Source organism: Pseudomonas sp. LTR0 (genome assembly GCF_036630035.1).
GTDB lineage: Bacteria > Pseudomonadota > Gammaproteobacteria > Pseudomonadales > Pseudomonadaceae > Aquipseudomonas > Aquipseudomonas putida_Y.
Genome location: NZ_CP123734.1, coordinates 2338816 through 2394765, shown reverse-complemented (window position 1 = coordinate 2394765; position 55950 = coordinate 2338816). Strand labels below are relative to the sequence as shown.

At 61.8% G+C, this 55950-nt stretch carries 59 protein-coding genes (2 of these 59 cut by a window edge); 28 read left to right on the top strand and 31 right to left on the bottom strand.

Annotation, left to right across the window (positions count from 1 at the left end; all coding sequences use genetic code 11):
- Positions 1–355, top strand: partial view of a type 1 glutamine amidotransferase domain-containing protein gene (locus QCL51_RS11000; RefSeq protein ID WP_028697242.1) — the 3' portion only. The gene continues 185 nt to the left of window position 1, outside the view; 355 of the gene's 540 nt are visible here — the last part of the coding sequence; the start codon falls outside the window, past its left edge; its stop codon occupies positions 353–355.
- A gap of 56 nt (positions 356–411) precedes the next feature.
- Here the strand turns inward: QCL51_RS11000 and QCL51_RS10995 are convergent, their stop codons facing one another.
- Positions 412–936, bottom strand: coding sequence for a hypothetical protein (locus QCL51_RS10995; protein WP_021782281.1), 525 nt, complete (start codon positions 934–936; stop codon positions 412–414).
- Between the two features lie 193 nt (positions 937–1129).
- Here QCL51_RS10995 and QCL51_RS10990 point away from each other — a divergent pair, with 193 nt between their 5' ends.
- The 3 genes from QCL51_RS10990 to QCL51_RS10980 all read left to right on the top strand — a co-directional run bounded on the left by QCL51_RS10990 (position 1130) and on the right by QCL51_RS10980 (position 3005).
- On the top strand, positions 1130–1987 hold the full coding sequence (locus QCL51_RS10990) for a glucose 1-dehydrogenase (RefSeq protein WP_103444542.1): 858 nt from the start codon (positions 1130–1132) through the stop codon (positions 1985–1987).
- Positions 1988–2156: 169 nt separating this feature from the next.
- On the top strand, positions 2157–2621 hold the full coding sequence (locus QCL51_RS10985; protein WP_021782279.1) for a hemerythrin domain-containing protein: 465 nt from the start codon (positions 2157–2159) through the stop codon (positions 2619–2621).
- A 75-nt stretch (positions 2622–2696) separates the two neighbouring features.
- Positions 2697–3005: a hypothetical protein gene (locus QCL51_RS10980; protein WP_103444543.1), complete on the top strand. Its 309-nt coding sequence runs from the start codon at positions 2697–2699 to the stop codon at positions 3003–3005.
- Here QCL51_RS10980 and QCL51_RS10975 read toward each other — a convergent pair.
- A complete protein-coding gene (locus QCL51_RS10975) occupies positions 2947–3888 on the bottom strand; it encodes a GlxA family transcriptional regulator (protein WP_325950869.1) in 942 nt (313 codons plus the stop codon). The two genes, QCL51_RS10980 and QCL51_RS10975, sit on opposite strands and share 59 nt — an antisense overlap.
- A gap of 109 nt (positions 3889–3997) precedes the next feature.
- On the opposite strand from QCL51_RS10975, the gene QCL51_RS10970 reads away from it, so the two are divergent.
- Both QCL51_RS10970 and QCL51_RS10965 read left to right on the top strand, forming a co-directional pair.
- On the top strand, positions 3998–4795 hold the full coding sequence (locus QCL51_RS10970) for an SDR family oxidoreductase (RefSeq protein ID WP_323600685.1): 798 nt from the start codon (positions 3998–4000) through the stop codon (positions 4793–4795).
- A gap of 151 nt (positions 4796–4946) precedes the next feature.
- Positions 4947–5954, top strand: coding sequence for a zinc-binding alcohol dehydrogenase family protein (locus QCL51_RS10965; protein WP_325950867.1), 1008 nt, complete (start codon positions 4947–4949; stop codon positions 5952–5954).
- A 119-nt stretch (positions 5955–6073) separates the two neighbouring features.
- On the opposite strand, the gene QCL51_RS10960 is transcribed toward QCL51_RS10965, so the two are convergent.
- Positions 6074–6247 (bottom strand): hypothetical protein, encoded by a 174-nt coding sequence (locus tag QCL51_RS10960; RefSeq protein WP_021782274.1) that lies wholly within the window; start codon positions 6245–6247, stop codon positions 6074–6076.
- A gap of 214 nt (positions 6248–6461) precedes the next feature.
- Here QCL51_RS10960 and QCL51_RS10955 point away from each other — a divergent pair, with 214 nt between their 5' ends.
- From QCL51_RS10955 to arsH, 4 genes are read left to right on the top strand one after another with little or no spacing between them, the layout of a single operon-like run.
- Positions 6462–6809 (top strand): metalloregulator ArsR/SmtB family transcription factor, encoded by a 348-nt coding sequence (locus QCL51_RS10955; protein ID WP_021782273.1) that lies wholly within the window; start codon positions 6462–6464, stop codon positions 6807–6809.
- A 21-nt stretch (positions 6810–6830) separates the two neighbouring features.
- A complete protein-coding gene (locus tag QCL51_RS10950) occupies positions 6831–8114 on the top strand; it encodes an arsenic transporter (protein ID WP_103462403.1) in 1284 nt (427 codons plus the stop codon).
- Positions 8115–8142: 28 nt separating this feature from the next.
- On the top strand, positions 8143–8613 hold the full coding sequence (locus QCL51_RS10945) for an arsenate reductase ArsC (protein WP_021782271.1): 471 nt from the start codon (positions 8143–8145) through the stop codon (positions 8611–8613).
- Between the two features lie 13 nt (positions 8614–8626).
- The gene (arsH, locus tag QCL51_RS10940) at positions 8627–9328 is read left to right on the top strand and encodes an arsenical resistance protein ArsH (protein ID WP_103444544.1); all 702 of its coding nucleotides are present in this window, start codon (positions 8627–8629) and stop codon (positions 9326–9328) included.
- A 12-nt stretch (positions 9329–9340) separates the two neighbouring features.
- On the opposite strand, the gene QCL51_RS10935 is transcribed toward arsH, so the two are convergent.
- The 12 genes from QCL51_RS10935 to QCL51_RS10880 form a co-directional block, all read right to left on the bottom strand.
- The gene (locus tag QCL51_RS10935) at positions 9341–10705 is read right to left on the bottom strand and encodes an ATP-binding protein (RefSeq protein WP_021782269.1); all 1365 of its coding nucleotides are present in this window, start codon (positions 10703–10705) and stop codon (positions 9341–9343) included.
- Positions 10702–11364, bottom strand: coding sequence for a response regulator (locus QCL51_RS10930; RefSeq protein WP_021782268.1), 663 nt, complete (start codon positions 11362–11364; stop codon positions 10702–10704). The genes QCL51_RS10935 and QCL51_RS10930 overlap by 4 nt, the downstream gene beginning before the upstream one ends.
- A gap of 2 nt (positions 11365–11366) precedes the next feature.
- Positions 11367–12008 carry a hypothetical protein gene (locus QCL51_RS10925; protein WP_325950863.1) on the bottom strand — a complete coding sequence of 214 codons (642 nt, stop codon included), beginning with the start codon at positions 12006–12008 and terminating at the stop codon, positions 11367–11369.
- Positions 12005–12811, bottom strand: coding sequence for an SDR family oxidoreductase (locus QCL51_RS10920; RefSeq protein WP_103462402.1), 807 nt, complete (start codon positions 12809–12811; stop codon positions 12005–12007). The genes QCL51_RS10925 and QCL51_RS10920 overlap by 4 nt, the downstream gene beginning before the upstream one ends.
- Complete coding sequence (locus tag QCL51_RS10915) at positions 12798–13478, bottom strand: iron-containing redox enzyme family protein (RefSeq protein WP_021782265.1); 681 nt, start codon at positions 13476–13478, stop codon at positions 12798–12800. Before QCL51_RS10915 ends, QCL51_RS10920 begins: the two co-directional genes overlap by 14 nt.
- An 8-nt stretch (positions 13479–13486) precedes the next feature.
- Complete coding sequence (locus tag QCL51_RS10910) at positions 13487–14956, bottom strand: AMP-binding protein (RefSeq protein ID WP_338444841.1); 1470 nt, start codon at positions 14954–14956, stop codon at positions 13487–13489.
- The gene (locus QCL51_RS10905) at positions 14946–15626 is read right to left on the bottom strand and encodes a thermostable hemolysin (protein ID WP_028697243.1); all 681 of its coding nucleotides are present in this window, start codon (positions 15624–15626) and stop codon (positions 14946–14948) included. The genes QCL51_RS10910 and QCL51_RS10905 overlap by 11 nt, the downstream gene beginning before the upstream one ends.
- A gap of 116 nt (positions 15627–15742) precedes the next feature.
- Positions 15743–16540 carry an exodeoxyribonuclease III gene (gene xth / locus QCL51_RS10900; RefSeq protein WP_338444840.1) on the bottom strand — a complete coding sequence of 266 codons (798 nt, stop codon included), beginning with the start codon at positions 16538–16540 and terminating at the stop codon, positions 15743–15745.
- Positions 16537–16779, bottom strand: coding sequence for a hypothetical protein (locus tag QCL51_RS10895; RefSeq protein ID WP_338444839.1), 243 nt, complete (start codon positions 16777–16779; stop codon positions 16537–16539). Before QCL51_RS10895 ends, xth begins: the two co-directional genes overlap by 4 nt.
- Positions 16780–16844: 65 nt before the next feature.
- Complete coding sequence (locus tag QCL51_RS10890) at positions 16845–17102, bottom strand: hypothetical protein (RefSeq protein ID WP_021782259.1); 258 nt, start codon at positions 17100–17102, stop codon at positions 16845–16847.
- A 128-nt stretch (positions 17103–17230) separates the two neighbouring features.
- Positions 17231–18415, bottom strand: coding sequence for a M20 aminoacylase family protein (locus QCL51_RS10885; protein WP_275966639.1), 1185 nt, complete (start codon positions 18413–18415; stop codon positions 17231–17233).
- A gap of 1 nt (position 18416) precedes the next feature.
- Positions 18417–19718, bottom strand: a complete 1302-nt coding sequence (locus tag QCL51_RS10880) for an MFS transporter (RefSeq protein ID WP_103462399.1) — start codon at positions 19716–19718, stop codon at positions 18417–18419.
- Positions 19719–20091: 373 nt separating this feature from the next.
- Between QCL51_RS10880 and QCL51_RS10875 the strand changes: the two genes are divergently transcribed.
- Positions 20092–21222: a porin gene (locus QCL51_RS10875; RefSeq protein WP_129932153.1), complete on the top strand. Its 1131-nt coding sequence runs from the start codon at positions 20092–20094 to the stop codon at positions 21220–21222.
- Here the strand turns inward: QCL51_RS10875 and QCL51_RS10870 are convergent.
- Entirely contained in the window at positions 21199–22137 is a 939-nt protein-coding gene (locus QCL51_RS10870) for a LysR family transcriptional regulator (protein ID WP_338444838.1), read from the bottom strand. The two genes, QCL51_RS10875 and QCL51_RS10870, sit on opposite strands and share 24 nt — an antisense overlap.
- An 86-nt stretch (positions 22138–22223) precedes the next feature.
- Entirely contained in the window at positions 22224–22724 is a 501-nt protein-coding gene (locus QCL51_RS10865) for a peroxiredoxin (RefSeq protein WP_338444837.1), read from the bottom strand.
- Between the two features lie 231 nt (positions 22725–22955).
- Between QCL51_RS10865 and QCL51_RS10860 the strand changes: the two genes are divergently transcribed.
- The 4 genes from QCL51_RS10860 (at position 22956) to QCL51_RS10845 (ending at position 26563) form a co-directional block, all read left to right on the top strand.
- Positions 22956–23939 (top strand): DUF1852 domain-containing protein, encoded by a 984-nt coding sequence (locus QCL51_RS10860; protein WP_338444836.1) that lies wholly within the window; start codon positions 22956–22958, stop codon positions 23937–23939.
- 26 nt (positions 23940–23965) lie between these two features.
- Entirely contained in the window at positions 23966–25000 is a 1035-nt protein-coding gene (locus QCL51_RS10855; protein ID WP_103462395.1) for a methionine synthase, read from the top strand.
- A 25-nt stretch (positions 25001–25025) separates the two neighbouring features.
- On the top strand, positions 25026–25535 hold the full coding sequence (locus QCL51_RS10850; RefSeq protein WP_021782251.1) for a flavin reductase family protein: 510 nt from the start codon (positions 25026–25028) through the stop codon (positions 25533–25535).
- A 98-nt stretch (positions 25536–25633) separates the two neighbouring features.
- On the top strand, positions 25634–26563 hold the full coding sequence (locus QCL51_RS10845) for a LysR family transcriptional regulator (RefSeq protein ID WP_338444835.1): 930 nt from the start codon (positions 25634–25636) through the stop codon (positions 26561–26563).
- Positions 26564–26629: 66 nt separating this feature from the next.
- Here the strand turns inward: QCL51_RS10845 and QCL51_RS10840 are convergent, their stop codons facing one another.
- Entirely contained in the window at positions 26630–27517 is an 888-nt protein-coding gene (locus tag QCL51_RS10840) for a LysR family transcriptional regulator (RefSeq protein WP_014860458.1), read from the bottom strand.
- A 95-nt stretch (positions 27518–27612) separates the two neighbouring features.
- On the opposite strand from QCL51_RS10840, the gene QCL51_RS10835 reads away from it, so the two are divergent.
- From QCL51_RS10835 to QCL51_RS10785, 11 genes are all read left to right on the top strand, one after another.
- Positions 27613–29055 carry an aldehyde dehydrogenase family protein gene (locus tag QCL51_RS10835; RefSeq protein ID WP_338444834.1) on the top strand — a complete coding sequence of 481 codons (1443 nt, stop codon included), beginning with the start codon at positions 27613–27615 and terminating at the stop codon, positions 29053–29055.
- Positions 29056–29068: 13 nt separating this feature from the next.
- Positions 29069–30055, top strand: a complete 987-nt coding sequence (locus QCL51_RS10830) for a dipeptidase (RefSeq protein WP_338444833.1) — start codon at positions 29069–29071, stop codon at positions 30053–30055.
- A 55-nt stretch (positions 30056–30110) separates the two neighbouring features.
- Positions 30111–31661 carry a BCCT family transporter gene (locus tag QCL51_RS10825; protein ID WP_338444832.1) on the top strand — a complete coding sequence of 517 codons (1551 nt, stop codon included), beginning with the start codon at positions 30111–30113 and terminating at the stop codon, positions 31659–31661.
- Between the two features lie 26 nt (positions 31662–31687).
- Positions 31688–33382, top strand: a complete 1695-nt coding sequence (locus tag QCL51_RS10820) for a hypothetical protein (protein WP_338444831.1) — start codon at positions 31688–31690, stop codon at positions 33380–33382.
- Between the two features lie 2 nt (positions 33383–33384).
- Positions 33385–34080, top strand: a complete 696-nt coding sequence (locus QCL51_RS10815; protein ID WP_338444830.1) for a DUF3726 domain-containing protein — start codon at positions 33385–33387, stop codon at positions 34078–34080.
- Between the two features lie 27 nt (positions 34081–34107).
- Positions 34108–34479: a RidA family protein gene (locus QCL51_RS10810; protein WP_003254071.1), complete on the top strand. Its 372-nt coding sequence runs from the start codon at positions 34108–34110 to the stop codon at positions 34477–34479.
- 432 nt (positions 34480–34911) lie between these two features.
- Positions 34912–36321: a circularly permuted type 2 ATP-grasp protein gene (locus QCL51_RS10805; protein ID WP_338444829.1), complete on the top strand. Its 1410-nt coding sequence runs from the start codon at positions 34912–34914 to the stop codon at positions 36319–36321.
- Between the two features lie 3 nt (positions 36322–36324).
- The gene (locus QCL51_RS10800) at positions 36325–37275 is read left to right on the top strand and encodes an alpha-E domain-containing protein (protein ID WP_021783993.1); all 951 of its coding nucleotides are present in this window, start codon (positions 36325–36327) and stop codon (positions 37273–37275) included.
- Entirely contained in the window at positions 37272–38051 is a 780-nt protein-coding gene (locus tag QCL51_RS10795; RefSeq protein WP_338444828.1) for a transglutaminase family protein, read from the top strand. Before QCL51_RS10800 ends, QCL51_RS10795 begins: the two co-directional genes overlap by 4 nt.
- Positions 38052–38124: 73 nt before the next feature.
- Positions 38125–38847 carry a proteasome-type protease gene (locus QCL51_RS10790; RefSeq protein WP_021783995.1) on the top strand — a complete coding sequence of 241 codons (723 nt, stop codon included), beginning with the start codon at positions 38125–38127 and terminating at the stop codon, positions 38845–38847.
- A gap of 247 nt (positions 38848–39094) precedes the next feature.
- Positions 39095–40444, top strand: coding sequence for a D-serine ammonia-lyase (locus QCL51_RS10785; RefSeq protein ID WP_021783996.1), 1350 nt, complete (start codon positions 39095–39097; stop codon positions 40442–40444).
- A 42-nt stretch (positions 40445–40486) separates the two neighbouring features.
- Here the strand turns inward: QCL51_RS10785 and QCL51_RS10780 are convergent, their stop codons facing one another.
- The 11 genes from QCL51_RS10780 to pedF form a co-directional block, all read right to left on the bottom strand.
- Entirely contained in the window at positions 40487–41101 is a 615-nt protein-coding gene (locus tag QCL51_RS10780; RefSeq protein ID WP_021783997.1) for a hypothetical protein, read from the bottom strand.
- A gap of 526 nt (positions 41102–41627) precedes the next feature.
- Positions 41628–43298: a NahK/ErcS family hybrid sensor histidine kinase/response regulator gene (locus QCL51_RS10775; RefSeq protein ID WP_103444555.1), complete on the bottom strand. Its 1671-nt coding sequence runs from the start codon at positions 43296–43298 to the stop codon at positions 41628–41630.
- Positions 43282–44445, bottom strand: a complete 1164-nt coding sequence (ercA, locus tag QCL51_RS10770; protein ID WP_053870448.1) for an alcohol dehydrogenase-like regulatory protein ErcA — start codon at positions 44443–44445, stop codon at positions 43282–43284. The genes QCL51_RS10775 and ercA overlap by 17 nt, the downstream gene beginning before the upstream one ends.
- A gap of 89 nt (positions 44446–44534) precedes the next feature.
- Complete coding sequence (gene pqqD / locus QCL51_RS10765) at positions 44535–44807, bottom strand: pyrroloquinoline quinone biosynthesis peptide chaperone PqqD (protein ID WP_021784000.1); 273 nt, start codon at positions 44805–44807, stop codon at positions 44535–44537.
- A gap of 51 nt (positions 44808–44858) precedes the next feature.
- The gene (gene pqqA / locus QCL51_RS10760) at positions 44859–44930 is read right to left on the bottom strand and encodes a pyrroloquinoline quinone precursor peptide PqqA (RefSeq protein WP_003243383.1); all 72 of its coding nucleotides are present in this window, start codon (positions 44928–44930) and stop codon (positions 44859–44861) included.
- A gap of 230 nt (positions 44931–45160) precedes the next feature.
- Entirely contained in the window at positions 45161–46681 is a 1521-nt protein-coding gene (locus tag QCL51_RS10755) for an aldehyde dehydrogenase family protein (protein WP_021784001.1), read from the bottom strand.
- A 163-nt stretch (positions 46682–46844) separates the two neighbouring features.
- Complete coding sequence (pedH, locus tag QCL51_RS10750) at positions 46845–48632, bottom strand: PQQ-dependent alcohol dehydrogenase PedH (RefSeq protein ID WP_103469758.1); 1788 nt, start codon at positions 48630–48632, stop codon at positions 46845–46847.
- 195 nt (positions 48633–48827) lie between these two features.
- Positions 48828–49751, bottom strand: coding sequence for a quinoprotein relay system zinc metallohydrolase 1 (locus tag QCL51_RS10745; RefSeq protein ID WP_021784003.1), 924 nt, complete (start codon positions 49749–49751; stop codon positions 48828–48830).
- 39 nt (positions 49752–49790) lie between these two features.
- Positions 49791–50552, bottom strand: coding sequence for a quinoprotein dehydrogenase-associated SoxYZ-like carrier (locus QCL51_RS10740; RefSeq protein ID WP_021784004.1), 762 nt, complete (start codon positions 50550–50552; stop codon positions 49791–49793).
- Between the two features lie 8 nt (positions 50553–50560).
- Positions 50561–51436, bottom strand: coding sequence for a transporter substrate-binding domain-containing protein (locus QCL51_RS10735; protein WP_021784005.1), 876 nt, complete (start codon positions 51434–51436; stop codon positions 50561–50563).
- Positions 51437–51441: 5 nt separating this feature from the next.
- A complete protein-coding gene (pedF, locus tag QCL51_RS10730) occupies positions 51442–51903 on the bottom strand; it encodes a cytochrome c-550 PedF (RefSeq protein ID WP_021784006.1) in 462 nt (153 codons plus the stop codon).
- A 254-nt stretch (positions 51904–52157) separates the two neighbouring features.
- On the opposite strand from pedF, the gene exaA reads away from it, so the two are divergent.
- A complete protein-coding gene (gene exaA, locus QCL51_RS10725; RefSeq protein WP_031322488.1) occupies positions 52158–54053 on the top strand; it encodes a quinoprotein ethanol dehydrogenase in 1896 nt (631 codons plus the stop codon).
- A gap of 66 nt (positions 54054–54119) precedes the next feature.
- The gene (locus QCL51_RS10720; RefSeq protein WP_021784008.1) at positions 54120–54779 is read left to right on the top strand and encodes a pentapeptide repeat-containing protein; all 660 of its coding nucleotides are present in this window, start codon (positions 54120–54122) and stop codon (positions 54777–54779) included.
- Positions 54780–55074: 295 nt separating this feature from the next.
- On the opposite strand, the gene QCL51_RS10715 is transcribed toward QCL51_RS10720, so the two are convergent.
- Together QCL51_RS10715 and QCL51_RS10710 are read right to left on the bottom strand one after the other, a co-directional pair.
- Positions 55075–55713 (bottom strand): response regulator transcription factor, encoded by a 639-nt coding sequence (locus tag QCL51_RS10715; protein ID WP_003254098.1) that lies wholly within the window; start codon positions 55711–55713, stop codon positions 55075–55077.
- A protein-coding gene (locus QCL51_RS10710; protein ID WP_028697252.1) for a HAMP domain-containing sensor histidine kinase crosses the window boundary here: on the bottom strand, positions 55713–55950 show its 3' end. 1037 nt of this gene lie beyond the right edge of the window; 238 of the gene's 1275 nt are visible here — the last part of the coding sequence; the start codon falls outside the window, past its right edge; the stop codon is at positions 55713–55715. Before QCL51_RS10710 ends, QCL51_RS10715 begins: the two co-directional genes overlap by 1 nt.

The window sequence follows — 55950 nt, the reverse complement described above, 5'->3', positions numbered from 1 at the left end:
TGCGACTTTCGACAGTGCGCAGCTTGACCTCTACGATGCCCTGGTGCTGCCCGGCGGTGTGCAGAATTCGGACACGATTCGCTTGATTCCCGGCGCGCAGAAGCTGGTTAAAAGCCACGATGCGGCCGGCAAGCCGCTGGCGGTTATCTGCCATGGCGCGTGGTTGCTGATATCGAGCGGGTTGGCCAAAGGCAAGCGAATGACCAGCTACAAAACCTTGCAAGATGACATTCGTAATGCGGGCGGTACGTGGCTGGATGAACAAGTGGTGGTCGATGGCAACCTCATCACCAGCCGCCAGCCGGATGACATCCCCGCGTTCAATGAGCAGTTGATCAAGGCATTGGCAGGCTGAGCCTGATTCTCTTCAGCGCGTGCTGGTCGCCCATGGCACCGGCCAGCACGCGCTGATCACGCCAGCTGGATGAAAACCGAATAGCTGCCCAGCAAAACCCAGAAACACAGGAAAATCCAGGGCGTGCGCAAGGAAAACAGCAGCGATTTACGGTGCCCTGCCTGAGAGGTCTCGGCCTCGCAGAACAGTGGCGACTCGTCATAGGCAAGGCCCATCATCGGCTCGCTGCGCAGCAGGTGGCTCTGCTTCATCTGCCAGTGCTCGATAATCCGGAAGGCCGCGCGGATGCCAGGCCAGGCGTTCAGTGTACTGAGCACGCCGAGCAGTGCGAGAAAAGCCGGCACCATCAAGGTGAACATCTCGCCCCAGCCTGGGTTCAGGTTGCCCATCGATGACACATAGGCAATCACCAGGAACGACTGGGCAGCAAGATAAGCGTCAGTGCGGTTGGCCAGGATGGTGGTCTCATACTGAATTTCGCGCCGATAGAAATCCAGCCGCTCCTTGGGCGTACCGAACATCCTTTCATTCGTCTGGTCGATCTCATGTTCCGGCGTGGAAGGCGTGATGATTCGAGGCACTGCAGGCTCCTTGATAACGTGGGCCTCACCCATGCCAGCAAGCCCCGTCAGCGGTAGAGCCAGGCGGTTGGTAAAAATTCACTGGAAGTGGGTGCATCAACCGCTCGTCGCTCAGCACGAAGATCCACTTCAACACTGGCTTGCCGCGCCTTTCGAACGGAAATGAGCGTTTCAACCTGCAGGAGCTTCCAGCATGAGCGACTACCCTACCCCTCCATTCGCCTCCCAACCGCAAAGCGTTCCAGGTTCCCAGCGCAGGATGGAGCCGTATCCGGACTGTGGCGAGCAGAGCTACACCGGCAACAATCGCCTCGAAGGCAAGATTGCTTTGATAACTGGTGCTGACAGCGGCATCGGCCGTGCGGTAGCGATTGCCTATGCCCGGGAAGGCGCTGACGTAGCCATTGCCTATCTGAATGAACACGAAGATGCGCAGGAAACAGCGCGCTGGGTCAAAGCGGCTGGCCGCCAGTGCCTGCTGCTGCCCGGCGACCTGGCACAGAAACAGCATTGCCATGACATCGTCGACAAGACCGTGGCGCAGTTTGGTCGCATCGATATCCTGGTCAACAATGCCGCGTTCCAGATGGCCCATGAAAGCCTGGACGACATTGACGACGATGAATGGGTAAAGACCTTCGATACCAACATCACCGCCATTTTCCGCATCTGCCAACGCGCTTTGCCCTCGATGCCAAAAGGCGGCTCGATCATCAACACCAGCTCGGTCAACTCTGACGACCCGTCACCCAGCTTGTTGGCCTATGCGGCCACCAAAGGGGCCATTGCCAATTTCACTGCAGGCCTTGCGCAATTGCTGGGCAAGCAGGGCATTCGCGTCAATAGCGTCGCGCCCGGCCCGATCTGGACACCGCTGATACCGGCCACCATGCCTGATGAGGCGGTGAGAAATTTCGGTTCCGGTTACCCGATGGGGCGGCCGGGTCAACCTGTCGAGGTGGCGCCAATCTATGTCTTGCTGGGGTCCGATGAAGCCAGCTACATCTCGGGTTCGCGCTACGCCGTGACAGGGGGCAAACCTATTCTGTGAAAGTGCTGCCGGGGCCTGCTGACGCGGGCCTCGGTGCCTCTGGCAGAGCGGTATCAAGCCCCGCCCCTGAAGCGCACCCTGCCAGACGTCATCGCCATTGAACCCTGCCGCCCACTGCCACTCAACTCCATGCAAGCCATTTTTCATTCGCCCGCGACGAGGTGACACCATGAATGCTATCGACCTGCTGGTTCAAGACCATAAATTGGTCAAGAAGCTGTTGGAAGAGCTCAGTGCGACCACAGAGCGTGCCGTAAAGAAGCGCGCCGAACTGCTGCATCGCATCGAGCAGGAACTGCAGATCCACACCGCTCTGGAGGAGGACATTCTCTACCCGGCAATCAAGAAAGCCGGTGGTAAAGAGGAAGCCAAGATGTATTACGAAGCCAAGGAAGAACACCGGACTGTCGACGCCCTGGTGCTGCCCGATCTGCTACATACGCAAACAGGCACCCTTGAATTCGCCGGTCGGGTCAAGGTGATGAAGGAGCTGCTTGAGCATCACATCGAGGAAGAGGAAGAAGAGCTCTTCCCCACCGCGAAAAAGCTGCTCGGAAAAGACCAACTGGACGAGCTGGGGCTCGCCATGCAAGCCCAGAAAAAACTACTGAAGGGTGAGCAACGGGCCGCGTGAATCAAAGGCGCCAGGCCAGGTCGGGCACGATCGACCCGGCCTGGCGCCATGGATTAATGTTTGGGACTCGCTTCGATGGAGAGCTGGATCGACTTGCTGGAGTGGCCGGCCATGCTGGTCACGGTGGTGGCAGCCTGGTGTATCGGGTCGCACCGTCCAGGACGGCGCATGGTGGGCTTCTGCTGTTTTATCGCCAGCAACATACTGTGGTCAGTCTGGGGGTGGCATGCCCAGGCCTGGGCTTTGATTGTGCTGCAGCTTGCGTTGTGTGTCATGAACCTGAGGGGATGGCGCAAGAATAAAAGCGCCTCAACGAAAGCGCAGGTCACACTTGCCGAGCATCCCTTCGCACCGCCTGAGGAGGGACGCCAAACCCACGGATGAACACCTCGCGCATGTGCCGGCGGTCCCTGAACCCGGTTTCCTTGGCCACCACCTCCAGGCTGTGCCGGCTCTGCTCGATCATCAGCCGGGCAGCCTCGAGCCGCAGGCCCTCGATGGCCTTGGCGGGTGATTGCCCGGTCTCGGCAGTGAATACACGGGTGAACTGCCGAGGGCTCAGGTGCGCCACCTGGGCCAGCTCTTCCACGCTCAATGGGCGGCTGAGGTGACCGCGCGCGTAATCCAGCGCGCTCTGGATACGGTCAGTCCTGGGCGACAGCGACAACAGTTCGGAGTGTTGCGACTGCCCACCAGAACGGCGTTGATGCATGACCATCTTGTGCGCCACCGACCTGGCTATCTCGTTGCCCAGATCCTTTTCCACCATGCCCAGGGCCATGTCCAGGGCGGCGGTCATGCCGGCGGACGTCCATATCGACCCATCGACGATGAAGATCCGGTCTTCCTCGACGTCGATTTCCGGGTGCAACTCACGCAACTTGTTCGCGTAGGCCCAGTGGGTTGTAGCACGCCGCCCATCCAGCACCCCGGCCTGCGCCAGTACGAAACAGCCGGTGCAAAGACCCGCAGTGCGCCGCGCAGCGTCGACGAAGCCCCGCACGCTGGCCAGCACCTCTTCACCAGGCGGTGTCAACGGCGTCAGCGTACCCGTCACCATCCAGGTGTCAGCCAGACCAGGGGCGGCCAAAGGCAGCGTCTCGACAGACATCCCCAACGAGGAGCGCACCGTGCCGCCACCGACAGAAAAGTTCTCGAGCCTGTAAACCGCTTTGCCGGCGACGATGTTGGCAAACTCGAACACGGTTTGCGTTGCCAGGGACATGATCTGAAAGCCTTCGGTTAACAAATAGCCAACCCGGTGCATGGTTGAACCCCACTTAGCAATGTCCTGAAACACTACCATATACGTCCTTTAAGACAATAACCGTCTTCTGCATCATGGCTCCACCCACTCAAAGCAACGGAGTATCACCATGGCACAGGCATTCAAAGGCACCGCGCTTGTCACCGGCGCTTCCACCGGCATCGGTTCGCTCTACGCAGAGCAGTTGGCACGCCGCGGTTATGACTTGGTACTGGTGGCCCGCAACCGGGAACGCCTTAACGCATTGGCGGGCCGGCTCACCACCGAAACCCGGCAGAATGTGGAAGTGTTCCCGGCCGACCTGGCCAATACAGATGACCTTGCCAAGGTAGAACGCAAACTGCGCGAAGATGCCAGCATCAGCATGCTGGTGAACAACGCCGGCATCGGCACCCATACCAGCCTGCTGGAAAGCGATGTCGAGCGCATGGCCGAAATGATCAGCCTGAACGTGACCGCCCTCACCCGCCTGACCTATGCGGCTGTACCTGGCTTTGTGGCGCGTGAGCGGGGGGCGATCATCAATATCTCGTCCATCGTCAGCCTGGCGCCAGAACTGCTCAACGGCGTCTACGGCGGCAGCAAGGCGTACGTCACTGCGTTCACCCAGTCCTTGAACAAGGAGCTGGCAGGCAAGGGGGTGCAGGTGCAGGCGGTACTGCCCGGGGCCACCGCCACTGATTTCTGGCAAATCGGCGGCTTACCGGTCGAAAACCTCGACCCCGGCATCGTGATGTCGGCCCAGGACTTGGTGGACGGTGCGCTGCAGGACTTCGACAACGGGGTGCTGATCTCCTTGCCGTCAATGCAAGATCTGCAAGCCTTCGACCAATACGAAGCTGCCCGCCAGGCCTTGTTCGGCCAATTATCCAGCAACCAGCTTGCACCGCGGTACAGCGCCATCTGACGGTTGCGCGTGAGGCGCTTACACTTGGTAACGAGCGCCTCACACCATTTTCACTGAAGGAGGGAAAGTCTTGCGCTATTTGGCCAGTTTATCGCCTTAATCGAAACGACTAGCCTGAGCTCACTTTTCCCCTACCCAAGAGGTTGCGCCAATGAAGGCTGTCGTTTACACCCAACCCGGTTTGCCGATCCAGGACCCGCAGTCGTTGTATGACGCGCAGTTGCCCGAACCCAAGCCGGGAGCCCGGGATCTGCTGGTCGAGGTAAAGGCCATTGCTGTCAACCCGGTCGACACGAAAATCCGCGCGAGCCGCGGCGGTGAGCAACCACAGGTTCTCGGCTGGGATGCGGTTGGCGTTGTTCGCGAGGTTGGGCCAGAGGTCACGTTGTTCCAACCTGGCGATGAGGTTTTCTACGCCGGTGCCATCGACCGTGCTGGCAGCTACAGCGAGCGCCATGTGGTGGACGAGCGTATCGTCGGACACAAACCCCGCAGCCTGGACAACGCCAGTGCCGCAGCCCTGCCCCTTACTTCCATCACCGCATGGGAGCTACTGTTCGACCGCCTGGGTATTGAGGAAAACGGGGGCCAGGGCCAAAGCCTTCTGGTGATCGGAGCCGCCGGCGGGGTGGGCTCGATCCTGGTCCAGCTCGCCAGCAAACTCACACAGCTGGTTGTCATCGGCACCGCTTCAAGGCCTGAAACCCAAGCCTGGGTCAAGGAGCTGGGGGCGCATCATGTCATCGATCACACCAAACCGATCCCCCATCAACTGGAAGCGCTCAAGTTGGACCCGGTCGATCATGTGATCAGCCTGACCCATACCGACACCTACCTCCCCCAACTGGTCGAAGTGCTTCGTCCACAAGGCAAGCTCGCGCTGATCGACGACCCGGCGCAACTGGATGTCATGCCGCTCAAGCGCAAATCCCTTTCCCTGCACTGGGAGCTCATGTTCACCCGTTCGCTGTACCAGACCGAGGACATGATCAAGCAGCATCAACTACTCGATCGCATTTCACAGCTGGTCGATGATGGGGTGCTCAAGACTACCCTCGGCGAGCACTACGGCACCATCAACGCCGAGCACCTCAAACGCGCTCACGCCTTGATCGAGAGCGGGAAAGCACGCGGCAAGATTGTTCTGGAAGGCTTCTGATAGCGTTCCGGTTCCGAGGCAAGGCTCAGCTTTCATGACCACCCCGTACTCCGCTTCGCGAATGCACAAGCCGTGAACCATTACCTGAAAGGAACGTTTCACGGCGGCTGCCGGCATTCTCAAGGCTTTGCAGTGCGCCCTTTTTTCCATTGCGCCCTGGAGACACCTTCAGAGTAACCGGTGACACCGATCGCTACCTGCTGAATGCGGCCGCCATGCTGAAGGAAGGCCTCGACCTGCTCGCAGATGCGCACATGGGCTTTTTGGGCGGCGTTGGGGTACGTCTGGGACATGTTGGCATCTCGGTTATGAGCCACTGAACGACAGTCACCCGAGCAGGCACTATACACCCTGCATTGCCATCAGGGCCTGAAGCCTGCCAAAACCCTGCTTTTGTCGACCGGAGGGGCCATGGCCATGCTGGGCTGCATGCGCCCACGCCCAAGAATGCTTGCCTGAACATATGGTAATACGTATATTCGGCTTTCCATATGTGCAGGCACACCCATGATCACCCCGCCCGATGTCTTCAAGAGCCTCTCTGACGAAACCCGCGCTCGCGCCACCCTGCTTATCGCCAGCCTGGGCGAACTGTGCGTCTGCGAACTGATGTGCGCGCTGGACGACAGCCAGCCCAAGATCAGTCGCCACCTGGCACAACTGCGCAGCAATGGCATGCTGCTGGACCGCCGTCAGGGCCAGTGGGTGTATTACCGCTTGAATCCGGAGCTGCCTTCCTGGGTTCACGAGATGCTGCAGGTCACCTTGCAAGCCAATTCGCAATGGCTGGCAGACAACGCCCTTCGGCTGAAGAACATGGACGGCCGCCCCGTTCGTGATTCGGCCTGCTGCTGATCATCACCAAGCGAGATATTCATGCTGCCCGCCATTGCTGTCTTCGTATTCACCCTCATATTGGTCATCTGGCAGCCCAAGGGGCTCGGGGTTGGCTGGAGCGCCGCGCTAGGCGCCCTCATTGCCCTGGCTACAGGCGTGGTTTCGCTGCATGACATCCCTGTCGTATGGGCCATTGTCTGGAACGCCACCGCCACGTTCATCGCGATCATCATCATCAGCTTGCTGCTGGATGAGGCAGGTTTCTTCGAATGGGCCGCATTGCATGTGGCGCGCTGGGCAAACGGCGGTGGCTACCGCCTGTTCGCCTTCTGCGTACTGCTCGGCGCCGCTGTATCGGCCCTGTTCGCCAACGACGGTGCGGCGCTGATCCTCACCCCCATCGTCATGTCGATGCTGCTCGCGCTGCGCTTCTCACCTGCTGCGACACTGGCCTTTGTCATGGCAGCAGGCTTCATTGCCGACACGGCAAGCCTGCCGCTGGTGGTTTCCAACCTGGTCAACATCGTCTCCGCCGACTACTTCGGCCTGGGCTTCGCCGAATACGCATCGGTGATGGTGCCGGTGAATATCGCCAGCGTGGCGACCACCCTGCTGGTGCTTTTTCTGTTTTTCCGTCGTGATATCCCCAAGCAGTACGCGCTCGATGCGCTGAAGGCGCCGAGCGAGGCAATTCATGACCACGCCACCTTCAAAGTCGGTTGGTGGGTGCTGCTGGTGTTGCTTGCAGGCCTGTTCGTACTGGAACCTCTGGGCATCCCGATCAGTGCGGTGGCCGCCGTCTGCGCCGCAATCCTCTTTGCCGTGGCCGCTCGTGGTCACCGCATCTCAACCCGTCGCGTGCTGCGGGAAGCGCCGTGGCAGGTGGTGATCTTTTCTCTGGGCATGTACCTGGTGGTGTACGGCCTGAAGAACGCCGGCCTTACGGACATGCTCACCCATCTGCTGGACTGGCTTGCCGGGCAGGGACTGTGGAGCGCGGCCATTGGCACCGGGTTGATCTCCGCGCTGCTGTCCTCAGTCATGAACAACATGCCCAGCGTGCTGATCGGCGCATTGTCGATCCAGGCCAGCGGCGCAGAGGGCCTGGTACGTGAGGCGATGATCTACGCCAATGTCATCGGCTGCGACCTTGGCCCGAAAATCACCCCGATCGGCAGCCTCGCCACGCTGCTTTGGCTGCATGTGCTGGCGCGTAAAGGCATGCGCATCACCTGGGGTTACTACTTCAAGGTCGGCCTGCTGCTCACGGTACCGGTTTTGCTGATCACCCTTTCTGCTCTGGCACTGCGCCTGAGCCTCTGACGTTCGCCACCCAGCGGAGGAGCCCTCCATGCGAGTCCTGTTCATGTGCACGGCCAACAGCTGCCGCAGCATCCTTTCCGAAGCAATGTTCAACCACCTGGCACCGCCCGGTTTCGAGGCGGTCAGCTCTGGCAGCTTCCCCAAGGGCCAGGTGTTGCCACGCAGCCTGAGCACGTTGCAGCAAGCCAATATCTCGACCAAGGGCCTGAGCAGCAAAGGCAACGATGCGTTCGAGGGCAACCCGCCTGACATCGTCATCACCGTCTGCGACAAGGCCGCGGGCGAAGCCTGCCCGGTGTATTTCGGCCCTGCGCTGAAGTCGCATTGGGGGCTGGAAGACCCGTCCGATGTCGTGGGTGACGAAGCTTCGGTCGATGCGGCGTTCCGGGCCACACTGGCCCGCATCGAATCTCGCTGCCAGGCCTTCTTCGCACTGCCGTTCGATCAACTCGACCGCGCGCAGCTCAAGCACGCGCTGGATCGCATCGGCTCGCTTTGAACAGGAAAAATACATGTCCGAGCAACTGCCTAACCTCGACCTCACGCTGTTCGACCTGCCGCCTTCGGCAACCCCGACCAGCGAACACAAACCACGTATCCTGCTGCTGTACGGGTCTACCCGAGAACGCTCCTTCAGTCGCTTGCTGGTAGAAGAAGCCGCACGCCTACTGGAGCACCTCGGTGCCGAAACCCGCACCTTCGACCCGTCGGGCCTGCCGCTGCCTGACGATGTACCCGTGGAGCATCCCAAAGTGCAGGAGCTGCGTGACCTGGTGCAGTGGTCAGAAGGCCAGGTGTGGTGCTCGCCGGAGCGCCATGGGGCGATGTCGGCGGTGTTCAAGGCACAGATTGACTGGATTCCCTTGGCGCTGGGTGCGCTGCGTCCCACCCAAGGCAAGACCCTGGCCGTGATGCAGGTGTGCGGCGGCTCGCAGTCGTTCAACGTGGTCAACCAGTTGCGCGTGCTGGGCCGCTGGATGCGGATGTTCACCATCCCGAACCAGTCTTCGGTTCCCAAGGCTTATCTGGAGTTCGACGACGCCGGACGGATGAAGCCATCGCCCTACTACGATCGGGTGGTTGATGTCATGGAGGAGCTGGTGAAGTTCACCGTCCTGCTACGCGACCGTCAGGCATTCCTGGTGGACCGATATTCAGAACGCAAGGAAAGCGCCGAGCAGCTATCTGAGCGGGTCAATCAGCGATCAATCTGAAGCAACCTCGGTTCAAGACAGTGGAAACGACAGGGTAGCGGCCAGCCCGCCAGCCGATCTGTTTTCAAGACGTACCTGCCCACCCATGCGGCCGATGATGGTCGCGACGATGGAGAGCCCGAGGCCAGCACCATTTGGGCTATTGCGGCTATAAAAGCGTTCGAATACACGGGACAGGCTCTCCTCATCGATACCCGTCCCTTCATCCTCGACGACCAGTTCGACGCTGCTGTCCAGGCGCCGCAGTGACACGGCTATGCGCCCACCAGGCGGTGAGTGTTCTACCGCGTTGGACACAAGGTTCTGTAGCGCAATGCCCAGCGCGCCAGCGTCGATCTGCAGGTGGTGGTCCCCTTCGTCGATGTCCAGCGAGGGTTCCAGGCCACGGTCCAGTATCCATGGCGCCAGTTCAGCCAGGGTTTCGGTGACGACTTCGGCAAGGTCGACCCGGGTGCTGGCTCGCTGCCCCAGTTTTGGCTCAACGCGGGCCAATGTCAGCAACTGGTTGACCACCCGTGTCAGCCTATCGACCCCGCCCACAAGAAAGCCCAAGGCTTTCTCGCGCTCGGCATCATTGCTGGCGGCCAGCGCGTTCTGCGCGTGCAGCCGCAGTACGGCCAGAGGCGTACGCATTTCGTGGGCAGCATCGGCAATGAAGCGATGTTCACGTCGCAGCAGATCGTCGATTTGCGCCAGCAGGCGATTGATGGCCGCCTGCATGGGCTCCAGTTCAGTGGGAAGCGGTACCAGTTGCAGCGGCTCCAGCGAATCGGCATGGCGCCTGCGGATGACATTGGCCATGTTCTGCAGTGGCCGTAGCCCCCAGCCGATCGCAGCCCACACCAGCAGTGCCAATGCCAGGCTGCCAAGCAGGAACGGGAACAGCGTGTGGCGAACGATGCGGTCGATCAGGTCGTAGCGCACATCATCACGCTCACCCACCCAGATAAGCCAGTGTTTTTCCGGCACCGGCAAAACGAAACCGCGCCATTGTTCACCACCACTGGAAAAGTCGTAGAACCCTGGAGCAGTGGGTGGTGGGTCAATTGACGGCGCACTGGGTGTATGTACCAGCAATGCCATGCCTTCACCCCAGACCTGGAACGCCAGCTTGCTTTCGTAAGGGTGGCCCACCTGGTGCCGCCCCGCTTTGCCCAAGGCATCGTTGAAGGCCTGATACAGCGCCTCACGCGAGCCCTCTTGTACCGGCATGCTCATGACGCCTTGCAGCAAACGCGCATTCTGGGCGAGATGCGCGTCATACACCTCGTTAATTTCGTGGCTGCTGTCATGGTAGTTATAGAGCGCAAGCAGGCCGGTGCCGAGTAGCAGCAAGAGCATCACACGCCACAGCGTACGCTGGCGTAGCGAGCTCATGCCTTGACCTCGACCAGATAGCCAATGCCGCGCACCGTGCGAATCAGGCCGTTGAACAGCTTCTTGCGCAGGTGGTAGATGTTCACCTCCAGCGTGTTGCTCTCCGGCTCTTCATCCCAGCCATACAGCAGTTGAGTCAGGCGTTCACGCGTGAATACCTTGCCGGGATGTGCCAGCAACTCATGCAGCAGCACATACTCTTTGGGGGTGAGCACAACTTCGACGCCATTGTAGTGCACTTGCTGGGTGGCCGGGTCCAGGCTGACCCCGGCATGCTCAATCAGCACCTTGGCGCGCCCTACGCTGCGCCGCAGCAAGGCGCGCAAGCGCGCCTTGAGCTCGTTGAGGTCGAAAGGCTTGACCAGGTAATCATCGGCGCCGGCATCCAGGCCGGCAATGCGATCATCGAGAGCATCCCGCGCGGTGAGGATCAGCACCGGCAAGCTGTCGCCGCCTGCGCGTAATCGCCTGAGTAGCTCGATGCCATCCATACGGGGCAATCCAAGATCCAGGATCAGCAGGTCGAAGGTCTCGTGTTGCAGCGCATGCAAGCCACTGACACCGTCACACAACCAGTCGAGGGTGTACCCCTCCTGGCGTAAGCCGTCGCAAATCCCCTCCCCCAGTGCAATGTCATCCTCAACCAGCAACAGCCGCATGTTCAGTCCTGTTTGTCCTTGATGGCCTTGAGTAAAGCATCGATATCGGCACGCCGGCCCTGGTCAGCCAACTCACGCCCCGGCCGGGGCGGTGCCTGCAAGGCTTTCTGCAGGGCTGCGGTAGCTTCAGGGTAGCGCTTCTGCCGATACAGATGATCAGCCCAGAAATAGTTGCTGTCGATACCGTTGGGGTTGATCTGCAAGGCTTTGCGCAGCATCTTGTCGGCCATTTCGGTATCACCGAAACCGATAGGCCAGCCTGGCACCTGATCATACAGCGTACCCAGGCTGGTGTAGGCCGAACCTTGCAGCGCGCTGGGCTCCAGCTTCATGGCCTGCTCCAGGCTGGCTTTCGCCGCCTTGACCTTGCCCAGTGCACTGAGGCCACCCGTCGCCCCCGCCCAACTGCTGTTGATGATGCCCTCCCAGATCAAGGGTTCAGGTGTGCCGGGATACTGATGAACAAATGTTGCTGCATCGCCTGCCAGCTTTTCGAAGGCGTCGGCACGCTTGTCCTTGGGCATTTGGTACTGAATCTGCGCCCAGCGCTGCTGCAAATCGCTCAGGCGCTGGCTGCCTGCCTGGTCCAAAGCCCAGGTGAAGGGTGCGAATGCCAGCAAGCTGGCAATGAACAGACGCTTCATTTGTTCGACTCCTTGGAATGGCTGCCGATATAGCGGCGAATGACAGGCAGTTGCTTGCGCAGTGCGCGATCGACCATGCCCGGCAACATGCCGTTGATACGCACGAAGAGCTTTTCCGGCCACCCCAGATAAAGCTCGGTGCGCTCGGATTGCACCGCCTGAAGCACAGCACGAGCGACGTCCGCAGGGTCGTCCATGCCAACTTTCAGCGCTTGATTGAGCGCAGTCGCGGCGCTGCTGTTCATCGTTGTACGGGTTGCCCTTGGGGCGGCATACAGCACGTTCACCGTGGTATCGGCCAACTCGCGGCGCAGCGCTTCCGAAAAACCACGCAGCGCAAACTTGCTGGCGCAGTAGGTGGCGTAGCCGGGGTAGCCGATCGAGCCATAGGTTGACCCGACATTGACCACCAACGCCTTGGGCTGAGCGCGCAGCAACGGCAGGCAGGCGCGTGTCAGTTGCAAAGGCGCCTTCAGATTGATGTCCAATAGCTCGTCCAGCGCATGCTCATCCAGCTGGTCGAGCAGAGCGAAGCGATTCACGCCAGCCGCGTTGATCAGCACATTGACAGCCCCCATCTCGCGTGCCCGCTCGATGACGTGTTCGCGCCCTGACTGGCTGCGCAGGTCGGCTTCCTGCCAGCGCAGACGATCAGGGTACCGGTTCATCAGGCCAGCCAGCTTGCCCATATGCCGGCTGACCGCCAACACCTGGGCACCGGCAGCGCAGAGCTGTTCAGCCAGTTCCAGGCCTATGCCCCCACTGGCGCCGGTGAGGATCACCACGGACTCAGCCAAACGCATGGTGCACCTCTTGCTGCCCGACACGCGGCAAGCCCTGGAACATCTCGGTATACAAGCGGTAGACGACCTTGGCCGCGTGGAGGACGGCCTGCTGGTCACCGGCATCGTCGAGGCGGTCCATCAACTGTTTGTAGGTCACCATGTGGTCCTGATCGAGCGCACCGTGCGAGCTAAGGTAGCTGAACGCCTGGTCAGGCAGTGCCAATGTGTTCTGGATAACGCCCGCCGCCTGGGTGGCCAGGGCGATGCTGGTGCCTTCGAGCACGTTGACCATGCCGAACAACCCGACCGGGTTGCCGCGTGCGATCAAGTCGTACAGGTAGGCAACCATCAGCTCGATGGATTGCACCGGCTGGCCATCGCGCACGGCCTCCCAGTCACCGCCGCACGCTTTGATGTCGTTGAGGATCCACTGTTCGTGGCCGTATTCCTCCTCGATGTATTCGCAGACCGCGCCGCGCAGCCACTCCAGCCGTAGCGGCAATCGTGCCCCACAGGCCATCATCAGCGGCACGGTATGGCGCACATGGTAATAAGCCTGAGTCAGGAACGCGACGTAGCTGTCCAGGCTGACCTGGCCGGCCAGGGCCTCGCGGATCACCGGTACGGCGAACAGCGCCTGACGCTCTTGGGCGGTTTGTACTTGCAGGGTGTCGAAAAAGGACATTGTGAACCTCACAACGAGATGTCGGATAACAGGGTGTGGTAACGCTGCAAGATCGCCTCACGTCGCGGGCGGCCATTGGCAGTCAAGGTTTCGTCAAGCGTGCTCAGAGGCACAGGTAAACGGCGCCAGGCGTGTACCCGGGCGTAATCGGGCAACCGCGCGTTGCATTGCTGTACGGCCTGTTCGATGGCCTCGTCGCTGATGCCGGGATCCAGGGGCCAGAGCAAGGCAAGGTTGTTTGGCAGGGCTTCGCCATGCACGAAAGCCTGGGCGATCACGCCACTTTGGCTCAGCTCGGCTTCCACCCACTCCGGGTTGACGTTGCGCCCGAAGCTGGTAATGAACTGGTGCTTCTTGCGGCCATCCAGATACAGGTAGCCCTCCTCATCGAGGTGGCCTACATCGCCTGTTGCCCACCACTGCCCGGTTACAGCCGGCTCTCCCAGGTAGCCCAGCAATATCGAGCCGGCCACCAGAACTTCGCCATCCTCGGCGATGCGCACCTGCACATGCGGCAACGGCTTGCCAACGCTCCCCGGGCGTACAGCCCCTGTGCGGTTGAGCGCCACTACCGAGGCGCACTCGGACAAGCCGTAACCTTCGAACACCGGCAAACCGACCGCCTCGGCCCGCGCGAGCAGGCTTGGCGATACCCGAGCACCGCCTACCGCCACCAAACGCAGTGGGCCGACCCGCATCAGGCCACGCTCGATCGCTGTCACCAACCCCATCAGCAGCTGCGGCACCAGGATCAGGCTCTGCGCACCACTGAGGGCGATTGCGCCCAGCAGGCGCTTGAAGTCGACCTGGCTTGCCCCTCCCATCCCCAACTGCTGCTGCGGGTAGAGCTGCACACAAGCGCCAGCCATGAGCGCGGCGTAGACGCCCAGGTTTTCCAGCAAAACCCCCAGTGGCAGTACCGCCAGGTATCGCTGCGGCTCGGCTGGGCGGCTGGCGGCCTCCAGCTCATGCGCCACACGCAGCATGGTTTCAGCGCTCAGGCACACGCCTTTGGGCGTGCCGGTGCTACCGGAGGTGTAAGTGATCTTGGCAGTGCCCTCAGGCAGCGCCGGGGCGGCAACACTGTCACGCAGCCAGACATTCGCTGGTGCCTGCTGGTCAAAGCCAAGCGCAGTGAGCTGATCAGCCCACTGCGCCTCGCACACGACCGCCGTCACTCCGCTTTGCTGCAAGCAGTGCTGGAACTGGGCTGCGCTGAAAAACGACGGCACTATCACACTGGCACGTTCAGCGAACAGCGCCGCCAGATCCCAGAATAGCGCTTCGGGCCCGTTATCCAGCACCACGGCGAAGGTTCCCGCAGGTTGGTTGCGCAGGCTGGCCGCGCGAGATTCGACTTCGTCAAGCAGTTGCTGGTAGGTGTAACGCTGCGCATCTCCCTGGACGGCCACGGCGTCAGGATGTTCCACGGCGTGCTGGCGCAACAGTGCCTGAAAGGCAGTCAGTTCATGCCGCATGGCCGGTCTCCAGGGCTAACATGGGAAACCCAAGCCGCTCGAACATGCCCGCCTGTTTCAGGGCATCGAAGCCAAAGCCTATGTTGCCGGCAAATACCTGTGGTCGCTGGTCGTAGTAGGTCCCCCACTGGTCCACTTGGCCCTGCATGCGAGCAGGATCCGCTGAGGCCAGAACAGTGGGCACCAGCCCCAGTCGCCGGAAACTGTTGAACAGTGTCGCGGCGCCCGTGAATGCCACCCACTCCAAACCGCGCATGGCCAGCAACCACGTCACGGCGATGATCATTATTCGAGCGCTGCCGGCGCTGAGCGAGGCCAGGTTGCCTACTTCTACCATGCAGTTGCGATCCGGTGAGGCACCGGTTACCCGTGAAACAGCAGATTCCAGAGGCTCGTCCAGATACCGCTCAAGGAAGAGCGGCCCTTCGCTGGCCGGTCGCATGCCTGCCGCCGCGATCAGGCGACCGTGGCTACCCTGCAAGGCAAGCAGTTCCGGCAGGTAATGCTGCACATCCGCCTGGTGCACGCTGGCAAAGCGCTCGTGGATGAAGTGCTCCAGCTCGCCGCGCCCTTGATCGTCGCTGAGGTGAAGAGAAAGATGCGCCTGATGATCGGCATGGCTACCGATGGGTAACGGAAGCAAACTGTGCCATTGATGAGATTGAGTCATGAAATTTCCCCGCCTGGGTGCGACGGAGGGAATTATCAGGGCCGAATCTGAATGCAATCTGAAGTCGACTACCGTCGAAGCGCATCAGCCAGGCATTCGTTCATGTGCTGGATTGACTATGACCGAGCACGACGCGTACCCAGCTCGATCCAGACGGGTGCATGGTCGCTGGCCTTGGCCTCGTTACGCACCCACGCATCGACACCCGCCCGTTTCAGATAAGGCGCAAGCTCGGGGTTGAGCAACAGATGATCGATTCGCAACCCGGCATTGCGCGCCCAGTGGTTACGGAAATAGTCCCAGAAGGTGTAGACACGCTCGTCCGGGTACAGATGGCGTATGGCATCGAGCCAGCCCTGGTCAAGCAGTCGTTGGTAACACGCTCGCGACTCAGGTTGCAGCAATGCGTCCTTCATCCAGGAACGCGGGTTATAGATGTCCATGTCAGTGGGCACGACATTGAAATCCCCTGCCAGCAGCGTGGGGTGGCCACTTTCATAGAGGCTGCGTGCATGCTTGATCAGGCATTCGAACCAGTGCAGCTTGTAATCGAACTTGGGCCCGGGCTGCGGGTTGCCGTTCGGCACGTAGAGGCACGCGACCAATACCCCGTGTGCCGCAGCTTCCAGATAGCGGCTCTGGCCGTCCTCTTCCATGCCGGGCAAGCCGCGGCGAACCTCAAGCGGATCGCTGCCCCGCACCAGAATGGCCACGCCGTTCCATGACGGTTGCCCATGATGAAGGCTGCCATAGCCTGCCGCCTCAAGCTCCGCACGAGGGAACTGCTGATCGGCCGCCTTCAGCTCCTGCAGGCAGGCGATGTCAGGTTGCTCCCGCTCCAGCCAGGCCAAGAGCGCCGGCAGACGGCTGCGGATGCCATTGATGTTGAAGGTGGCAATCTTCAGCGCTTTCATGCGTCCGGGTCGCTCACATGGGCCTGCACGGCATCTTCCAGCGCGCGGATATGCGCTTCATCGGCCAGCGCCTTGAGCGCCAACCAGTCGTCCCAGTCGATGGCACCGTCGTCGCGCAGGGCCTCGGCAGTGCGGAGCAGTTCATGGTGGTAGGCATCCGGTGACTCGCGCCGGTAACTGATGTCGTCGTACTGGGCGTACCAGGCTTCAAGCCCGGGAATGTTGCGTTCGATGCTCATGAAAGCGTCCTCGCCGTACCCTTTGCTTGTCAGAACCCGGGCACAGCGCGACGTTCAATCAGGTGTCACTGAAAGTAATGGGGATACAGTGCCATGTCGCTCTCCAGTTTGTCCGCATCGGCTGCCCTCTTGCGCACTTCGGCATAAAAAAGCTGGCACTGGTTCTGAAACCTTGTGAAATCGCGGTTGGCGGTTTCAATGGCACTGCTCAGGTCGATGCCCTCAAGGCCTTCGACAAGCCGCTGTGACAAGGTATACGCCTGCCAGCAGGCTTCAACCTGCTGCAGCCCCTTTGCAAGGTTCTCGGTGTCGATAGTCGCCATTGCAGCACCCTCTTTGGACCGAGCATGGTCCGTCGGTGTGAATCGCCAGAGCGACGATATCGGGATGAAGCCTGTAACGACGCGCTTCGGCTGAGAGCGTAGACCATTCCAGCGCAGATGACGCAGGGTCAACGCAGATAGTCCTGAACCCACTTCACCCAACAATCAGCGCCAATCTTCACCAACGCATCATTGAAATCGTAGTGGGGGTTATGCACCGAGCAACCATGGAACTCGCCCGTGCCATTGCCCAGCATGAAGTAACAGCCAGGCCGCGCCTGCAACATGTAGGCAAAGTCTTCGGTGCCCATGACCTTCTTGGGCATCTTGTCCAGCAGCGCGCCGTCGGCGAACAACGGCCTCAGGCTTTCACGCAGCAACGCACTTTCGTCATCGCTGTTGCACAAGGCGGGCGCCAGTTGGGTGAATTGCACGTCGATCTCCACGCCAAAGCTTTCAGCGTGCCCCTTGGCCAGGGCGTCAATGCGGCTGTTGATCTTCTGCTGGGTCTGGGCCGTGTCGGTGCGCACGCTCAGCAACATGCAGGCCTCGTCAGGGATGATGTTGTAGACAGTGCCGGCCTGGATCATGCCGATGCTGATCACGGCGTAGTCCTCGACGCTGAGGTTGCGCGACTTGATGGTCTGGATACCACTGATCAGGCTGTTCAACGCCATCACCGGGTCTACCGACAGTTCCGGCATCGCCCCATGCCCGCCTTTGCCGGTAATCCGAATGCTGACACGCTCGGAGGACGCCATGGTTGGCCCCGCCTGCACCACGCAAGTGCCCACCGGCAGGCCGGGCATGTTATGCAGCGCATACACCGAGTCGCACGGAAAGCGCTCGAACAGGCCGTCGTCGATCATCGCCTTGGCCCCCGCCAGGCCTTCCTCGTCGGGCTGGAATATCACGTTCAACGTGCCGTTGAACTGGCGTGTAGCCGCCAGTTGCGCAGCGGCTGCCAGCAGGATCGCGGTATGCCCGTCATGGCCACAGGCATGCATGCGGCCGGGGATCTTGCTGGCATGCGCAAACGCATTCTTTTCGCCCATGGGCAGTGCGTCCATGTCTGCACGCAAACCGATGCTGCGCGGGCTGTCCCCCACTTTCAGCACGCCGACCACACCATGCCCGCCCACATTGCGATGCACTTCGTAGCCCAAAGCTTGCAGCTTGTCGGCTACCAGGGCCGCCGTATCCGGGGTGTCGCCGCCAATTTCCGGCGCAGCGTGGATCTGCCGGCGCAGCATGACGAACTCTTCCAGCTCGGCGGCTGAGCCCGGTGTTTGATTGCTCTGCAAAATACCCATATCACTCGCATCCTTTGTTTTCGGGGAAGTACCTGAGGCAGGCCAGGCTTACAACACCGCCGGCCAGCAAAAAGTAGGCAGGCGCCAACGGCGTGCCCAGCGCTGCAATCAACCAGGTGGCCACCAACGGCGAAAAGCCACCGAACAAGGTCACACCCAGGCTGTAGCTGACCGAGGTGCCGAAGGACCGCCTGGCTTTCGGGAAGCCCTCCATGATCAGCGCGAAGAACGCACCGGCACCGATACAGGTCGGCAAGATCAGGATCGCCACGCCCATCATGGCCAGGCCCATGTGCTGCACGTGCCCAAGCAGATAGAACACTGGCAGGGTCAACACCACCGGCGCGGCGACCGTCCACACCAGCAGGCGTTTTCTGAGCTGATACTTGTCGGCGAATTTGCCGGCCAACGGGCAGATGACTGCCATGCAGCCGCTACTGATACAGGCAATCGCCATGGCGCTGCCGGGTGGGTAATGCAAGGCCGTGGTCAGGTAGGTCGGCATGTAGAACACGAACAGGTACATGCCAATGGTCGAGCTGGCCATCAGGCCGATGCCTTGGGCGATGCGTTTGAGCAGTTCGGCATCCAGCCCCTGCTCCCCCTTCTGCGCCGGTGCGGCCTCATGAGTTTCCGGCAAACGCGTGCGTATATACCAACCGACCGGCCCGATCAGCAGGCCAAAAATGAACGGTATGCGCCATCCCCAGCTTTCCAGCGCCGCGGGGTCGAGCAACTGGCTGAGGGCCAGGCCAAAGCCGGCCCCCACCAAGGCGGCATAGCCCTGGCTGGCGGCCTGCCAGCTGACGCTCTGGCAGCGATTGCCGACCGCACTGGATTCCATCAGGAACACTGACGCGGTACCGACCTCCCCGCCAGCCGACATGCCCTGGATGAGCCGGCCGGTCACCAGCAACAGCGTGGCGAAAATCCCGATCTGTGAATACGTGGGCGCAAAGGCAATCATTGCGGTGCCCAGGGTCATCAGCCCGATGGTCAGGCTCAAAGCTGCCTTGCGTCCATGCCGGTCAGCATAGCGACCGATGACCATCGCCCCGACCGGACGCATCAGAAAACCGACACCAAAGGTGGCCAGCGACATCAACAATGACGCCATTGCCGAGTCGGAGGGAAAGAAATGCTTGCCGATCAGTACAGCGAAGAAGCTGTAGATCGTGAAGTCGTACATTTCCAGCGCATTGCCCAGGGAGCAGGCGATCAAGGTTTTACGGGAGGACGATACCTGCGCGGCTGAATGCGCACCCTTTTGCAGGCTCGGCGATGTGGGGAGCGGTCTGATCATTGTTATCTCCGTTGGCAAATCGCGGCGTGCAGCGAATATCAGCCAATCGGGCACTCAATACACTTGCAGTTTCGGCATAGGGATAACCAATGGTTAATTAACCGGAACGATCGTTGGCCAAATTGCCCTGCGCTGGCGCACAGTTCGCCCTTGCTCCGCACGCGGCCCCAATAACGCCCACAAATCAGCAGCCGTAGCGCAGCGTTGACGCTTGTTCAAAGCCCGTCTAAAGCGGATGCGCTCGCCAATCCACATGCCGCGCCGGTCCTTGATTAACCAAACGGCATGACCTGACCGAATAAGCAATCACGCTGCAACGTTCTGTTCACCGACGCTAGCGCCACCACATCACTGTGCTGGCCAGGAGTCGTGAATGAACACTCGCATTACGTCGTTGCTGTTGATGATCCAAGGGGCTTGCCTTGCTGCGCAGGCAGAGGCAGAGGGTTTTCCGACGCTCGCGCGGATTGCGCCGGGTTTTGGTTATTACGGGCTGGATTACGGCTTCGATGACACGCTCAAGGTGTACGGCACCGTGGATGCATTCGCCAGCTATCACGACTCACAGCACCACTCGGGTTTCAGGCTGGCCGGTGGCGGCGCCTGGACCAACAAGCTCGGGCTGTACGCACGCAAGGCGCTTGACCCCGATACCGTGGTGGAGCTTGACGTCGAGGAGGGTTTCAACCTCAATGGCGAGGCCCTGGAGGGCACCTGGGATACCGTCGGCACCCTGCGCCTGGCGACAGTCGCCCTGCGCTCGCGCACCCTGGGCAAGCTCGAGTTCGGCAAGACCTACGGCATGGCCACGCCCACCTACGCCGACCCGTTCCTGGCCACCTATGGCTCGCCCTACACCTACCTGGCCCTGCCTGCCGCCGGCAAGGGCGCCTTTTACCTTGACCTGCGCCCCAAGCACACCCTGGCCTACACCAGCCCGACCTTCAGTGGCTTCAGCCTCGGTACCGCGCTGAGCTTTGGCTTCGACGATGCCGCCAGCGCTGGGCGCACCGTGCGTGGCGGTGGCGCCCGGCTGCAGTACCGCAACAGCCGGGTGATGTTGCTGGCCTCCTACAACCGGTACTACAGCGACCCATGGGACGACGGCGGCGTTTCACGCCAGACCGCCAACGATTTCAAGAGCCTGTCGGCGTTCTACGATTTCGGCCCGCTGGCCACCAGCCTCACCTGGCAACGTCAGGACGTGGACCAGGCCGGCACGCCCAGCACCACGCTCTACACCTTCGGCATGATGGCGCCGGTGGGCGAGCTGGACGTGCTGCGCCTGGCAGTGATGCAACGCCAGGTCAGCGCCCGCGACAAGGACGCGTGGGGAGTGATGATCGGCTATGACCACTTCATCAACCCCCGCTGGGCCCTTTATGGACGCCTCGGCATGATCGCCAACCAGCGCGCCTCGTCGGTCACCTACGCCGGCACCCCGGTGGATCAGGCGGGCGATAACCCAAGCAACGTCTCGCTAGGCATGTACTACCACTTCTGACCCCACGGGGCGGGTCTGCTTGAGCACCTGCCCGCGCAAGCTGTGGAACAGCTCCTGGGCAGGCGCCGTGAGGCTGTGGCGGTCAATGCAGACCAGATTGATGGGGTAATCCGGAATCAACTCCTGCACCGCCATGGCGACGAACTCGCAATCGATTCCGTAGGTAAACCCTTGGTCCACCGCCAGTTCGCTGATGGTCATCAACGATTCCGTGTTCTTCAACAGCTTCAGCGCCATCATCACTGACGTGCATTCAACGGTGTTCTGTGGCACCCGAAGGCCGTTGGCTTCGAACAATTGGTGAAACTGCGAAGCCTGATCGGACAACTCGTCCAGGCTGATCCAGGGGGCGTATTGCAAGGTGCGCAGTGACTGGCTGAACTTCTGCCGATTCGACGCGTGGCAAATCACCGTGCCCTTGATACTGCCCAGTGCCTCCCAGTCCAGGCTCAGCCGACTCAGCGGTTGCTGCGAAGTAATGGCAAAGTCCAGGCTGCCATCGCGCAAGCGCTGCAGGATCTGACTGGGGCGCAAGTCGGTGATGGTGATCTTCACCCGCGGGTACTTGCGCCGAAAGGCCAGAATGCTTTCATCGACGCCATCGAGCATCGCCGTCAACGACGTAACCCCGATCGACACGGCGCCCAGCGCCGCATCCTGAATGCTCGCCGCTTCGATCTGCAGGCGACGTATGCTCTCTACCACGAGGTTGGCATGGCGGATGACACGCTTGCCTTCGTCGGTAAGGGCCATGCCTTTGTGCGACCGCTGCAACAGGGTAAACCCCACCTCTCGCTCCAGCTCCTTGATCGAACGGCTCAGTGCGGGCTGAGTAATGTGCATGAGCTTGGAGGCTTCGAGGATGCTGCCTGCGTTATGAATGGCGACCAGCGCCCTGAGTTGGTGAAGTTTCAACCGTCTGTACCTTGTTGTTAGCGGCCGGTTCGAAAAGTGTTCTGGCAGCCCTGACAACCGTTGTCGGCAAGGCCTGAAAGGTATGGCTAGCGCAACACAGCCAGCAGGCTGTCCGCATCGCTGACCTCGAACTTGCCGGGGCTTTCAACCGCAATGTACTGGACTACCTGGTCGTCGACCAACATCGCATACCGCTGCGAGCGCCGCCCCAAACCGCGTGCCGAAAGGTCCTGGGTCAGGCCCAGCGCCTCGCTGAATTCGCCATTGCCATCGCCAATCATCTTGACCGCATCCCCGACCTGCAAGCTGTTGCCCCAGGCGTTCATGACAAAGGCATCGTTCACCGAAACGCACAGGATTTCGTCAATGCCAGCCGCGAACAACGCAGGGGCCGCCGCGACATAACCGGGAACGTGACGTTCAGAACAAGTCGGCGTGAACGCGCCCGGCAACGCGAAGATGAGCACCTTCTTGTGCTTGCAACGCTCGCGAATGGAAAAGGCCATTGGGCCGACCGCGCAGGCGCCTGCGTCGCTGTTGTATTGATAAAGGGTAACGTCGGGCAATTGATCGCCGGTTTTGATCATCGCTGTCTCCTGGGTGAGGTGAAGGCCAGGCAGCCATGATGCCGCAGTCGACCAGGCAACGCATCATGAGCAGAGCTAAAAAAACTGTGAAATAACTTCAATATCATTCATGCCGCGCCCCGCCTAGGATACACCTCAATCAAACACATCAAGATTACGGTGTGAACGACTCAGCCTATGCAACTGACAAGCACTGAGTTGCTCACACTCAGGCATCTGGAAGCCGTCACCATGAATAAAGCGCCAACATTCACCGTCAAGCGCATTGCGTTCGACGAAGATTATCGCCCCGCCGAAAACACCCGCATCACGACCAACTTCGCCAATTTGGCACGGGGTGCAAACCGCCAGCAAAACCTGCGTAACACCTTGACGATGATCAATAACCGTTTCAATGCGCTGGCGCATTGGGACAACCCCGAACATGATCGCTACCGCGTAGAGCTGGACATCATATCGGTGGAAATGAATCTTGAGAACGCGCAGCATGGCAATGCCCTGCCGCTGATAGAAATCTTGAAAACCTATATTGTCGATCGCAAAAACAATACTCGCCTCGAAGGCATGGCAGGCAACAATTTCTCCTCGTACGTACGCGATTACGACTTCAGCGTCGTGTTACTGGAGCATAACAAGCATCGGTCGACCTTCAGCACACCCGAGCATTTCGGCGAGCTGCATGGCAACCTGTTCAAGTGCTTCGTCAACTCGCAAACCTACCAGGAGCATTTCAGCAAACCACCGGTTATCTGCCTGAGCGTATCGAGCAGCAGGACTTACCTGCGCACCGAAAATCAGCACCCTGTGCTAGGTGTTGAATACCAGCAGGATGAATACTCGCTGACAGATGAATACTTCAAGAAAATGGGCTTGAAGGTGCGCTATTTCATGCCACCGAACAGCGTCGCCCCGCTGGCGTTTTATTTTGCCGGTGACTTGCTCGCTGACTACACCGACCTTGAGCTGATCAGCACCATCAGCACCATGGACACCTTCCAGAAGATCTACCGCCCCGAGATCTACAACGCCAATTCGCCTGCAGGCAAGGCCTACCAGCCCAGCCTGAACAACCAGGACTACTCGCTCACGCGCATTGTCTACGACCGGGAAGAGCGCAGCCGCCTGGCAATCGAGCAGGGCAAATTTGCCGAGGAGCAATTTGTCAAACCCTACCAGGCCACACTAGCGCAATGGTCCGCTCAATACCCACGTTGAACATTCAAAGCACAAGGTCACTGTTCATGAACACATTGCTACCCACCTCCACGGCCGGCAGCCTGCCTAAACCCGCCTGGCTTGCTCAACCCGAAACACTTTGGTCACCGTGGAAGTTGCAAGAAGAGCAACTGATCGAAGGTAAACAGGATGCCTTGCGCCTGGCCTTGCAAGAACAACAACACGCCGGTATCGACATCGTCAGTGACGGTGAACAAACCCGGCAGCACTTTGTCACCACATTTATCGAGCACCTCAGCGGCGTTGATTTCGAGCAACGGAAAACCGTCAGAATCCGTGATCGCTACGATGCGAGCGTGCCGACGGTGGTGGGTGCTGTCGCTCGACAAAAACCGGTGTTTGTCGAAGATGCCAAGTTCCTCCGCCAGCACACCACACAGCCGATAAAGTGGGCGCTGCCCGGCCCCATGACCATGATCGACACACTGTATGACAATCACTACAAAAGCCGCGAAAAGCTGGCCTGGGAGTTCGCCAAGATTCTCAATCAGGAAGCCAGAGAACTGGAAGCTGCTGGCGTAGACATCATTCAGTTCGACGAACCGGCATTCAATGTTTTCTTTGACGACGTGAATGACTGGGGCGTAGCTACCCTGGAAAGGGCCATCGAGGGCCTCAAGTGCGAAACGGCCGTCCATATTTGCTATGGCTATGGCATCAAAGCCAATACCGACTGGAAAAAGACCCTCGGTTCAGAATGGCGTCAATATGAACAGGCCTTCCCCAAACTGCAGCAGTCCAGCATCGATATCATTTCGCTGGAATGCCATAACTCGCATGTTCCGATGGACCTGCTCGAGCTGATTCGTGGCAAGAAAGTCATGGTCGGCGCCATCGATGTGGCCACCCATGTCATTGAAACACCCGAACAGGTCGCCGCCACCCTGCGCAAGGCACTGCAATTCGTCGATGCCGACAAGCTCTACCCTTGCACCAACTGCGGCATGGCGCCCCTGCCCCGCCAGGTAGCCAGCGGCAAGCTCAAGGCCTTGAGTGCAGGCGCAGCCATCGTCCGTCAGGAACTCGCTAACGCACGCTGAAATGAATGCAGCCACAGGACCTATCATGTTGCTTTCCGGTACGGCGATCGAGCCGTCGACTTTTCGCCAGGCACTCGGGCACTACGCATCCGGCATCACGGTGATTACATCGCACCACGAAGGTGAGCCGATCGGCTTCACCTGCCAGTCGTTCTACAGCGTGTCGATGAGCCCGCCGCTGGTGTCATTCAGCGTGATGTCCAGTTCGGCCAGCTACCCGAAAATTCGCCAGGCTGGGCGCTTCACGGTCAACATCCTGTCAGGTGAGCAGGTCGGCATTTCCAACCAGTTTGCCCGGCGCGGCGCTAACAAGTGGCACGGCGTCGAATGGCAAGCATCGCCGTTGGGCAACCCGATCATTGCCGGCAGCCTGCACTGGCTTGATTGCGAAATTCACGCCGAACATGCCGCCGGGGACCACCTGATCGTGATTGGCGAAGTCAAAGCGTTGAACCTGCAGGCCACTGCTGCCACGCAGCCGCTGCTGTATTTCAAGGGGCAGTACTGCAACCTCGCCGCGCCTCACGCGGCTTGAGCCTCACCCCACTCACGGAAAACCCATCAAAGGAATTGTCAGGATCACGCAGCAGTGAAGAAAACCCGCCATTACTGCGTTGATCCGCCATTTTACTCATGATCGATTTACGCCACCTGCGAACCCTCCACGCGCTGCGTGAAACCGACAGCCTGCACGAGGCCGCCGAGCGCCTGCACCTGACACAATCAGCCCTGTCGCACCAGTTCCGCGATATGGAAGAGCGCATCGGCATGCCACTGTTCGTGCGCAAATCCAGGCCGGTGCGCTTCACCAGCGCCGGGCTGAAGCTGCTGCAGCTGGCCGATCAGGTGCTGCCTCAGATCCGCAATACCGAACGGGACCTGGGCAAACTGGCCGGGGGCTGCGCCGGACGGCTGCACATCGCCATCGAGTGCCACAGTTGCTACCAGTGGTTGATGCCTTCAGTGGATGAGTTCCGCAGCGCCTGGCCTGAGGTGGAACTGGACCTCGCCTCCGGCTTTTCCTTCGCGCCACTGCCAGCCCTGGAGCGCGGCGACCTGGACCTGGTGGTGACCTCCGACCCGGTGACACTGCCGGGTATCAGCTATGTGCCGTTGTTCAGCTACGAGGCGCTGCTGGCCATCGACAACCACCACGCCATGCGCCACAAGCCGTACCTGGAGCCCGCCGATATCGCCAGCCAGACATTGATCACCTACCCGGTCGAACGCACCCGCCTGGACATCTTCACCCGCTTCCTCGACCCCGCCGACGTCGAGCCCGCACAGGTCCGCACCTCAGAACTTACCGTGATGATGATGCAACTGGTTGCGTCCGGGCGCGGCGTCTGCTGCCTGCCCAACTGGGCCGTGCACGAATACAGTTCGCGCGGCTATGTAACTGCCAAGCGCCTTGGCGAACACGGCCTGCAGGCAAACCTCTATGCGGCACTGCGCAGTGACATGCTGGAGGTGCCGTACGTGCGTGATTTTCTGCTGACGGCCAAGGATATTTCGTTCACCACGCTGGCAGGTGTCAGCGTGCCTTCAGGCCCGGTTCTCTGAAAGCCGGGCGTGCGTTTGCGAACCTCAGTGCCGGCGATGGCGCGCCATGCCCCTACCGCCAACGAATCAGCCAGCCTTCGCCAACTGCACTTGCAGAAACGCCATCAGTGCCCCCGCCACAGGTGACAAGCTGCGCCCTTTGCGGGTGAGCATGCCGATGTGCCGTTCTACCTTGGGCTCCACAAGGGGCACGAACGCCAGTTTTTCGTTCTCCTGCGGAAAAGCGAGGTACGGCAAGGTACTGATCCCTACCCCCTCCTCCAGCATGGCTATCAACGAAATCATGTTGGAAATGAACAGCCGGCTATCGGCCAGCAAACCCTCGGCCTCGGTACCCGCCAGTAATTGCGAGGTACCGTTGCGGATCATCGGCACGCCCAGCAACTGCGCCCAATGCAGCTGCCCCCCCGCCTGCGCCAGTGGGTGGTCGCTGCGGCACACCACGCCAACCTGATCATTCACGATGGGGGCGAATTCGAGCTGGTCATCGTCCACCCACAGGCTGCTGATGCCAAAATCAACCTGCCCTTGAGCGAGCAACTGCTGCACACGTTCGGCCGTGCCGTCCTGAATGCTGACCTGCACATTGGGGTGCGCGGCCACAAAGCGGGCCAGCGGCCCTGGCAGCATTCGGCTGGCCACAGAAGGCACGGTGGCGATGCTGACCTGGCCGATTTCATGCCGGGCAAACAGCATGGCTTCACGGGCAATACGGTCATGGTGCTCGATCAAGCCACGAAACAACGGGAGGCAATGCTCGCCATATGGCGTCAGCTCTACCCGGCCACCGCCCTTTTCGACCAGTGCCTGCCCCAGCTTCTGCTCCAGTTCACGCAGGGCCAGGGATATCGCAGGCTGGGTGCGAAAGGCCTGGCGGGCGGCCGCGTGGAAACTCTTGTGTTCGGCGACCAGTACGAAGTAACGCAACTGCGCGATTTTCAGCTCGGGCAACATGGTTAGCATTCCTTATCAAAGCATTTTTTTTATTAATTTTTATTTGCTGCATATTGCTCGCATGATGAATGCCATGCAAACGGAGGCGTTCATCCATGTCACACAAGACCTACAACAACTACATCGATGGCCAGTGGTGTGAAGGCCACGCCACTTTGGGCAACTACAGCCCCTCGGACACTGGCGACCTGATCGGCCAGTACCATCAGGCCAGCGCCGAACAGGCCCGCCAGGCCATCCAGGCCGCCCGCGCCGCTCAACCCCTGTGGGCCGCCAGTGGCCTGGAAAGCCGCCAGCAAGTGCTGATGGCCATCGGCGACGAGCTGATCGCCCGCAAGGAAGAGCTCGGCGAACTGCTGTCGCGAGAAGAAGGCAAACCCTTGGCCGAAGGCATCGGCGAGGTCAACCGCAGTGGCCAGTTCTTCCATTACTACGCCGCCGAAGTGCTGCGCCAGATGGGCGAGACTGCCGCCTCGGTGCGCCCAGGGGTGGACATCGAAGTGCATCGCGAAGCGGTGGGTGTGGTGGGCATCATTACCCCATGGAACTTCCCCATGGCCACCGCCGCCTGGAAAATCGCCCCGGCCTTGGCCTTCGGCAACGCCGTGGTGTTCAAGCCGGCCAACCTGGTGCCGGCCAGTGCCTGGGCGCTCACCGAGATCATCAGCCGCCAGGGCCTGCCCAGCGGTACCTTCAACCTGGTGATGGGCAGCGGTGCCGACGTCGGCGAGGCCCTGATCCAGTCCGCCGAGATCGATGCCCTGACGTTCACCGGTTCTCTGCAGACGGGCCGACGCGTAGCGGTGGCCACCGCCGGTAACCTGGTGCGCTGCCAGCTGGAAATGGGTAGCAAGAATGCCCTGGTGGTCATGGACGACGCCGACCTCGAACTGGCCGTGGAATGCGCGCTCAACGGGGCCTTCTTTGGCACTGGGCAGAAATGCACTGCGTCGTCACGGCTGATCGTCTGCGACGGCATCCACGACCGCTTCGTCGAGGCGCTGCGCCTGCGCATGCGCCAGCTCAAGATCGGCCATGCACTGGAGGCTGGCGTCCAGATCGGCCCGGTCGCTGACGCGCGTCAGCTGGAACAGAACCTGGCCTACCTGCAACTGGCCCAGGCCGAAGGCGCCACCCTGATAGAAGGCGGCGAGCGCCTGCAACTGGCCTCCGATGGCTACTACATGCGCCCGGCCTTGTTCATCAACAGCCGCAACGACATGCGCATCAACCGCGAGGAAGTGTTCGGCCCCATCGCCTGCGTGATCCGCGTGCGCGATTTTGAAGAGGCGCTGGCCACGCTCAACGATACCGAGTACGGCCTCACAGCCGGGATCATCACCCAGTCGCTGCGCCACGCCAGCCACTTCAAGCGCCGCGCCCAGACCGGCTGCGTGATGGTCAATCTGCCCACCGCCGGGACCGACTACCACGTGCCATTCGGGGGCCGCAAAGCCTCGAGTTTCGGCCCCCGGGAACAGGGGCAATACGCTCGCGACTTCTACACCGTGGTCAAGACCACCTACCTGCGGCCCTGAAGGAATACATGCCATGCACGACCTTTTGATGATCGACGGCCTGCAGTACTCCAACTGGAGCCAGGAAATATTCCAGCAGATGCAGGCCGGTGGCCTGAGCGCGGTGCACGCCACCATCGCCTACCACGAAAACGCTCGCGAAACCCTGTCACGCCTGGGCGAGTGGAACCGCCGCTTCGAGACATGGCCCGAGCTGATCCGCCCGGTGCGCACGGCCAGCGACATCCGCCTGGCCCACGAGGAGGGCCGGGTGGGTATCTTCTTCGGCTTCCAGAACTGCTCGCCGATCGAGGACGACATTGCCCTGGTGGAGGTTTTCCGCCAGCTCGGGGTGTTCGTCATGCAGCTGACCTACAACAACCAAAGCCTGCTGGCCAGCGGTTGCTATGAGCGCGAGGACAACGGCATCAGCCGCTTCGGCCGCCAGGTAATCGCCGAAATGAACCGCGTCGGCATGCTCATCGACATGTCTCACAGCGCCGAGCGAAGCACGCTTGAGGCCATCGAACTGTCCAGCCGACCGGTGATCATCTCCCACGCCAACCCTGCCAGCTTCCACGCCGCCAAGCGCAACAAATCCGATGCGGTGCTACGCGGGATCGCAGAGTCCGGCGGGCTGCTGGGCTTCAGCACCTACCCGTTCCACCTCAAGGGTGCCTCGGACTGTAGCCTGGAAAGTTTCTGCGACATGGTCGCGCGCACCGCCGACCTGATGGGTGTGGAGCACATCGGCATCGGCACCGACCTGTGCCAGGCGCAACCCTTGTCTGTACTGGAATGGATGCGCAACGGCCGCTGGAGCAAGGACAAGGACTACGGCGAAGGCTCCAGGGACAACGCCAACTGGCCGGCGCCCTTGCAGTGGTTCCGCAACAGCCGCGACTTCCGCAACATTGCCCAGGGCCTGCGCGCCCGCGGCTTTGCCGAGCACGACGTGGGCAACATCATGGGGCTGAACTGGTTGCGCTTGCTGGAGACCGCCACCACGGCACAGGCCTGAACCCCTTGCACGGACAGCATCAACAATAAAAAGAATCGCAGGTTCCGGAGGTTTCATGAAAAACCCAACTACCTTGCAGGCCGACGGCCAGGCCATGGGCCTGCCTATGGCACGCGATATCGACTGGCCGTTGTTCCTGATCAGCGGCGGATTCCTCGGCGCCTTCCTGATGGCGGCGCTGATCGACATCGACACCGTGTCGGCGCTGGTCAATACCCTGTTCGCCTGGTCGACAAAGGCCTTTGGCCTCTATTGGCAAGTGCTGATGCTGGCAACCTTCGCCGTCAGCCTGTTCATCGGTTTTTCCAGGTGCGGGCGTGTACGCCTGGGCGGGGTCACCCAGCGCCCGGACGTCAGCACCTTCAACTGGATCGCCGTGATCATGTGCGCCCTGCTGGCAGGTGGTGGCGCCTTCTGGGCCGCTGCCGAACCCTTGATGCACTTTGCCAGCCCACCGCCCTTCTTCGCCGGCCTGCAACCGCACAGCGAAGCGGCGGCCACCGCGGCACTGGCGCAATCGTTCGTGCACTGGGGCTTCCTGGCCTGGGCCGTGCTGGGTAGCCTGCTGGCGATCGTGCTGATGCACCTGCATTACGATAAAGGCCTTCCGCTGGCGCCGCGCACCCTGCTTTACCCCCTGTTCGGCAAGCGAGCGCTCAAGGGCCCGATCGGCACCTTGGCCGACGCTGCCTCGATCATCGCGGTAGTGGCCGGCACCATCGGTCCGATCGGTTTCCTTGGCCTGCAGATCAGCAGCGCCATGCACGCCGTGTGGGGGTTGCCCAACACTATCGTCACCCAGTCGCTGACCATTGTCCTGGTCACCGCGATGTACACTGTCTCGTGCCTGGTGGGCCTCAAAGGCATCCGCTTTGTCAGCGAGATCAACGTCTGGTTGATGATCGGCCTGGCACTGTTCATGGTGGTATTCGGACCGACGCTGTTCATCCTCGGCGGTTTCCCGGCGGCCTTTGCCCTGCACGTGGAGCACTTCATCCCCCTGACGATGTTCCGCGCCGACCCCAAATGGCTGGACTGGTGGACGGTGTTCTACTGGGGCTGGTTCATCGGCTACGCGCCCATGGTGGCACTGTACGTCGCGCGGATCTCGCGGGGCCGCACCATCCGCGAGATCATCATGACGCTGTCGATCATCGCACCGCTGGTGACCATGTTCTGGTTCACCGTGGTAGGCGGTACCGGGATCGGCCTGGAGCTGCAAACGCCAGGCAGCGTCACCGCCCATGGCGCCAAGCCTGAAGACCTGCTGCTGGGAGTGACGCAGAACCTGCCACTGGGTGGCCTTGTCAGCGCGCTGTTCCTGTTCCTGAGTTTCATCTCGGTGGCCACCAATGGCGACGCCATGGCCTTCACCGTGGCGCTGGCGATGTCCAGCGACGATAAACCGAAGAAGTGGTTGCGCGGTTTCTGGGCAATCGGCATGGGCCTGGCGGCGGTGGTACTGATCACCATTGGCGCAGGCGGTGTGACGGCCCTGCAATCCTTCATTGTCATCACCGCGGTGCCGGTGTCGCTGGTGATCCTGCCAGCCCTGTGGGATGCCGTGCGCATCGCTCGACACATGGCCCGTGAACAAGGCGTCTGAACATGATCCATCCAGGTACAACAACAATGCCCAACAGCGTGCCTGCAATACCCGCGTTGCGCCCTGCCAGCCAAGTCATGGACCTGGCCCGGCTGGGTAGCCACTACCAGAGCCCGCTAAGCTTCGTGCGCAGCAGCATGCGGCGGATGATGCAACAGCGCTGGCAAATCCGGCGCAGCTGTTTCGACCTCGATGGCCAAGGCTTCGGCACTGCGATCTACCGCATCGAAACGCCGAACGGCCATTACCACTGCGTGATCTTCTCGGCCTACCTGCCGCCGGAAAAGCGCAGCGATCGGGTCATCGCCGACCAGTGGGACGTCAGCTTCGTGCTGGTGGCCGGCGATGTCGACTCGGCACAACTGGCCGACCTGCAACGCAACGTGCCGCTGCAGGAAGCCGGCCGCTTCGATGCACGCGTGCTGGTGTTGTCGCGGGCCAACCGTAGCTTGCGCAATTTCGACCGGTTTCTGGCGGCGCTGGCAGAAGGTCGCCAGCCCGATCCACAGCAACTGGCTGAAGTCGGCTACCTGTATCGCACCACCGCGGTTTACGGTAACGGCAAGTTCGGCATCGCCGATTTTGGTTGCCTGCAAGATAACCCGGACTTCAACCAGCCGTTCAGCGCGCAGATGTTCACCGTCTACCTGCTGCGTCACTTCAGCATCGAGCAGATCAACCACATGGCCCAGGCACTCGCCCCGCAGCGGGCAGTGCAACTGGCCCCGGCGCTACAGCGCTACCTGGGGGTCGGCAACGCGACCGGGCTGGGAATGGCCCCTTTTCTGATCAACCACCCTCAACTGGTGGAGCACTGGATCAGTACGCGGGAAACGGCCCTGGCCCTGGTGCTGGCGCAGCCGGCGGAGCCCGCCCCGTTGGCGCGCCTGCAGCAATTGCTGGCGCGCGCCCAGTTGCACCTGAGCCAGTCCCGGACCGAAGACCAGCGCCAGCATGAGCAGAACCTGCAAACCTTGGCCGAGCTTGCTTTACTGGCCACCTGGCTTGGCACGCAAGCCGACGGCGCGGGCCTTTGGCCGCGCCTGCTGGCCTGGGCGCAATTACACACGGGGGTGGGCTGCCAGGAGCTTCTGGTCAGCCTGCTGCTGGAGCTGTACCCCGAGCAGGTCACGCCCCTGGCCGAGCACATGGGGGTCAACGAAAGCTGGCAGCTGGACGCCCAGATGCCCCTTGGGCAACTGCGCCAGCTCATCGAGCAGCAGTATGGCTGGGCGTTGCGCTACGACTTCAGTGCTGCCGATGCGGAGCACTTCTTCTGGTACCGCTCAGCTGAAAAAGAAGAGCCGCGCCTGGGCATTCGCGCAGAGGAGCCAGGGGCCGAAAAAGAAATGCAGCTGGGTATTGCCCGCAATATCCAGCAGTGCCATGGCGCGCTGCTGGAGCACCTGCAACGGCAGCCTCAGGCGCTGACCGCTCACTTCCTGATCGCCCAACCGAGGTTCAAGGGCGCGGTACGCCGCCTGCAAGGCATGGCAAAAACAAACTTCGGTGAAATCCGTGCCAATCTGCTGGCCCGGGACATGCTGCCGATTCACCTGCTGCGCTGCAAACTGGCATTTTTCGGCGCGGGGAAATTCGACCCCAAGTCAAGCCGCTGGGTGCGTATCACGCTGTTCCAGGGCGCGCCGCTGGTCAGCGACATCGGTCAGCCGTTCGCAGACGACTGGAATTTCGCAGTCATGCCGCAAAGGGAGCTTTGACCATGCGCGTATCGCTTAACGAAATACAGGTGATGTGCCGCAAGGCATTCGAAGGCATGGGCTTCGCCCCGGGCGACTGCGAGGATGCCGCCGAACTCGTGGGCTGGTTGCAACTGCAGGGGCTCGATGGCGTCGGTGCACTGGAAAAGGCGTTGCGTTATCTGCAAGCCGAAGCTGCACGGCCATACGCCTTGTGCCATGAGGATAACGCCCTGCTGGTGATCGACGCCAAGGGCCAGAGCGTATTGCGCTGCGCCGCGACGGTGGTGGAACTGGCGGCAGCCAAGGCCATGCGCTGTGGTCAGGCCGAACTGCGCATCCGCCACTGCCACAACCGTTTGCTGTTGCTGGGCTACCTGAGCCGGGCAGCTATTCAGGGGCTGCACGTGCAAGCCCGCTGGGAGGACGCCCGCCAATACCACCTGGCCGATTTTACCGCCGGCATGCCGCGCCCGGAACTGAGCAGTGAAGCCCGGCCCCGGGGCATTGAAACGGCCGCGCAAGACGTAACGGTGCTGTTCACCCGAGCAGGCCAGACCGCCCAGGCGATAACCGACCCGCAACGTACACTGCAGCAAGGTTTTACCGTCAACGAACATACCTGGCAAAGGCTCAGGCAACTGGCCGAACACATCCTTGTCGAGAGCACCGATGCCTCACGCCGCCACGGTGCAGGCGGCGGCAGCGACGCCGACTGAACACCCTTGCCACTGAGGAAACAACCCATGAAGCATGCAATAAAGACCGAGCTGTTCGCCTCCAGGGCGCCACTGGAATGGGCGGTCGTCGGCAACGGTACGTTGTACACGGCCCAGATCCCAATCGATACACAGGGCCAGGTGGTTGCCGGCGGCATCGAGGCACAGGCCCGCCAGACACTGGACAACCTGCGCCACACCCTGGAAGCCGCTGGCAGCTCGCTGGATGCCGTGACCCAGGTACTGATCTACGTGACCGACCGCCGCTATCTGGCAACTGTAAATGCCGTGTACGCCGAGTATTTCCAGGCACCCTACCCCAACCGCGCGGCCGTCGTGGTGGCGGGCCTCGCCCGGGAAGAAATGCTGGTGGAGCTGGTGGTCTACGCCTGCCTCTGAGGGCCTGAAGGCGCTCGCCTCGCGATATTCAGCGTGTGTTCAATCGGGTGCCGCCCGCGCGGCACTCGATGCATGCCCCCTCCCCCCAAGTCATGCACCCGGCCTATTCCCTTTTTCTGCCGCCCGGCACCGGCTTGCGCCCCATTTCGGTTCAAAACCCACGCCCGGATCAAAAGCGCCCTTTTTTGATGCGCCGGCCCTTGCGGCCAGGCAGCACACATCGGGTGTGCCCCTCACATTTCCTGCATCGCTAGAACCGCCAGGGGTATTCGGCACTTTTATTGCACAGACCGGTTGTACTCAACGCACAGGCAATCTACCGAGACCGAGGTTAACGCGAGACACAGCTCCCACTTACCCCAGCAAGGCAGCACCCTGAAAGACGCAGATGAACCGCAATGAAGCTGCCGGCAACGGCGGCAAGGAGTGGGTATGTCCCGGGCTTTTTTCAATGAAATGTACGAAGCGAACGGCACTTGCCGCCCGCATTACCAGGAGTTCGCCCGCTGGCTGGCCAACACCCCGCTGGAGTTGCTGGAACAGCGCCGACGCGAGGCCGACCTGCTGTTTCACCGCGCTGGCATCACCTTCACCTTGTACGGCGACAAGCAGGATACCGAGCGCCTGATTCCCTTCGATATCATCCCGCGCAGCATCCGCGCCAGCGAGTGGCGCACGGTCGAGCGTGGCTGCATTCAACGGGTACAGGCGCTGAACCTGTTCCTGCAGGACATCTACCACAACCAGCGCATCCTCAAGGCCGGCATCATCCCGCCAGAGCAAGTGCTGGCCAACGAGGGCTACCAGATCGCCATGCAGGGCCTGGACCTGCACCGTGGGTTGTATGCGCATATTGCCGGTGTCGACCTGGTACGTGACGGCGATGGCAGCTATTTCGTGCTGGAAGACAACCTGCGCACCCCCAGCGGCGTCAGCTACATGCTCGAAGACCGCAAGATGATGATGCGCCTGTTTCCCGAACTGTTTGCCGCCCAGCGTATCGCGCCCATCGACCACTACCCCAACCTGCTGCTGGACACGCTCAAGAGCGCCAGCCCATTGGACAACCCCACCGCGGTGCTGCTCACGCCCGGCCGTTTCAACAGCGCCTATTTCGAGCATGCCTTCCTGGCCCGGGAAATGGGCATCGAGCTGGTCGAAGGCGCCGACCTGTTCGTGCGTGATGAGCATGTGTACATGCGCACCACGGCCGGCCCCCAGCAGGTGGACGTGATCTATCGCCGCCTGGACGACGACTACCTCGACCCGCTGTCCTTCAACCCTGATTCGATGCTGGGCGTGCCGGGGCTGGTCTCGGTTTACCGCGCCGGCAATGTGGTGCTGGCCAACGCCGTCGGCACTGGCGTGGCTGATGACAAATCCATCTACCCCTATGTCGACGACATGATCCGCTTTTACCTGAGCGAAGAGCCCATCCTGAACAACGTGCCGACCTGGCAGTGCCGCAAGCCGGCGGAGCTGTCCCATGTACTGGCCCACCTGCCCGAACTGGTGGTCAAGGAAACCCAGGGCTCCGGCGGCTATGGCATGCTGGTCGGGCCTGCGTCGACCAAAGCCCAGATCGAGGACTTCCGCGGGCGCATCAAAGCCCGCCCGCACGCCTATATCGCTCAACCGACGCTGTGCCTGTCAACCTGCCCGACTTTCGTCGACAGCGGCATCGCACCGCGTCACATCGACCTGCGCCCGTTCGTGCTGTCGGGCAGTGAAACCCGCCTGGTGCCCGGCGGCCTGACGCGTGTGGCGCTCAAGGAAGGCTCGCTGGTGGTCAACTCGTCGCAGGGCGGCGGTACCAAGGACACCTGGGTGGTGGAGGACTGAGCCATGCTTTCGCGAACCGCTTCCGACCTGTACTGGATGTCCCGCTACCTGGAACGTGCAGAAAACCTTGCGCGCATGCTCGAGGTCAGCTACTCGCTATCGCTGATGCCCCAGGCCGGGCGCAGCGACGGCCATACCGAACTGGCAATGTCGCTGATGGCCTCGGGCATGCTGGACGACTACCTGCGTCGGCACAATGAACTCGACACCGAGCGCATGCTGCACTTCTTCGCCCTCGACGCCACCAACCCCAGCAGCATCTATTGCTGCCTGCAGGCCGCCAGGACCAATGCCCATGCAGTACGCGGCCGTATCACCGCCGACATGTGGGAGAACATCAACGCCACCTGGATCGAAATGCGCAACATTGCCAGCAATGGCCTTGGTCGCTATGGCATCAGCCAGTTCTGCGACTGGGTCAAGGAACGATCGCACCTGTTCCGCGGTGCGACCTCCGGCACCATCATGCGCAACGATGCCTACAGCTTCATTCGCCTGGGGACCTTCTTGGAGCGGGCGGACAACACCCTGCGCCTGCTCGATTCGCGCTATGAAATGTTCGGCGAGGCCTCCGAAGAGGTCAGCGACGACTCCGCCCGCGGCTATTACCAATGGAGCGCCCTGCTGCGCGCGCTGACCTCGTATGAGGCCTTCAACGAGCTCTATCGCGCCGCGCCCAGTGCCCGGCCGGTGTCCGAACTGCTGCTGTTGCGGGTAGACGTGCCGCGCTCGCTACATGCCTGCATCGAGGAGCTGGACCTGATCCTGGCGGGCCTGCCGGGCAGTACCGGGCGTGCCGCCCAGCGCATGGCCGCCGAACTGAATGCGCGCCTGCGCTACACCGCAATCGACGAAATCCTCGATGCCGGGTTGCACCCCTGGCTGAGCGACTTCATTGGCCGCATCAACCAACTGGGCCAGGCCGTCCATCACTCCTACCTGGAGGTTGTATGAAACTGTCCATTCGCCACGACACGACCTATAGCTACGCCAGCGACGTGTGCAACAGTATCCAGTTCCTGCGCCTGACGCCGCGCAGCAGCGAACGCCAGCGTATCAATCAATGGCAACTGGACCTGCCCTGCAAGGTCAAGGGCCAGATCGACCCTTACGGCAACATCCTGCATGTGCTGACGCTGGACAAACCCCATGGCCACCTGGCGCTTACCGCACACGGCCAGGTCGAGATCGACCCGGATTGCGAACACGAAACCGAGAGCCAGTCGCCCCTGCCGTTCCTGCGCGGCAGCCACCTGACACAGGCCGACGACAACCTGATTGCTTTCGCCGCCCGGCAATGTGGCAGTCACCGCGACCGGGCAGCACTGATCGGGCTGATGCAAGGCCTGGCCGAGCACATGCCCTACAGCCCTGGGGCCACGTCGGTGGGCACCACGGCCATCGAAGCCTTCAGCGGTGGCGCGGGCGTGTGTCAGGACCACACCCACGCCTTCCTGGCCTGCGCACGCAGCCTGGGGGTGCCGGCACGCTATGTGTCCGGCTATCTGTGCACCGAGGATGAACAACACCTGGCCAGCCACGCCTGGGCCGAAGCCTGGGTCGACGATGCCTGGTACAGCTTCGACATTACCAACCGCCTGACCCGGCCAGAGCGTCACCTGAAGCTGGCGGTGGGCCTGGACTACCTCGACGCCTGTCCGGTCAGGGGCGTACGCCGCGGCGGCGGCGCCGAATCGATGCAGGCCAGTGTCCACGTGCATCGCCAGTGACAGGCTGGCTTCAGACCGATCTTGCCGCGCGAGTGCGGCAAGACCCTTTCACACGCAACGCAAGGGAAACCGCATGACTTACTGTGTCGCCATGCACCTGGAGGACGGGCTTGTCTTCATCAGCGACTCACGCACCAACGCCGGCATCGACCAGATCTCCACGTTTACCAAGTTGTTCGTCTTCAGCGTGCCGGGCGAGCGGCTGATCGTGCTGCAGACCGCCGGCAACCTGGCGACCTCGCAGTCGGTGATCAACCTGCTGCAGCAACGCACCCAAGGCAACGGCCCCCACCTGCTGAACGTTGCCACGCTGTACGATGCAACGGTGCTGGTCGCCGACACCCTGCGCGAGGTGGTCAGAAGAGACCGCAGCAAGCTCACGGCCGATATCGACCTCAGCAGTTCATTCATCGTCGGCGGCCAGATAGCCGGCGGCCCCATGGCCATCTACAACGTGTATGCGCAAGGCAATTTCTTCCAGGCCACGCCGGACACCCCGTTTCTGCAACTGGGTGAAAGCAAGTACGGCAGGCCAATACTCGACCGCAACCTGGATTACCGCACGCCGCTCGATGAAGCGCTGCGCTGCGGCCTGATTTCGTTCGACTCCACCATCCGCAGCAACCTGTCGGTGGGCATGCCGCTGGACTTGCTGGTGTACCGCGATAACAGCCTGGAAAGCATGACGCGCAAGCGCATTACCAGCGACGATGCCTATTACCAGCAGATTCGCAGGCAGTGGAGCGACGGCTTGAAAACCCTCCTGGCCGAACTGCCAGCGCCGCCTTATGGCTGAACAAGCAAACGGTTCAGATCCTTTGCCTGTACCGGCCCCTTCGCGGGCTTGCCCGCTCCCACAGGTACTGCGCAAGCCTTTAAGGCTGGGATGTCCTGTGGGAACGGTCGAGCCCGCGAAGGGGCCGTTACAGGCAACACCTCAGTAAAGCCAATGTGTAATGTTCGAGACTCCGTGGGTTATCCTGCCCCTTCCCCCTGTCACGAGACTGCTGCAGGCGGACAACAGACTGCCTGCAGGTGAAATCATGATTCACGGAAAAACCCTGGAAGCCTGGCAACAAAGCCATCCGATCATCGCCGATCTGGTTGCCCTGAAGCAGACCAGCTGGTTCAACCCGGGTATCGCCAAGGCTGCAGAAGCCCTGCACGATGTGGGCCTGACGGCTGCCGACGTGCAAGCGGCCAGCGCGCGGCTGCAGCGGTTCGCGCCTTACCTGGCCACTGTGTTCCCCGAAACAGCCGCTGCCGGCGGGGTCATCGAGTCGCCTGTCATCCCGCTGCCACAGCTGCGCCGGGTGCTTGTCGAAGAAGGATCACTGCAGAACGCAGGCAACCTGTGGCTCAAGGCGGACAGTGACTTGCCCATCTCCGGCTCGATCAAGGCCCGGGGCGGTATCCATGAAGTGCTCAAGCACGCCGAGGACCTGGCCCTGGCGGCCGGCTTGATCACGCCAACGGATGACTACACCCAACTGGCGAGCGACCAGGCCCGCGCATTTTTCAGTCAGCACACGATCGCCGTGGGTTCGACCGGTAACCTGGGGCTGTCGATTGGCATCATGAGCGCCAAGCTGGGTTTTAAGGTGAGCGTGCACATGTCCTCCGACGCCCGCCAATGGAAGAAGGACAAGCTGCGGGCCAACGGCGTGTCAGTGGTAGAACACGCGTGCGACTACAGCGTAGCGGTCGAGCAGGGTCGCCAGCAGGCGGCCTCAGACCCCAGTTGTTATTTTGTCGACGACGAAAACTCCCCACAGCTGTTTCTCGGCTATGCCGTCGCCGCCGAACGGTTGGCACGGCAACTCGACCAGGCTGGCATTCAGGTGAACGCAGACCATCCGTTGTTCGTGTATCTGCCCTGCGGCGTAGGGGGCGGCCCGGGCGGTGTCGCGTTCGGGCTGAAGCTGATGTTCGGCGATGCGGTGCACTGCGTCTTTGCCGAACCCACCCACTCCCCCTGCATGCTGCTGGGTGTCTATACCGGCCTGCATGATGAAACCAACGTGCAGGACTTCGGCATCGACAACATCACCGCCGCAGACGGCCTGGCGGTCGGGCGCCCATCTGGGTTTGTCGGCAAAGCCATGCAGCGGCTGATCGATGGTTACTACACCGTGACCGACGAAGAGCTGTACCGCTTGATGGTCATCGCCCATGAGCAGGACAAGGTCAAACTGGAGCCCTCTGCCCTGGCCGGCGTACCGGGTATGCTACGGGTGCTGCAAGCCGACGAGTACCTGGCCCGCCAACGCTTCACCCCAGCCCGGCTGCGACAGGCCACCCACCTCGTCTGGGGAACGGGGGGCAGCATGGTGCCGGAAGAAGAGTTCAACGCTTATCTGGCCAAAGGGCGCAGCGAGCAGGCAAACGTGTAACCGAAGCGCCGGTTCGCAGCGCCGTTGCAGTGCTTCAGGCCATCAGCAAGGAATGCCCGCCAGCGGCCACACAGGTGCTGGCGTCGCTTTGACCATATTGCGTTTTCGCGCCCACTGGGTCAGTGCGGCCATCAGGGCAAAGCCAAGCAGGATCATCACCGGATAGGCCAACAGCAACTCGGTCAACGAATACTTCCAGGCCAGTGGCCGACCGACGCCCAGCATCGCTGCATATAACCAGGAAACACCTGACAGTGCACCAGAAAACAGCGCAAACATCCGCACGCCTATATTCAGGTCAAGCAAAGAACCGGCCTTGAGCAAGGCAGGTAATACATAACGATGCAACAACATGCCATTAAAGGTCAGGAGCAAGACAATAATGACTTTTGCGTGAAGTTTGGGGTTGGCGAAATAACTCATGCCCTTTTCAAGATAATCGATACCAATGACCGCAGCACCGGTAAGCCACAAGAATATCAAGGCATTGGCAACGGACGCCTGCAATCGCGCCATATGCTTACCGTCATGGCTGGCCTGTTGATGCCCCTTCAACAAGTCCCTGACCATCTCGGCATCGCTGGTAAAGACCAGGCCGATGGCGATACAACAGGCCAGTAAATGAACATAAATGACCGACAGCCGCACCAGTTCCATGGATTCTTTCTGCCCGAACAGGCTAATAATTGTATTAAACTCCACGTCTAATTCTCCACGTAATGCATCAGCGCTAGATGGCCTTGCAACGAACATGCGTACGACTTGATCGCACTAGGAAGACCAAATTCATATCGTTAATTGAAACATCGAATGGTTACTCAATTGCACACAGTGGCTCAACCGTTGAGCCTCGGTTGGGCATGGCGTTACTCCATCGTCAGAGGTAAAAATGCCCCGTGTGCATCCCTGCGATTCAGATCAAGTTGAACGTCCATTACGTTCTGGGGAGAGGTGCGAAGTGCGCTGCTTGAAGCACACACTTGCTGGCAAATATGAGCGACCCACGGGTAAATCGTTCATTTCTTGAGCAAAAGCACCGACCAGCGGTATTTAAAGCCGTATTAGTTAGTTTACTAACTGCTTGCAAGCTGACCGAATGGTAAGTTTTAAAGGCCCGTGGATCCAAACTTCGCGACAGGCCATTTAAGTGCTCTATTTCGCCGACTGGTGAACGACTACCCGGTCAATGCACCAGGAGCAACTGGCTCAACACCGCCCGCAATTTCCCGGGTTTCACAGGTTTGTTCAGTAGCGGCGCCCCTAGCTTCTGCAAGCCACGCCGGCACTGATCGCTGCGGTCTGCAGTAATGATCACTGCCGGTATGGCAGTCGCAAAATGCTCACGCAGGTTCCTCACCACCTCGCAACCCACCACGCCATGGTCCAGGTGGTAGTCGGCCAGGATCAGTTCCGGGGCTCGCCCCTGCAACGCCAGCAAGGCGCCTTCCTGGTCGGTAGCCGTAACCACTTCGCACCCCCACTGCCCCAACAGCGCGCCCATGCTCTCGAGTATGCTCACTTCGTTGTCCAGTACCAGCAGGCGGCGGCCCGGCAGCGGATTACCGGCGCTGGGCAGCGGCACAGCCTGATGAACAGCCAGCGGCACTTCTTTGCCAAGAGGTACCTCGATGCTGAACACCGAGCCACGCCCCGGCCACGAGCGCACTTCGATCCGGTAACCGAGAATCTTGGCGATCCGTTCAACGATGGCCAGCCCCAGGCCAACACCCTTGCGATCGGCAGCACGGCCAACGTCCAGCTGGTTGAACTCGAGAAAAATGGCCTGCAGCCGATCCTGCGCGATGCCTCGCCCGGTATCCCACACCTCCAGCCGCAACTGGCCGCCGCGGCGCCTCGCCCCGAGCAGGATCCGCCCCTCGTCGGTGTACCGGCAAGCGTTGCTGAGGAAGTTGCGCAGAATGCGCGTCAGCAGCCGCAAGTCAGTGCTGATGGCGTAATCGGCTATGCGTGCATGCAGCTTCAGGCCTGCAGCATCGGCCACCGAGCTGAACTCCGAGACCAGCGGCGCGAACACCTCGTCCAGGCGGTACACAGCCACGTCCGGCCTGACGGCAGCCTGGTCGAGCCGGGAAATGTCCAGCAGGTCGGTCAGCAGGTCTTCCGCGCCCTCCAGGGCCTGGTGGGTACGCTCCACCAGCACATGCTCGGCCTCTGGTAATGGCCGCTCGCGCAAGGTCGAGATCAGCAAGCGCGCGGCGTTCAACGGCTGCAGCAGGTCATGGCTGGCGGCAGCGAGGTATTTGTCCTTGCTGCGGTTGGCGGCTTCGGCGGCATCACGGGCCTCAAGCAATTCATCGGTACGCGCAGCGACCCGTTGCTCCAGTTCGTCATTGAGCTGTTGCAGGCGTTGCTGGGCCAGCTTGCGTTCGGTGATGTCGGCAACGAACCCCTCCACCAGCCCTTCATGGCCGGGTTTTAGCAGCAGGTTCATCAGCACATCGAGATGGCTGCCGTCCTTGCGCCGCAAACGGGTTTCGTAGCCGTGCAGGCTGTGCTCACGGGCGAGCACCGCCGTGATCGCCTGCAACTCCTCGGCACCGCCATCAAACAGGTTGGCGGCCAGGTCAGTCAGGGAAAAAAGCACCGCTTGCGGGTCGTCGTAGCCAAGCATGCGGGCCAACGCCGGGTTGGCGGCACGCATGCCGTCCTGAAGGCTGGCCTGGAAAATCCCGTGCACGGCGTTTTCGAACAGCCATTTGTAACGGTTGCGTTCGGCCTCCAGCTCGTCCAGGCGGGCGGACAGCTCCGGGTAATGGCTTTTGCGCGCCGAGTGGTCACCCAGCCCCAGCAGCCCGGCCAACGCCCGCTGCTGCTCGTCAGAGGGCCTCGCCATAGACGACCTCGACATCACGCTGGCTCGACGCACGGGGGTTGGTGAGGATGCACGGGTCGTCCATCGCGTGTTGCGACAGGAACGGGATATCGGACGTGCGCACCCCATGCAGGCCCAGGGTTTCATGGAAGCCAATGGCATGCTTCAGGGCAGTCAAGTGCTCCACCAGGCGCCCACAGATCTGCCGGTGATTGAGACCACGGCAGTCGATCCCGAACACCTCGGCGATCACCTTGAAACGCTCCGGCGCCGAGCTGTAGTTGAACGCCACCACATGTTCCACCAGCACCGCGTTGCACAAGCCATGGGGCAAGTCGAGGAAACCGCCCAGGCTGTGCGACATGGCGTGCACTGCGCCCAGGATCGCATTGGAGAACGCCAGCCCCGCCTGCATGCTGCCGAGCATGATCTTCTCGCGCAGCGCAATATCGGTGGGGTTGGCGATCATCTCCACCAGGTTGCCATTGATCAGGCGCATGGCTTCCAGCGCATGGGGGTCGGTCAACGGCCCGTGGCCGGTAGACACGAAGGCCTCGATGGCATGCACCAACGCATCGATGCCGGTGCAGGCCGACAGGAACGGGTCCATGCTCAGGGTGGTCTGCGGGTCGATCAGCGACACGTCCGGCACCACCGCCTTGCTGACGATGGAGAACTTCATGCGTTCCTGCTGGTTGGATATGATCACGAACTGCGACACGTCCGCCGAGGTGCCGGCGGTGGTCGGGATCAGGATCAGCGGCGGGCTGGGCACGCGGATCATGTCCACGCCTTCGAATTCGAGGATGCTGCGTCCATGGGCCACCACGATACCGATGGCCTTGCCGCAATCCATCGGGCTGCCGCCGCCAACGGCGACGATCACGTCACAGTGGTTCTGCCGATAGATTTCGGCGCCGAGCATCACCTCTTCGACCCGCGGGTTGGGTGACACGGCGGTGTACAGGCAATAGTCGATGCCCTGGGCCTGCAGGCTGGCCTCCACATCCGCCACCCAGCCGGCGGCGATCACGCCAGGATCGCTGACCACCAGTACCTTGCGCGCACCGAAGGTTTTGGCGTAATTGGCCACATTGTGCCGGCAGCCGGCACCAAAGATGATTTCAGGCGATACGAACTTGCGAAGGGGGCTGAAACTCTGGCTCATCGGTAAGCCTGTTCTTATTGTTCTGGAAGATAAACGCCAGCGTAAAGCATCCCACCACGAAAGCAACCAGACCAAAGCGGGGCTACCGGTCATTCTATCCAGGATTTGGCGCGGGCCACCTCCAAAAATGCCAGCACGTCCTCTTCGAGCTCCGGTACATCGGGGAAGCGTTGTGCCAGGCGGTCGATGACCGTTGCCACGGTACTGTGGCCGTCCAGCAGCTCCAGGACCCAGCCGGCACTGGCATTGAGCTCGATGATGCCCCCGGCGTACAACAGCACGTGGCAACCCTTCTGTGGCGCCCAGTCCAGGCGCAAGCCTCGCCCCAAGGCAAGGGCTTGCTGGCGATCTATCAGGTTCACAGGCGCATACTCCAGGAGGATCCGGCCACCGTGGCGATGGCCGGGCCGTCATCAACGGTTGGCGAAATACATCGTCACTTCGAAGCCAATGCGCAGGTCGGTATAGGCGGGTTTAGTCCACATAGGGCAAGTCCTCTTCTTGTGCCGGAGGATTCCGGTAGAAGCATTAATGCACGGGGGTGGACCGGACCGAATGCTACTTTGGAACGAGCTTGCGGGGTGCGTTGGTACGGGTAGGCCATGCATGTGCCGGCCCTTTTGCGGGCTCGCCCGCACCCACAGGTTCTTCACCGGTTCTGGAACCAGCGGTGAACCTGTGGGAGCGGGCGAGCCCGCGAAGGCCGCGACGCGGTCTAGAAGAAGCCCAGCGGATTGATGTCGTAGCTCACCAGCAGGTTCTTGGTCTGCTGATAGTGGTCGAGCATCATCTTGTGGGTTTCGCGGCCAACACCGGACTTCTTGTACCCCCCGAACGCCGCATGCGCCGGGTACAGGTGGTAGCAGTTGGTCCACACTCGCCCGGCCTTGATCCCGCGTCCCATGCGATAGGCGCGGTTGATGTCGCGGGTCCACAGGCCGGCGCCCAGGCCGAATTCACTGTCGTTGGCGATAGCCAGCGCTTCGGCTTCGTCCTTGAAGGTGGTCACGCCCACCACCGGCCCGAAGATTTCTTCCTGGAACACGCGCATCTTGTTGTTGCCCTTGAGTAGGGTTGGCTGAATGTAGTAACCGCTGGCCAGGTCACCCTGTAGCCGCTCGGCACCACCGCCGGTGAGCAACTGCGCGCCCTCCTCCCGGGCAATCTCCAGGTACGAAAGGATCTTGTCGTACTGTTGCTCGGACGCCTGGGCACCCACCATGGTTTCGGTATCCAGCGGGTTGCCGCGGGTGATCTTGGCGATCTTCTTCATCACCTCGGCCATGAACGGTTCGTAGATCGACTCCTGGATCAGCGCCCGTGACGGGCAGGTACACACCTCGCCCTGGTTGAAGAACGCCAGCACCAGGCCTTCGGCAGCCTTCTCGATGAACGCCGGCTCGGCCTGCATGATGTCTTCGAAGAAGATGTTCGGCGACTTGCCACCCAGTTCGACGGTGGACGGGATAATGTTCTCGGCCGCGCACTTCATGATGTGCGAGCCCACCGGGGTGGACCCGGTGAAAGCGATCTTGGCGATGCGCTTGCTGGTGGCCAGCGCCTCGCCGGCCTCACGGCCAAAGCCCTGGACGATGTTCAGTACGCCTGCAGGCAACAGGTCGGCGATCAGCTCGGCAAAGACGGTAATCGACAGCGGCGTCTGCTCCGCGGGCTTGAGCACCACGCAGTTGCCAGCGGCCAAGGCCGGGGCAAGCTTCCAGGCGGCCATAAGCAGCGGGAAGTTCCACGGGATGATCTGCCCCACCACACCCAGCGGCTCGTGGATGTGATAAGCCACGGTGCCTTCGTTGATCTCACCTACGCCACCTTCCTGGGCACGGATGCAACCGGCGAAATAGCGGAAGTGGTCGGCTGCCAGCGGCACGTCGGCATTCAAGGTTTCGCGTATGGCCTTGCCGTTGTCCCAGCTTTCGGTAACCGCCAGCACCTCCAGGTTCTGCTCGATGCGGTCGGCAATTTTCAGCAGTACCAGGGCGCGGTCTTGCACCGAGGTCTTGCCCCAGGCTTCGGCGGCGGCATGCGCGGCGTCCAGGGCGCGGTCGACGTCCTGGGCCGTGGAGCGCGGGAATTCGGCAATCGGCTGGCCATTGACCGGCGAGCTGTTGGTGAAGTACTGGCCAGCCAACGGCTGCACGAACTCGCCATTGATGAAGTTGCCATAACGGGGTTTGAAGGATACGACGGCGCCTGGAGTTCCGGGTTGTGCGTAGATCATGCTGAGCCTCTGCGGGTCGGTGCCTGTCCCACGACAGGCGATGCACCGATGGTAAGAAGCCCCGCGTGCCGGGCGAATGCATCGTTGGCAGCGGGGCTCTCGTCATTTGGTAGTAGGGCCGCTTGTCACCGGATCAGCGGCGGCAAGCGGCAGTAGGCAGGCGTTAGGGCTTGGTGCTCGCTGTTTGCTGCAACTGCTTGGGCAACTTGAAGGTCCAGAGCATGCCGCCCTGGTTGAAGTCCTTGACCCGTTTGGCCACTTCGCCACCCCACAGCGGCACCGCGCCGCCCCAGCCGGAGACCACCGAAACGTACTGCTCGCCGTCCATTTCCCAGGTGATGGGCGAGCCCAGCACGCCTGACCCGGTCTGGAATTCCCAGACCTTGTCGCCGGTCTTGGCATTGAATGCCTGCAGGAAGCCCTCTGGCGTACCCGTGAACACCAGGTTGCCCTTGGTGGTCAGCACGCCGCCCCACAGCGGCGCGTAGTTCTTGTGGCGCCACACTTCCTTGCCGCTGATCGGGTCGATGGCGCGCAGCACGCCGATGTAGTCTTCGTTGAGCGGCTTGATGGTGAAGCCGGCACCGAGGAACGCCGCGCCCTTTTTGTAGGCGATGCCTTCGTTCCAGATGTCCATGCCCCACTCGTTGGACGGCACGTAGAACAGCCCTGTGTCCTTGTTGTAGGCCATCGGCATCCAGTTCTTGGCGCCGAGGAAGGCCGGGGCGACGAACACCGAGCTGCCCTTGGCCTCGCTGCCTGGTGCGCCCGGGCGGCTGGCGTCGTTGTAGATCGGCCGGCCGTCCTTGTCCAGGCCCGTGGCCCAGGTGATCTTGTCAACGAACGGGAAGCCGCGGATGAACTTGCCGTTGGTACGATCGAGCACGTAGAAGAAACCGTTGCGGTCCGCCGTGGCGGCAGCCTTGACCTCCTTGCCGCCGTCCTTGTAGTTGAACGAGATCAGCTCGTTGACGCCGTCGAAGTCCCAGCCGTCATGCGGCGTGCTCTGGAAGTGCCACTTGATGGTGCCGTCGTCCGGGTTCAGCGCCAGGCGTGAGGAAGAGTACAGGTTGTCACCGGGGCGCAGGTGCGAGTTCCACGGGGCCGGGTTGCCGGTACCGAACAGGATCAGGTTGGTTTCCGGGTCGTAGTAACCGCCCAGCCAAGGCGCAGCGCCGCCGGTCTTCCACAGGTCGCCAGGCCAGGTCTTGCCCGCCTCACCGCCGGAAATGCCGTTCTCGATCGCCTTGCCGTCCTTGTACACATAGCCCATGTGCCCTTCCACGGTGGGGCGCATCCACAGCAGCTCGCCGTTCTCCGGGTTGTACGCCTGGATCTTGCCCACCACGCCGAACTCGCCGCCGGCAACGCCTGTAATCAGCTTGCCATTGACGATCATCGGCGCGGCGCTGATGGAGTAGCCTTCTTTGTGGTCGGCGACCTTCTTGCTCCAGACCACCTTGCCGGTGTCCTTGTTCAGGGCCACCAGCTTGGCGTCCAGCGTGCCGAAGAACACCAGGTTGCCGTACAGCGCGACGCCGCGGTTGATCACGTCGCAGCAGGGGCGGATGTCATCCGGCAGACGTGCATCGTATTGCCACAGTTTCTTGCCGGTGCGGGCGTCCACGGCGAACACCCGCGAGTAGGAGCCGGTCAGGTACATCACCCCGTCCTTGATCAGCGGCTGGGCCTGTTGGCCGCGCTGCTTCTCGCCGCCAAAGGAGAACGCCCAGACCGGGCGCAGTTCCTTGACGTTATTGACATTGAGCATATCCAGCGGGCTGTAGCGCTGGCCCTGCACGCCCAGGCCATTGGTCACGATCTGCTTGGGGTTCTTCGGGTCCTGGAGGATGTCTTCATTGCTGACAGCGGCGTGAGCCGCGCCGGCAAGCAGCATGGCGCTGAGCACCAGGCTCACGGCGAACAAGGGGCGACGTGGGGATCGGGTCATGACGGCTACCTTTGGTTTTTTTGTTGTGCCCGGGAAAATTTCCCGGTGTGTCGGGAATTCTTGGTCCCGACCCGATTGCCAACAATTGCCCGCAGTGCGGAGTTTTCTAGTTCCTTGGTAGGGGCCTGAGCGATGGGTGGGTGCAGACACAGAGCGCTGTGTGGGCGGCACGGGGGCTGACAGGCACAAACAATGTCATGGCAAGCGCCGTAACTGCTGGCGCTCATACCGGGGGTACAGGTGACTGACACTGCGGATCAGCTCATAACGCGTCAGGCTGATCCCGGCAAACCGTTCAGGAATGGGGCTGCGGATCATCTCGGCCATGTCGTCACCGCGCGCCGCGCCATCACGCATCAGGCCATCGAGCCAGCCCAGGTAGTCACGCATCTGCACGAACGGCTGCGCATCACTGGCCACCGGGCCATGCCCGGGTACCAGCTGCTTCCAAGGCAGTGCCTGCAGGGTATCCAGGTCCTTGAGCCACACGTCCAGCCCTGGGCTGTTAGGCGTGGTCAGGGCGCGTTGGTAGAACACCAGGTCACCGGCGAACAGTACGCCGGTCTTTTCATCGAAAATCGCCAGGTCGGCCCCCGTGTGCCCGCCCAGCCCCAGCAACCTCAGGCGGTGCCCACCCACCTCATGCACACCCGGCTGCAACACCCGGGTCGGCAGTACCACTTCGGTACCGCGCATCCAGTCGCCAACCAGGCGATACATGTTCTCGGCCATGGCATCGCCCTGCAGGCGCAGCAGGTCGCGGGTGCCGGCCAGGGCACCGATCGGCACATCGGCAAAGGCCTGGTTGCCCAGTACATGGTCAGGATGATGATGGGTCAACAGCACTTCCACTACCGGCTTGTCGGTGAGGGTGGCAATTGCCTTGCGCAACGCCTCGCCATAGCCCTTCGACGGCCCGCTGTCGATCACCACCACACCGCTGTCGGTGACGATGAACGCGGTGTTGACCACATTGCCGCCATTGGCCTTGGCGAAATTGTCGGTGCTGCCTTCCAGCAACCAGGTGCCCTCGGCGATCTGCCGCGGTGTGAGCCGGTACGCCAGATCAGCCTGGGCTGGCAGCCCCAGGCACAGCAGCAACAGCAGGATCCAACGCATGACAGTGCCTCGGGTCAGGGGGGGAATCAGACAACGCGCTCAGGGCAGCGCCGCCTCGAACTGGTTGCCGCTGTTGTCCCGCAGCAGCAGCCGGGTTGGACCAGGGCCCTGAATGTCAAAGCCAAGGTTGGGGTTTTCGCTGACCGCCGGGTACAGCTCCAGGCTGGCTAGGCGCTGGCCATCTGCACCTTGCAACTCGGCATGGTTGAGAAAGAATTCAGGAATGCCACTGACCAGGCCGTTATCCATCGGGTGGGCCACCTGCAGGCGCAGGCGGCTGCTGTCACCACGCGGGTAGCGCCCGCCCAGCACCTCACCGAGGTGCTCCTCCCAGCCGGGCTGGGTGCGCACCACGCTGGGTGCGGTACAACCGCCGCCGGCAGCATCGATCAGGGTAGAACCGACGTGCCACAGGCCATCGCGTGTCAGTACGGCGGCGCGCAACGGTGTGGCCTGTTCGATGCGGATGCGGATCGACAACCAGGGCAACACACGCTCGCCGGGCTGAAAGTCGACGATGCGCGGCAATGGGTTCAGCTCTGCCCAGGCGATTATCCGCACCACCTCGCCTGTGAACGCCCGGGCGTCGATCTCCAGCGGCACCTGCCGTGCATCCTCGGCAAAGGGTGGCGCCAGAAGCTTCACACGGTCATCGAACACGAATGCAGCCTGGGCCAGCAACTGCTTGTGGTAGAAGTCCCACATCACGGAAGGCACCGGGTCTGTGGAGGTGCCTTGTGTCGCTGCCTGGGCGGCCCAGGGCATCCAGCAGGCCAGCAGGAAAGTTGCTCGCCAGTTCATGGCCACTCCTATTGATACATCTCCGGGACCTCGTAACGCAGGCCGTATGCGGCATACATCGCCTTGAGCCGGCCATCGCGAATCATCTCCTCCATGGCCTCCTCCACCGCGTAGGCCAGCTGCCGGTTGCTTTCATGCACGGCCATGCCGATTTCCCAAGCCTGTTTACCGAGGTTCGGGTAGGCGTTTTCTGCCAAGGCCAGTTGCGGGTCGGCGGCCTGGTGCAGCTGCCAGTCAACCTCGCCGCGCATCGCCATCACAGCGTCTACCTGGCCGGCCTGCATCGCAGCAAATGCCTGCTGCACGCTGGGGTAATGGTGGGTCCTGGCGCTAAGCATGCCGTTGAACACCGACGTCAGGTAAAACGACGGCACGCTGTCCACCTCGACCCCGACAGGATGCTGCTGGAATACCGCGACACTGGCCACCGACGGCAGGCGACGGCGATCGTAGGCCACCTGCCAACGCTCCTGCTGATAGGGGCCGAACATCACCACCTGGGCGTTTTCCAGCTCCCCCAGCTCGTTGCGCCGCTGCGCGTAGGCGCGATCGTAAGGCACCCGCATCATCAGGTCGGCCAATTGCTGATGACGCAGCGGGCTGCCACGCCAGATGTAGTCGCGCAGGTCATCGTCGAGCTTTTCTCCGGGTGGCGCCCAGATCAGTTGCAGGCGTACCCCCAAGGCCGTGGCCAGGGCCTGCGCCAGCTCCACATCGACACCACGCGGCTGGCCGTGGTCCTGAAAACTGTAGGGGGCGAAATCCTTGTACACCGCCACCTTGAGCTCGCCGGCAGCGATGATCGCGTCATAGTTGCGCACCTGCGCCTGGGCCGCCGCGCAACACAGCAGCAGGCCACTCAACAGCACCGCCCACAGACGCATGGCCGTCACTCCTCGACGTGCACGCTGTCGAGGTAGGTGCGCACCGCCCACAGGGCTTCCTGACTGAGGTAATCGGCCATCTTCGGCATGTACACGCGGCCGTCGCGAACCGCGCCGTGGCGCACCCGCTCGACGAACCATTCATCGCCAGCATCACCTGCATCGAGCATGCGCAAGTCAGGGGCGATACCACCAGACTTGGCCTCCAGGCCATGACAGGCGGCGCAGTTCTGGTTGTAGGCCGAGGCGCCGATTTCCACGGCCTTGTCGTGCTCGGGTGAGCTGCGGTACGGGTTGACCGCCGCCCAGCCGTCGTCGTCCAGGCTCACGCCAGCGTCCTTGATCGGGGTCAGGCCCTTGGTCTCCACTGCCTGGGGCACCACGTTGCCATGGGCCCAGGCTGTACCGGTCAGCACAGATGCGGCCAGCAACCCAGCAGCAAGCAACACATTGCATTTTGTTGTCATTGTTATGCCCTCACCATTGCACACAAGGCCTCAACCACAGAGGCCGTGCCGCCATCTTAGAAACACCCTGCGGGCGACCGAATGCTGCTTTGGTGGCCGGGCCGTCATCCCTTGGTAGTAGGGCTTGTGGCGAAGGGCCAATTGAGGTGCCGTGCGGGAACTTTTCCCGGCAAGGGCGGGACTTTTTCCGTATCCCGCGATAGCCGCTGCGCCCCACCCTGTGCAGGCCAAAACCTCCACTGGGAACTGCAACCATGACAATAAGATCGCTACCCGCCCTTTCCCCGCTGGCCCTGAGCGTGCGCGTCCTGCTGATGGCCGGTAGCCTGGCCCTGGGCAATGTGGCAACAGCGGCCAGCACACCCGCTGCACCTGCCGGCAAGAACGTCACCTGGGAAGACATCGCCAATGACCACCTGACCACCCGGGACGTGCTGCAGTACGGCATGGGCACCAATGCCCAGCGCTGGAGCCCGCTGGCCCAGGTCAATGACAAGAACGTGTTCAAGCTGACCCCGGCCTGGTCCTACTCCTTCGGCGACGAGAAGCAGCGCGGCCAGGAATCCCAGGCCATCGTCAGCGATGGCGTGGTCTACGTCACCGGCTCGTACTCACGGGTATTCGCCCTCGATGCCAAGACCGGCAAACGCCTGTGGACCTACAACCACCGCCTGCCCGACAACATTCGTCCCTGCTGCGACGTGGTCAACCGCGGGGCGGCGATCTACGGCGACAAGATCTACTTTGGCACCCTCGATGCGCGTGTCATCGCCCTCGACAAGCGCACCGGCAAAGTGGTGTGGAACAAGAAGTTCGGCGACCACAGCGCCGGCTACACCATGACCGGTGCGCCAGTGCTGATCAAGGACAAGACCAGCGGCAAGGTGCTGCTGATCCACGGCAGCTCCGGCGATGAATTCGGCGTGGTCGGCCAGCTGTTCGCACGCGACCCGGACACCGGCGAAGAAGTGTGGATGCGGCCCTTCGTCGAGGGCCACATGGGCCGCCTGAACGGCAAGGACAGCACCCCGACCGGTGACGTCAAGGCGCCGTCCTGGCCAGACGACCCTACCACCGAAACCGGCAAGGTCGAAGCCTGGAGCCACGGCGGCGGAGCCCCTTGGCAAAGCGCGAGCTTCGACCCCGAAACCAACACCATCATTGTCGGCGCTGGCAACCCCGGCCCTTGGAATACCTGGGCGCGCACGTCGAAAGACGGCAACCCGCATGACTTCGACAGCCTGTACACCTCCGGCCAGGTCGGCGTCGACCCGAGTACCGGCGAGGTCAAGTGGTTCTACCAGCACACCCCCAACGATGCCTGGGACTTCTCCGGCAACAACGAGCTGGTGCTGTTCGACTACAAGGACAAGAACGGCAACGTGGTCAAGGCCACCGCCCACGCCGACCGCAACGGCTTCTTCTATGTGGTCGACCGCAACAACGGCAAGCTGCAGAACGCCTTCCCCTTCGTCGACAACATCACCTGGGCCAGCCATATCGACCTGAAGACCGGCCGCCCGGTGGAAAACCCCGGCCAACGCCCGGCCAAGCCGCTGCCGGGTGAAACCAAGGGCAAGCCGGTGGAAGTCTCGCCACCGTTCCTGGGCGGCAAGAACTGGAACCCCATGGCCTACAGCCAGGACACCGGGCTGTTCTACATCCCCGGCAACCAGTGGAAAGAGGAATACTGGACCGAGGAAGTGAACTACAAGAAGGGCTCGGCTTACCTGGGCATGGGCTTCCGCATCAAGCGCATGTACGACGACCACGTCGGCACGTTGCGCGCCATGGACCCGTCCACCGGCAAACTGGTGTGGGAACACAAGGAGCACCTGCCGCTGTGGGCCGGGGTGCTGGCAACCAAGGGCAACCTGGTATTCACCGGCACGGGCGACGGCTTCTTCAAGGCCTTCGACGCCAAGACGGGCAAAGAGCTGTGGAAGTTCCAGACTGGCAGCGGCATCGTCTCGCCGCCCATCACCTGGGAGCAGGACGGCGAGCAGTACATCGGCGTGACCGTGGGCTACGGCGGTGCGGTACCGCTGTGGGGCGGCGACATGGCCGAGCTGACCAAACCGGTGGCTCAGGGTGGTTCGTTCTGGGTGTTCAAGATCCCGAGCTGGGACAACAAGACTGCACAGCGTTGACCTGCAGCGGGGAGCGGCTTGCGCCCCTCCCCGCTTCTGCCCTTCTCCTGCCCAGAGGCTTTCGCCATGAATTACCTGCCCTTTACCTTGCTGCTGGCGCTATCCCCCGCCCTGGCAGTAAACGCCGACGACGCCGGCAACGATGCCCCCTTGACCATCAACGGCTGCGTGATTGCCGAAGCCAGCCAGTGCCCGGGGGCCAACCTGCGCGGCGCCAAGCTGGCCAACCAGGACCTGCGCAAGATGAACCTGGCCGGTGCCGACCTGCGCGATGCCGACCTGCGCCATGCCCAGCTGGACCTGGCAAACCTGGAAAAAGCCCGCCTGCAAGGGGCCAACCTGACCCGCGCCAGCTTGCAACAGAGCAATCTGCGCCTGGCCGACCTGAGCAACAGCAGGCTGGTGGCCATTCAAGGCTGGGGCTTGTTCGCCCAGGGCGCACAGTTTGAAAAGGCCGACCTGCGTGCAGCCTACCTGCAGTTCGCCAGGCTGTCCGGGGCAAAGCTGCAGCGGGCCAACTTGCAGGCGGCGGACCTGGAGATGGCCTGGTTGAGCAAGGCTGACCTGCAAGAGGCCAACCTGGGCGATGCCAACCTGCAGGAGGCCAAGTTTGGCCAGAGCAACCTGGCACGCGCCGATTTGCGCGGGGCGCGGCAGCATTACGGGAATTTTCAGGAGGCCTACATGGAGGGGTGCAAGGGGTGCCCTGAAACCTGGGACGAATGAGCGAAGGGTTCGCCTTGGCAGGTTCGGCGCCTGTGAAATCGAGCGCCGCCCGCGCGGCGCATCGCGAGCTGTGCTCGCTCCTACATTTGTTTCGGGCCAGTTATTCCTGTGGGATTTGCGCGCGAGCGCCTGGGTGCATGGCTCGACATCGCGTCGGACGAACAAGGCGGTCGCGCGCGCTGGCACAGACGATAATGGCCCGAAACAAATGTAGGAGCGAGCACAGCTCGCGATGCGCCGCGCGGGCGGCGCTCGATCTCACAGGCGCCGAACCTTCAAAACCAGAACACTTACCTCACCCCGCCACCCGCACCACCCCCAGGTCAATCCCCAGATGCACCAGCTCGGCATGCGAACTGACCTGCAACTTGCTCTTGAGCAAGGTCAGGTGGTTGGACACGGTCTTGGCACTGATACACAACTGCTCGGCAATCACCCGCGCCGGGGTACCCTTGGCCAGCATCGTGAATATCTCCAGTTCGCGCTGGGTCATGCGCTGCAACCGCGGGTCACTGGTGCTTTGCTGTGACAGGCAAGCCAGCTGGGTGGCCAGGGGCTGCTCGATGTAGGCATGCCCGGCCAACACCCGCTGCACCGCCTCGATCAGCACCTCGGGCGCAGAGTTCTTGGTCAGGTAGCCCGAAGCCCCCGCATCCAGCGCCTGGCGCACCAGCGGCAGCTCGTCGTGCATGCTGAAAAACAGCACCCGCAACTGCGGCAGGCGCTGGCGCAGGCGACGGGTGGTTTCCAGGCCACTGATACCGGGCAGGCCAAAGTCCATGATCACCAGATTGGGTACCTGCTCCTGGACCCTGGCCAGCGCCTCTTCACCACTGGCAGCTTCGCGCACCTGCACCAATGGCAGCACCGCCCGCAGCAGGCTGGCGTAGCCCTGGCGGACCACGGCGTGGTCATCGACCAACACGATATTCATCACACCTCCTCGGGAATGTTAAGGGCCAGCGCCCAGCCACCGCCCGGGCGGCTGAAAATGCGTAGCTCGCCCCCAAGGCTGCGGGCGCGCTCGGCCATCGAGTGCAGGCCTACCCCTGGGCGCTGGGGCTGGTGGGCGCCGCAGCCGTTGTCGCGAATGAACAGGCGCAAGCCCTTGGTACTGCGCTGCAGGCGTACCCGCACCTGGCTGGCACCGGCATGCCGGGCGACGTTGGTC

Coding starts and splice junctions, on each gene's coding strand:
- QCL51_RS10840 (WP_014860458.1), bottom strand. CDS start 27,517: ATGTTGCCCGAGCTGAAAATCGCGCAGTTGCGTTACTTCGTACTGGTC.
- QCL51_RS10985 (WP_021782279.1), top strand. CDS start 2,157: ATGAATGCTATCGACCTGCTGGTTCAAGACCATAAATTGGTCAAGAAG.
- ercA (WP_053870448.1), bottom strand. CDS start 44,445: ATGAGCCAGAGTTTCAGCCCCCTTCGCAAGTTCGTATCGCCTGAAATC.
- QCL51_RS10850 (WP_021782251.1), top strand. CDS start 25,026: ATGTTGCTTTCCGGTACGGCGATCGAGCCGTCGACTTTTCGCCAGGCA.
- QCL51_RS10970 (WP_323600685.1), top strand. CDS start 3,998: ATGGCACAGGCATTCAAAGGCACCGCGCTTGTCACCGGCGCTTCCACC.
- QCL51_RS10810 (WP_003254071.1), top strand. CDS start 34,108: ATGAAGCATGCAATAAAGACCGAGCTGTTCGCCTCCAGGGCGCCACTG.
- QCL51_RS10975 (WP_325950869.1), bottom strand. CDS start 3,888: ATGCACCGGGTTGGCTATTTGTTAACCGAAGGCTTTCAGATCATGTCC.
- QCL51_RS10910 (WP_338444841.1), bottom strand. CDS start 14,956: ATGCGGCATGAACTGACTGCCTTTCAGGCACTGTTGCGCCAGCACGCC.
- QCL51_RS10880 (WP_103462399.1), bottom strand. CDS start 19,718: ATGATCAGACCGCTCCCCACATCGCCGAGCCTGCAAAAGGGTGCGCAT.
- QCL51_RS10735 (WP_021784005.1), bottom strand. CDS start 51,436: ATGCGTCTGTGGGCGGTGCTGTTGAGTGGCCTGCTGCTGTGTTGCGCG.
- QCL51_RS10950 (WP_103462403.1), top strand. CDS start 6,831: ATGCTGCCCGCCATTGCTGTCTTCGTATTCACCCTCATATTGGTCATC.
- pedF (WP_021784006.1), bottom strand. CDS start 51,903: ATGACAACAAAATGCAATGTGTTGCTTGCTGCTGGGTTGCTGGCCGCA.
- QCL51_RS10740 (WP_021784004.1), bottom strand. CDS start 50,552: ATGAACTGGCGAGCAACTTTCCTGCTGGCCTGCTGGATGCCCTGGGCC.
- QCL51_RS10715 (WP_003254098.1), bottom strand. CDS start 55,713: ATGAATATCGTGTTGGTCGATGACCACGCCGTGGTCCGCCAGGGCTAC.
- exaA (WP_031322488.1), top strand. CDS start 52,158: ATGACAATAAGATCGCTACCCGCCCTTTCCCCGCTGGCCCTGAGCGTG.
- QCL51_RS10925 (WP_325950863.1), bottom strand. CDS start 12,008: ATGAAGCGTCTGTTCATTGCCAGCTTGCTGGCATTCGCACCCTTCACC.
- QCL51_RS10815 (WP_338444830.1), top strand. CDS start 33,385: ATGCGCGTATCGCTTAACGAAATACAGGTGATGTGCCGCAAGGCATTC.
- QCL51_RS10990 (WP_103444542.1), top strand. CDS start 1,130: ATGAGCGACTACCCTACCCCTCCATTCGCCTCCCAACCGCAAAGCGTT.
- QCL51_RS10980 (WP_103444543.1), top strand. CDS start 2,697: ATGGAGAGCTGGATCGACTTGCTGGAGTGGCCGGCCATGCTGGTCACG.
- QCL51_RS10960 (WP_021782274.1), bottom strand. CDS start 6,247: ATGTCCCAGACGTACCCCAACGCCGCCCAAAAAGCCCATGTGCGCATC.
- QCL51_RS10905 (WP_028697243.1), bottom strand. CDS start 15,626: ATGACTCAATCTCATCAATGGCACAGTTTGCTTCCGTTACCCATCGGT.
- QCL51_RS10825 (WP_338444832.1), top strand. CDS start 30,111: ATGAAAAACCCAACTACCTTGCAGGCCGACGGCCAGGCCATGGGCCTG.
- QCL51_RS10875 (WP_129932153.1), top strand. CDS start 20,092: ATGAACACTCGCATTACGTCGTTGCTGTTGATGATCCAAGGGGCTTGC.
- QCL51_RS10860 (WP_338444836.1), top strand. CDS start 22,956: ATGAATAAAGCGCCAACATTCACCGTCAAGCGCATTGCGTTCGACGAA.
- QCL51_RS10930 (WP_021782268.1), bottom strand. CDS start 11,364: ATGCGGCTGTTGCTGGTTGAGGATGACATTGCACTGGGGGAGGGGATT.
- QCL51_RS10830 (WP_338444833.1), top strand. CDS start 29,069: ATGCACGACCTTTTGATGATCGACGGCCTGCAGTACTCCAACTGGAGC.
- xth (WP_338444840.1), bottom strand. CDS start 16,540: ATGAAAGCGCTGAAGATTGCCACCTTCAACATCAATGGCATCCGCAGC.
- QCL51_RS10945 (WP_021782271.1), top strand. CDS start 8,143: ATGCGAGTCCTGTTCATGTGCACGGCCAACAGCTGCCGCAGCATCCTT.
- QCL51_RS10800 (WP_021783993.1), top strand. CDS start 36,325: ATGCTTTCGCGAACCGCTTCCGACCTGTACTGGATGTCCCGCTACCTG.
- QCL51_RS10845 (WP_338444835.1), top strand. CDS start 25,634: ATGATCGATTTACGCCACCTGCGAACCCTCCACGCGCTGCGTGAAACC.
- QCL51_RS10955 (WP_021782273.1), top strand. CDS start 6,462: ATGATCACCCCGCCCGATGTCTTCAAGAGCCTCTCTGACGAAACCCGC.
- QCL51_RS10855 (WP_103462395.1), top strand. CDS start 23,966: ATGAACACATTGCTACCCACCTCCACGGCCGGCAGCCTGCCTAAACCC.
- QCL51_RS10890 (WP_021782259.1), bottom strand. CDS start 17,102: ATGGCGACTATCGACACCGAGAACCTTGCAAAGGGGCTGCAGCAGGTT.
- QCL51_RS10885 (WP_275966639.1), bottom strand. CDS start 18,415: ATGGGTATTTTGCAGAGCAATCAAACACCGGGCTCAGCCGCCGAGCTG.
- QCL51_RS10915 (WP_021782265.1), bottom strand. CDS start 13,478: ATGTCCTTTTTCGACACCCTGCAAGTACAAACCGCCCAAGAGCGTCAG.
- QCL51_RS10780 (WP_021783997.1), bottom strand. CDS start 41,101: ATGGAACTGGTGCGGCTGTCGGTCATTTATGTTCATTTACTGGCCTGT.
- QCL51_RS10805 (WP_338444829.1), top strand. CDS start 34,912: ATGTCCCGGGCTTTTTTCAATGAAATGTACGAAGCGAACGGCACTTGC.
- arsH (WP_103444544.1), top strand. CDS start 8,627: ATGTCCGAGCAACTGCCTAACCTCGACCTCACGCTGTTCGACCTGCCG.
- QCL51_RS10935 (WP_021782269.1), bottom strand. CDS start 10,705: ATGAGCTCGCTACGCCAGCGTACGCTGTGGCGTGTGATGCTCTTGCTG.
- QCL51_RS10790 (WP_021783995.1), top strand. CDS start 38,125: ATGACTTACTGTGTCGCCATGCACCTGGAGGACGGGCTTGTCTTCATC.
- QCL51_RS10920 (WP_103462402.1), bottom strand. CDS start 12,811: ATGCGTTTGGCTGAGTCCGTGGTGATCCTCACCGGCGCCAGTGGGGGC.
- QCL51_RS10865 (WP_338444837.1), bottom strand. CDS start 22,724: ATGATCAAAACCGGCGATCAATTGCCCGACGTTACCCTTTATCAATAC.
- QCL51_RS10835 (WP_338444834.1), top strand. CDS start 27,613: ATGTCACACAAGACCTACAACAACTACATCGATGGCCAGTGGTGTGAA.
- QCL51_RS10720 (WP_021784008.1), top strand. CDS start 54,120: ATGAATTACCTGCCCTTTACCTTGCTGCTGGCGCTATCCCCCGCCCTG.
- QCL51_RS10895 (WP_338444839.1), bottom strand. CDS start 16,779: ATGAGCATCGAACGCAACATTCCCGGGCTTGAAGCCTGGTACGCCCAG.
- QCL51_RS10745 (WP_021784003.1), bottom strand. CDS start 49,751: ATGCGTTGGATCCTGCTGTTGCTGCTGTGCCTGGGGCTGCCAGCCCAG.
- QCL51_RS10755 (WP_021784001.1), bottom strand. CDS start 46,681: ATGATCTACGCACAACCCGGAACTCCAGGCGCCGTCGTATCCTTCAAA.
- QCL51_RS10795 (WP_338444828.1), top strand. CDS start 37,272: ATGAAACTGTCCATTCGCCACGACACGACCTATAGCTACGCCAGCGAC.
- pedH (WP_103469758.1), bottom strand. CDS start 48,632: ATGACCCGATCCCCACGTCGCCCCTTGTTCGCCGTGAGCCTGGTGCTC.
- QCL51_RS10775 (WP_103444555.1), bottom strand. CDS start 43,298: ATGGCGAGGCCCTCTGACGAGCAGCAGCGGGCGTTGGCCGGGCTGCTG.
- QCL51_RS10785 (WP_021783996.1), top strand. CDS start 39,095: ATGATTCACGGAAAAACCCTGGAAGCCTGGCAACAAAGCCATCCGATC.
- QCL51_RS10820 (WP_338444831.1), top strand. CDS start 31,688: ATGCCCAACAGCGTGCCTGCAATACCCGCGTTGCGCCCTGCCAGCCAA.
- QCL51_RS10965 (WP_325950867.1), top strand. CDS start 4,947: ATGAAGGCTGTCGTTTACACCCAACCCGGTTTGCCGATCCAGGACCCG.